This is a genomic window from Streptomyces sp. NPDC056883 (assembly GCF_042788835.1).
Classification (GTDB): Bacteria; Actinomycetota; Actinomycetes; order Streptomycetales; family Streptomycetaceae; genus Streptomyces; species Streptomyces stoeckheimensis.
In genome coordinates this window covers 974,922-1,028,969 of record NZ_JBHUBS010000001.1, presented here as the reverse complement: position 1 = coordinate 1,028,969, position 54,048 = coordinate 974,922, and the positions used below count along the sequence as shown (strand labels likewise).

The 54,048-nt window shown below is 69.8% G+C and carries 59 protein-coding genes and 6 pseudogenes (2 of these 65 running past the window's edge); 30 read left to right on the top strand and 35 right to left on the bottom strand.

Going from position 1 to position 54,048, the window contains the following annotated elements:
* A protein-coding gene (locus tag ACFRU2_RS04925) for an STAS domain-containing protein (RefSeq protein WP_382967605.1) crosses the window boundary here: on the top strand, positions 1-219 show its 3' portion. 138 nt of this gene lie to the left of the window's left edge; 219 of the gene's 357 nt are visible here — the last part of the coding sequence; the start codon falls outside the window, past its left edge; its stop codon occupies positions 217-219.
* A 173-nt stretch (positions 220-392) separates the two neighbouring features.
* On the opposite strand, the gene ACFRU2_RS04920 is transcribed toward ACFRU2_RS04925, so the two are convergent.
* The 4 genes from ACFRU2_RS04920 to ACFRU2_RS04905 form a co-directional block, all read right to left on the bottom strand.
* Positions 393-1,313 (bottom strand): SigB/SigF/SigG family RNA polymerase sigma factor, encoded by a 921-nt coding sequence (locus tag ACFRU2_RS04920; protein WP_382967603.1) that lies wholly within the window; start codon positions 1,311-1,313, stop codon positions 393-395.
* A gap of 137 nt (positions 1,314-1,450) precedes the next feature.
* On the bottom strand, positions 1,451-1,903 hold the full coding sequence (locus ACFRU2_RS04915) for a DUF2267 domain-containing protein (RefSeq protein ID WP_382967601.1): 453 nt from the start codon (positions 1,901-1,903) through the stop codon (positions 1,451-1,453).
* A gap of 58 nt (positions 1,904-1,961) precedes the next feature.
* The gene (locus ACFRU2_RS04910) at positions 1,962-2,357 is read right to left on the bottom strand and encodes a DUF2267 domain-containing protein (RefSeq protein ID WP_382967599.1); all 396 of its coding nucleotides are present in this window, start codon (positions 2,355-2,357) and stop codon (positions 1,962-1,964) included.
* Between the two features lie 116 nt (positions 2,358-2,473).
* A complete protein-coding gene (locus ACFRU2_RS04905) occupies positions 2,474-2,908 on the bottom strand; it encodes an Hsp20/alpha crystallin family protein (protein WP_382967597.1) in 435 nt (144 codons plus the stop codon).
* 129 nt (positions 2,909-3,037) lie between these two features.
* Here ACFRU2_RS04905 and ACFRU2_RS04900 point away from each other — a divergent pair, with 129 nt between their 5' ends.
* Entirely contained in the window at positions 3,038-3,718 is a 681-nt protein-coding gene (locus ACFRU2_RS04900) for an HSP18 transcriptional regulator (protein ID WP_382967595.1), read from the top strand.
* Between the two features lie 61 nt (positions 3,719-3,779).
* The gene (locus ACFRU2_RS04895) at positions 3,780-4,142 is read left to right on the top strand and encodes an STAS domain-containing protein (RefSeq protein ID WP_382967593.1); all 363 of its coding nucleotides are present in this window, start codon (positions 3,780-3,782) and stop codon (positions 4,140-4,142) included.
* An 827-nt stretch (positions 4,143-4,969) separates the two neighbouring features.
* Here the strand turns inward: ACFRU2_RS04895 and ACFRU2_RS04890 are convergent.
* Positions 4,970-5,242 (bottom strand): DUF3253 domain-containing protein, encoded by a 273-nt coding sequence (locus tag ACFRU2_RS04890; RefSeq protein ID WP_382967592.1) that lies wholly within the window; start codon positions 5,240-5,242, stop codon positions 4,970-4,972.
* A 209-nt stretch (positions 5,243-5,451) separates the two neighbouring features.
* On the opposite strand from ACFRU2_RS04890, the gene ACFRU2_RS04885 reads away from it, so the two are divergent.
* Positions 5,452-5,856 (top strand): hypothetical protein, encoded by a 405-nt coding sequence (locus tag ACFRU2_RS04885; protein ID WP_382967590.1) that lies wholly within the window; start codon positions 5,452-5,454, stop codon positions 5,854-5,856.
* Here ACFRU2_RS04885 and ACFRU2_RS04880 read toward each other — a convergent pair.
* Genes ACFRU2_RS04880 through ACFRU2_RS04870 form a run of 3 tightly spaced genes read right to left on the bottom strand, consistent with a single transcriptional unit; the run spans position 5,828 to position 8,476 of the window.
* A complete protein-coding gene (locus tag ACFRU2_RS04880; protein ID WP_382967588.1) occupies positions 5,828-6,853 on the bottom strand; it encodes an NAD(P)/FAD-dependent oxidoreductase in 1,026 nt (341 codons plus the stop codon). The genes ACFRU2_RS04885 and ACFRU2_RS04880 overlap by 29 nt on opposite strands.
* Complete coding sequence (locus tag ACFRU2_RS04875; protein ID WP_382967586.1) at positions 6,850-7,410, bottom strand: isoprenylcysteine carboxyl methyltransferase family protein; 561 nt, start codon at positions 7,408-7,410, stop codon at positions 6,850-6,852. Before ACFRU2_RS04875 ends, ACFRU2_RS04880 begins: the two co-directional genes overlap by 4 nt.
* A 4-nt stretch (positions 7,411-7,414) precedes the next feature.
* Positions 7,415-8,476, bottom strand: a complete 1,062-nt coding sequence (locus tag ACFRU2_RS04870) for a type III polyketide synthase (protein WP_382967584.1) — start codon at positions 8,474-8,476, stop codon at positions 7,415-7,417.
* A gap of 87 nt (positions 8,477-8,563) precedes the next feature.
* On the opposite strand from ACFRU2_RS04870, the gene ACFRU2_RS04865 reads away from it, so the two are divergent.
* A complete protein-coding gene (locus ACFRU2_RS04865) occupies positions 8,564-9,442 on the top strand; it encodes a UbiA family prenyltransferase (protein WP_382967582.1) in 879 nt (292 codons plus the stop codon).
* Between the two features lie 829 nt (positions 9,443-10,271).
* Here the strand turns inward: ACFRU2_RS04865 and ACFRU2_RS04860 are convergent.
* On the bottom strand, positions 10,272-10,679 hold the full coding sequence (locus ACFRU2_RS04860; RefSeq protein WP_382967580.1) for a PPOX class F420-dependent oxidoreductase: 408 nt from the start codon (positions 10,677-10,679) through the stop codon (positions 10,272-10,274).
* A 499-nt stretch (positions 10,680-11,178) separates the two neighbouring features.
* Here ACFRU2_RS04860 and ACFRU2_RS04855 point away from each other — a divergent pair, with 499 nt between their 5' ends.
* From ACFRU2_RS04855 to ACFRU2_RS04835, 5 genes and pseudogenes are all read left to right on the top strand, one after another.
* Complete coding sequence (locus ACFRU2_RS04855) at positions 11,179-11,430, top strand: hypothetical protein (protein ID WP_382967579.1); 252 nt, start codon at positions 11,179-11,181, stop codon at positions 11,428-11,430.
* Between the two features lie 138 nt (positions 11,431-11,568).
* Positions 11,569-11,943, top strand: a complete 375-nt coding sequence (locus ACFRU2_RS04850; protein ID WP_382967577.1) for a VOC family protein — start codon at positions 11,569-11,571, stop codon at positions 11,941-11,943.
* A 1,670-nt stretch (positions 11,944-13,613) separates the two neighbouring features.
* A complete protein-coding gene (locus ACFRU2_RS04845) occupies positions 13,614-14,879 on the top strand; it encodes a globin domain-containing protein (RefSeq protein WP_382967575.1) in 1,266 nt (421 codons plus the stop codon).
* 36 nt (positions 14,880-14,915) lie between these two features.
* Entirely contained in the window at positions 14,916-15,572 is a 657-nt protein-coding gene (locus tag ACFRU2_RS04840; protein ID WP_382967573.1) for a pyridoxamine 5'-phosphate oxidase family protein, read from the top strand.
* 285 nt (positions 15,573-15,857) lie between these two features.
* Positions 15,858-16,010: pseudogene (locus ACFRU2_RS04835) on the top strand (serine/threonine-protein phosphatase); the annotation flags it as partial.
* A 638-nt stretch (positions 16,011-16,648) separates the two neighbouring features.
* Here the strand turns inward: ACFRU2_RS04835 and ACFRU2_RS04830 are convergent.
* Positions 16,649-17,024: pseudogene (locus ACFRU2_RS04830) on the bottom strand (NAD-dependent epimerase/dehydratase family protein); the annotation flags it as partial.
* Complete coding sequence (locus tag ACFRU2_RS04825; protein WP_382967571.1) at positions 17,021-17,632, bottom strand: hypothetical protein; 612 nt, start codon at positions 17,630-17,632, stop codon at positions 17,021-17,023. The gene ACFRU2_RS04825 and the pseudogene ACFRU2_RS04830, both read right to left, overlap by 4 nt.
* A 206-nt stretch (positions 17,633-17,838) precedes the next feature.
* Between ACFRU2_RS04825 and ACFRU2_RS04820 the strand changes: the two genes are divergently transcribed.
* The 5 genes and pseudogenes from ACFRU2_RS04820 to ACFRU2_RS04800 all read left to right on the top strand — a co-directional run bounded on the left by ACFRU2_RS04820 (position 17,839) and on the right by ACFRU2_RS04800 (position 20,241).
* Positions 17,839-18,162: a plasmid stabilization protein gene (locus ACFRU2_RS04820; RefSeq protein ID WP_382967569.1), complete on the top strand. Its 324-nt coding sequence runs from the start codon at positions 17,839-17,841 to the stop codon at positions 18,160-18,162.
* A 45-nt stretch (positions 18,163-18,207) separates the two neighbouring features.
* Positions 18,208-18,420: pseudogene (locus tag ACFRU2_RS04815) on the top strand (ATP-dependent DNA ligase); the annotation flags it as partial.
* Positions 18,421-18,454: 34 nt separating this feature from the next.
* Positions 18,455-18,874, top strand: coding sequence for a hypothetical protein (locus tag ACFRU2_RS04810; RefSeq protein WP_382967845.1), 420 nt, complete (start codon positions 18,455-18,457; stop codon positions 18,872-18,874).
* The gene (locus ACFRU2_RS04805) at positions 18,871-19,518 is read left to right on the top strand and encodes an endonuclease (protein WP_382967567.1); all 648 of its coding nucleotides are present in this window, start codon (positions 18,871-18,873) and stop codon (positions 19,516-19,518) included. The genes ACFRU2_RS04810 and ACFRU2_RS04805 overlap by 4 nt, the downstream gene beginning before the upstream one ends.
* A 141-nt stretch (positions 19,519-19,659) precedes the next feature.
* Positions 19,660-20,241 (top strand): DUF2231 domain-containing protein, encoded by a 582-nt coding sequence (locus ACFRU2_RS04800; RefSeq protein ID WP_382967565.1) that lies wholly within the window; start codon positions 19,660-19,662, stop codon positions 20,239-20,241.
* Positions 20,242-20,262: 21 nt separating this feature from the next.
* Here the strand turns inward: ACFRU2_RS04800 and ACFRU2_RS04795 are convergent, their stop codons facing one another.
* The 6 genes from ACFRU2_RS04795 to ACFRU2_RS04770 form a co-directional block, all read right to left on the bottom strand.
* Complete coding sequence (locus ACFRU2_RS04795) at positions 20,263-20,823, bottom strand: type 1 glutamine amidotransferase domain-containing protein (protein ID WP_382967563.1); 561 nt, start codon at positions 20,821-20,823, stop codon at positions 20,263-20,265.
* 9 nt (positions 20,824-20,832) lie between these two features.
* Positions 20,833-21,060, bottom strand: a complete 228-nt coding sequence (locus ACFRU2_RS04790) for a hypothetical protein (RefSeq protein ID WP_382967561.1) — start codon at positions 21,058-21,060, stop codon at positions 20,833-20,835.
* Between the two features lie 76 nt (positions 21,061-21,136).
* Positions 21,137-21,607 carry a DUF6296 family protein gene (locus tag ACFRU2_RS04785; RefSeq protein WP_382967842.1) on the bottom strand — a complete coding sequence of 157 codons (471 nt, stop codon included), beginning with the start codon at positions 21,605-21,607 and terminating at the stop codon, positions 21,137-21,139.
* 185 nt (positions 21,608-21,792) lie between these two features.
* Positions 21,793-22,266 carry a hemerythrin domain-containing protein gene (locus ACFRU2_RS04780; protein ID WP_382967559.1) on the bottom strand — a complete coding sequence of 158 codons (474 nt, stop codon included), beginning with the start codon at positions 22,264-22,266 and terminating at the stop codon, positions 21,793-21,795.
* Positions 22,267-22,475: 209 nt separating this feature from the next.
* A complete protein-coding gene (locus ACFRU2_RS04775; RefSeq protein ID WP_382967558.1) occupies positions 22,476-22,826 on the bottom strand; it encodes a hypothetical protein in 351 nt (116 codons plus the stop codon).
* A 1,392-nt stretch (positions 22,827-24,218) separates the two neighbouring features.
* Entirely contained in the window at positions 24,219-24,557 is a 339-nt protein-coding gene (locus tag ACFRU2_RS04770; RefSeq protein WP_382967556.1) for a MerR family transcriptional regulator, read from the bottom strand.
* Between the two features lie 835 nt (positions 24,558-25,392).
* Between ACFRU2_RS04770 and ACFRU2_RS04765 the strand changes: the two genes are divergently transcribed.
* On the top strand, positions 25,393-25,731 hold the full coding sequence (locus tag ACFRU2_RS04765) for an STAS domain-containing protein (protein WP_382967554.1): 339 nt from the start codon (positions 25,393-25,395) through the stop codon (positions 25,729-25,731).
* Between the two features lie 350 nt (positions 25,732-26,081).
* Positions 26,082-26,357 carry an isoamylase early set domain-containing protein gene (locus ACFRU2_RS04760; protein ID WP_382967552.1) on the top strand — a complete coding sequence of 92 codons (276 nt, stop codon included), beginning with the start codon at positions 26,082-26,084 and terminating at the stop codon, positions 26,355-26,357.
* An 82-nt stretch (positions 26,358-26,439) separates the two neighbouring features.
* Here ACFRU2_RS04760 and ACFRU2_RS04755 read toward each other — a convergent pair whose 3' ends face one another.
* The 7 genes and pseudogenes from ACFRU2_RS04755 to ACFRU2_RS04725 all read right to left on the bottom strand — a co-directional run bounded on the left by ACFRU2_RS04755 (position 26,440) and on the right by ACFRU2_RS04725 (position 30,836).
* Complete coding sequence (locus ACFRU2_RS04755; RefSeq protein WP_382967550.1) at positions 26,440-26,814, bottom strand: hypothetical protein; 375 nt, start codon at positions 26,812-26,814, stop codon at positions 26,440-26,442.
* Entirely contained in the window at positions 26,811-27,053 is a 243-nt protein-coding gene (locus ACFRU2_RS04750; protein ID WP_382967549.1) for a hypothetical protein, read from the bottom strand. Before ACFRU2_RS04750 ends, ACFRU2_RS04755 begins: the two co-directional genes overlap by 4 nt.
* A 215-nt stretch (positions 27,054-27,268) precedes the next feature.
* Positions 27,269-27,925 carry a lysophospholipid acyltransferase family protein gene (locus tag ACFRU2_RS04745; protein ID WP_382967547.1) on the bottom strand — a complete coding sequence of 219 codons (657 nt, stop codon included), beginning with the start codon at positions 27,923-27,925 and terminating at the stop codon, positions 27,269-27,271.
* A gap of 164 nt (positions 27,926-28,089) precedes the next feature.
* Positions 28,090-28,701: a TetR/AcrR family transcriptional regulator gene (locus tag ACFRU2_RS04740; RefSeq protein ID WP_382967545.1), complete on the bottom strand. Its 612-nt coding sequence runs from the start codon at positions 28,699-28,701 to the stop codon at positions 28,090-28,092.
* 257 nt (positions 28,702-28,958) lie between these two features.
* Positions 28,959-29,710: pseudogene (locus ACFRU2_RS04735) on the bottom strand (IS5 family transposase).
* A gap of 121 nt (positions 29,711-29,831) precedes the next feature.
* Entirely contained in the window at positions 29,832-30,149 is a 318-nt protein-coding gene (locus tag ACFRU2_RS04730; protein ID WP_382967543.1) for a hypothetical protein, read from the bottom strand.
* Positions 30,150-30,416: 267 nt separating this feature from the next.
* The gene (locus ACFRU2_RS04725; RefSeq protein WP_382967541.1) at positions 30,417-30,836 is read right to left on the bottom strand and encodes an Hsp20/alpha crystallin family protein; all 420 of its coding nucleotides are present in this window, start codon (positions 30,834-30,836) and stop codon (positions 30,417-30,419) included.
* 129 nt (positions 30,837-30,965) lie between these two features.
* On the opposite strand from ACFRU2_RS04725, the gene ACFRU2_RS04720 reads away from it, so the two are divergent.
* The 3 genes from ACFRU2_RS04720 (at position 30,966) to ACFRU2_RS04710 (ending at position 34,134) form a co-directional block, all read left to right on the top strand.
* Positions 30,966-31,652, top strand: coding sequence for an HSP18 transcriptional regulator (locus ACFRU2_RS04720; RefSeq protein ID WP_382967539.1), 687 nt, complete (start codon positions 30,966-30,968; stop codon positions 31,650-31,652).
* A gap of 65 nt (positions 31,653-31,717) precedes the next feature.
* Positions 31,718-32,080 (top strand): STAS domain-containing protein, encoded by a 363-nt coding sequence (locus tag ACFRU2_RS04715; RefSeq protein ID WP_382967537.1) that lies wholly within the window; start codon positions 31,718-31,720, stop codon positions 32,078-32,080.
* A 986-nt stretch (positions 32,081-33,066) separates the two neighbouring features.
* Entirely contained in the window at positions 33,067-34,134 is a 1,068-nt protein-coding gene (locus ACFRU2_RS04710; RefSeq protein ID WP_382967536.1) for a hypothetical protein, read from the top strand.
* A gap of 132 nt (positions 34,135-34,266) precedes the next feature.
* Here ACFRU2_RS04710 and ACFRU2_RS04705 read toward each other — a convergent pair whose 3' ends face one another.
* From ACFRU2_RS04705 to ACFRU2_RS04685, 5 genes and pseudogenes are all read right to left on the bottom strand, one after another.
* Entirely contained in the window at positions 34,267-34,632 is a 366-nt protein-coding gene (locus ACFRU2_RS04705; RefSeq protein ID WP_382967534.1) for a hypothetical protein, read from the bottom strand.
* A 523-nt stretch (positions 34,633-35,155) separates the two neighbouring features.
* A pseudogene (locus ACFRU2_RS04700) lies at positions 35,156-35,320 on the bottom strand (transposase); the annotation flags it as partial.
* A 107-nt stretch (positions 35,321-35,427) separates the two neighbouring features.
* A complete protein-coding gene (locus tag ACFRU2_RS04695; protein WP_382967532.1) occupies positions 35,428-36,294 on the bottom strand; it encodes a GNAT family N-acetyltransferase in 867 nt (288 codons plus the stop codon).
* 89 nt (positions 36,295-36,383) lie between these two features.
* Positions 36,384-36,605, bottom strand: coding sequence for a hypothetical protein (locus ACFRU2_RS04690; RefSeq protein ID WP_382967530.1), 222 nt, complete (start codon positions 36,603-36,605; stop codon positions 36,384-36,386).
* Positions 36,606-36,700: 95 nt separating this feature from the next.
* Complete coding sequence (locus ACFRU2_RS04685) at positions 36,701-37,084, bottom strand: HNH endonuclease family protein (RefSeq protein WP_382967528.1); 384 nt, start codon at positions 37,082-37,084, stop codon at positions 36,701-36,703.
* A gap of 639 nt (positions 37,085-37,723) precedes the next feature.
* On the opposite strand from ACFRU2_RS04685, the gene ACFRU2_RS04680 reads away from it, so the two are divergent.
* The 4 genes and pseudogenes from ACFRU2_RS04680 to ACFRU2_RS04665 all read left to right on the top strand — a co-directional run.
* Entirely contained in the window at positions 37,724-38,500 is a 777-nt protein-coding gene (locus ACFRU2_RS04680; RefSeq protein ID WP_382967526.1) for a hypothetical protein, read from the top strand.
* A 249-nt stretch (positions 38,501-38,749) separates the two neighbouring features.
* The gene (locus tag ACFRU2_RS04675; RefSeq protein ID WP_382967525.1) at positions 38,750-39,103 is read left to right on the top strand and encodes a ferrous iron transport protein A; all 354 of its coding nucleotides are present in this window, start codon (positions 38,750-38,752) and stop codon (positions 39,101-39,103) included.
* 116 nt (positions 39,104-39,219) lie between these two features.
* Positions 39,220-39,498: a hypothetical protein gene (locus tag ACFRU2_RS04670; RefSeq protein WP_382967523.1), complete on the top strand. Its 279-nt coding sequence runs from the start codon at positions 39,220-39,222 to the stop codon at positions 39,496-39,498.
* Positions 39,471-39,992 (top strand): annotated as a pseudogene (locus ACFRU2_RS04665) (transposase); the annotation flags it as partial. The gene ACFRU2_RS04670 and the pseudogene ACFRU2_RS04665, both read left to right, overlap by 28 nt.
* A gap of 659 nt (positions 39,993-40,651) precedes the next feature.
* Here ACFRU2_RS04665 and ACFRU2_RS04660 read toward each other — a convergent pair.
* Positions 40,652-41,548 (bottom strand): hypothetical protein, encoded by an 897-nt coding sequence (locus tag ACFRU2_RS04660; RefSeq protein ID WP_382967858.1) that lies wholly within the window; start codon positions 41,546-41,548, stop codon positions 40,652-40,654.
* Positions 41,549-41,858: 310 nt separating this feature from the next.
* Here ACFRU2_RS04660 and ACFRU2_RS04655 point away from each other — a divergent pair, with 310 nt between their 5' ends.
* Positions 41,859-42,947 (top strand): Kelch repeat-containing protein, encoded by a 1,089-nt coding sequence (locus ACFRU2_RS04655; RefSeq protein WP_382967521.1) that lies wholly within the window; start codon positions 41,859-41,861, stop codon positions 42,945-42,947.
* Between the two features lie 380 nt (positions 42,948-43,327).
* Here ACFRU2_RS04655 and ACFRU2_RS04650 read toward each other — a convergent pair whose 3' ends face one another.
* Positions 43,328-43,564: a hypothetical protein gene (locus ACFRU2_RS04650; protein ID WP_382967519.1), complete on the bottom strand. Its 237-nt coding sequence runs from the start codon at positions 43,562-43,564 to the stop codon at positions 43,328-43,330.
* A gap of 361 nt (positions 43,565-43,925) precedes the next feature.
* Here ACFRU2_RS04650 and ACFRU2_RS04645 point away from each other — a divergent pair, with 361 nt between their 5' ends.
* From ACFRU2_RS04645 to ACFRU2_RS04635, 3 genes are all read left to right on the top strand, one after another.
* Complete coding sequence (locus ACFRU2_RS04645) at positions 43,926-44,462, top strand: hypothetical protein (protein ID WP_382967517.1); 537 nt, start codon at positions 43,926-43,928, stop codon at positions 44,460-44,462.
* A 336-nt stretch (positions 44,463-44,798) separates the two neighbouring features.
* Positions 44,799-45,275 carry a hypothetical protein gene (locus ACFRU2_RS04640; protein WP_382967515.1) on the top strand — a complete coding sequence of 159 codons (477 nt, stop codon included), beginning with the start codon at positions 44,799-44,801 and terminating at the stop codon, positions 45,273-45,275.
* Positions 45,259-46,224: a glycosyltransferase family 2 protein gene (locus ACFRU2_RS04635; RefSeq protein ID WP_382967513.1), complete on the top strand. Its 966-nt coding sequence runs from the start codon at positions 45,259-45,261 to the stop codon at positions 46,222-46,224. The genes ACFRU2_RS04640 and ACFRU2_RS04635 overlap by 17 nt, the downstream gene beginning before the upstream one ends.
* A 19-nt stretch (positions 46,225-46,243) precedes the next feature.
* Here the strand turns inward: ACFRU2_RS04635 and ACFRU2_RS04630 are convergent, their stop codons facing one another.
* Complete coding sequence (locus ACFRU2_RS04630; RefSeq protein WP_382967511.1) at positions 46,244-47,470, bottom strand: hypothetical protein; 1,227 nt, start codon at positions 47,468-47,470, stop codon at positions 46,244-46,246.
* Between the two features lie 896 nt (positions 47,471-48,366).
* Between ACFRU2_RS04630 and ACFRU2_RS04625 the strand changes: the two genes are divergently transcribed.
* Positions 48,367-48,870 (top strand): hypothetical protein, encoded by a 504-nt coding sequence (locus ACFRU2_RS04625; protein WP_382967509.1) that lies wholly within the window; start codon positions 48,367-48,369, stop codon positions 48,868-48,870.
* Positions 48,871-49,333: 463 nt separating this feature from the next.
* On the opposite strand, the gene ACFRU2_RS04620 is transcribed toward ACFRU2_RS04625, so the two are convergent.
* The gene (locus ACFRU2_RS04620) at positions 49,334-50,194 is read right to left on the bottom strand and encodes a hypothetical protein (RefSeq protein ID WP_382967507.1); all 861 of its coding nucleotides are present in this window, start codon (positions 50,192-50,194) and stop codon (positions 49,334-49,336) included.
* Positions 50,195-50,497: 303 nt separating this feature from the next.
* The gene (locus ACFRU2_RS04615) at positions 50,498-51,034 is read right to left on the bottom strand and encodes a hypothetical protein (RefSeq protein ID WP_382967505.1); all 537 of its coding nucleotides are present in this window, start codon (positions 51,032-51,034) and stop codon (positions 50,498-50,500) included.
* A 583-nt stretch (positions 51,035-51,617) separates the two neighbouring features.
* Here ACFRU2_RS04615 and ACFRU2_RS04610 point away from each other — a divergent pair.
* Positions 51,618-53,144: an FAD-dependent oxidoreductase gene (locus tag ACFRU2_RS04610; RefSeq protein WP_382967503.1), complete on the top strand. Its 1,527-nt coding sequence runs from the start codon at positions 51,618-51,620 to the stop codon at positions 53,142-53,144.
* 323 nt (positions 53,145-53,467) lie between these two features.
* On the opposite strand, the gene ACFRU2_RS04605 is transcribed toward ACFRU2_RS04610, so the two are convergent.
* Positions 53,468-54,048: the 3' portion of a hypothetical protein gene (locus tag ACFRU2_RS04605; protein WP_382967501.1), read on the bottom strand. Its footprint extends 112 nt past the window's final position; the window shows 581 of its 693 coding nt (coding positions 113-693); its start codon lies beyond the right edge, outside the window; the stop codon is at positions 53,468-53,470.

Genomic DNA, 54,048 nt, shown 5'->3' with positions numbered 1-54,048 from the left:
GTAGTGGACCTGGCGCGCCTGGAGTTCTGCGACTCCAGCGGCATCAGCGCCCTGCTCGCAGCCCGCAACAGGGCCACCGAGCAAGACGCCACCATGGCCCTGGCCTCGGTCCCCGACAACACCGCCCGCATCCTGCGCATCGTCGGCCTCGACCGGATCTTCACCATGCACCCCGACACCTCCACGGCCGTCGCCACCCGCAGCTCCGCCGCCTCCTGACAACATGCGCGCATGAGAGACGATCGAGACGAGCAAGGGTCACAGTCGCAGCCGAGCCGGTCGGGGGAGGGAGTGCGGTAGTGCGCGGCCGTCTCCGTCCCGGGGGCGGCGGCAGGGTGCTGGGAGAAGTGAGCGAGTGAGCGCTGGAGCAGCACCACGAGGGCGCCCTCTGTTCAGGACGCAAGCATGCCGCTGCGCAGATCGGTCAGGACGCGGGTCAGCAGGCGGGACACCTGCATCTGCGAGATGCCGAGTTCGGTGCCGATCTGCGACTGGGTCATTTCCTGGGCGAAGCGCATCTGAAGGATGCTGCGGTCCCGGTCGCCGAGCTCGCGCAGGAGCGGCGCGAGCGTGTGGAAGTCCTCGAAGAGGCCCATCGCCGGGTCGACGTCGCCGACTGTCTCCCTCAGCGGCCTGCCCTCGCCGCGTGCGGCCGTGCACTCCGTGAAGCCGGTGGCTGAGTCGATGGAGGAGCTGGTGTAGCCGTTGGCGGCGACCAGTCCTTCGATGACGTCGTCCTCGGCGAGTTCGAGGTGCTCGGCGATTTCCTTGACACTCGGTGCGCGCCCGAAAGCCTCGGTGAGCGTCTCCTGGGCCTTGGCGAGTTCGACGCGGAGTTCCTGCAGGCGGCGCGGGACGTGCACGGCCCAGGTCGTGTCGCGGAAGTACCGCTTGATCTCGCCGGTGATGTACGGGAGGGCGAGGGTGGAGAACTCGACCTCCCGCTCGGGGTCGAAGCGGTCGATGGCCTTGATCAGACCGATCGTGCCGACCTGGATGACGTCCTCGATCTCGATACCGGCGCCGATGCGTGCGGTGAAACGGCGGGCGGCGAACCGTACGAGGGAGATGTTCATCTCGATCAGGGTGTTCCGCGCGTACTGGTACTCCCGGGTCCCCTCCTCCAGTTCCCTGAGCCGCACCAGGAACAGGCGTGACAGTTCCCTCGCGTCCGTCGGCGCCACCTCTCGGGCGTTGTCGACCCGCGGCAGAGGCCCCGCGAACTGCCCGGCGATGGCGGCTGGCGCGGCGCGGGTGAAGCTGTCCGGGGCGGTCCCCTGGGCGGGCATGGTGGCTGCGACGACGTGAGACATAGACGGTTCCTCCCCTGCTCGAATGGTCTGCGGGCCATGTGCCCACACAAACGGAATCCCAATCAGACGCTCCCAAAGTCGTGGGGCTGTGACCGCAGCATTCCGGCCCGTGGACACCCCGGGTCTGAGCCCAGTTCTCAGGCAGCTGTGGCCCGCAGTTGGGGCTGGTGCAGTTCGGCCTGGCCGAAGAGGAGTGCGTAGCCGCCGGGGAGCCGGCGCAGGATGCGGCCCAGGAGGTCGGGGCCGGCCATGCGGGCGACGACGGTCAGGACGGCGCCGGTGTCCCAGCGGGCGGTGGCCGGGGTGGCGCCGGTACGGGCGGCCAGATCTTTGACGAAACCCCAGCCGGTGAGGTGCTCGATGTCCGGAACCTGAGCGGACAGGGCGAGGGCGGCCTCGACGGGCAGGCGCTGGGCGAGGTCGAAGCGTTCGTCGCCACTCAGCTGGCGGCCGAGGGCCGCCAGGACGTGGTGGACGACTTCCGCGGCGCGTTCGCGGGTGGGGTAGACGCCCTCGTAGCGGACGCGTTCGAGGAGCTGGTCGTGAGTCATGGCCGTCAGGGAGCGTTCCGGTCGGGTCTGGGCGTACATGACGGGGTGCTGGCCTTTCTCGATCAAGTCGGGGCGGGGGCTCGACCGTGGTGTGCGGTCAGGTGGGCTGGGGGTGGCCGAAGAGGAGGTCGTAGCCCGGGGGCAGCTGGAGCAGGACCTCGCGGATGTGGACGTCGCCCGCGGCGTCGGCCGCGGTGGACAGGACAGCGCCGATGTCCCATAGGGCTGTCTTCTCGGTGGCGCCCTCGATCCAGGCCGCGGTCGCGCGGACGAACCGCTCCGGTGAGAGGGGCTCCGCGGCCTGCAGGGGGTTGAGGAGGATCAGGGCGTACGTCTCGGGGAGACGGGCGGCGAGCTCGGCCCGCACACCGCCCACCAGATGTGCGCCCAGCAGTGCCAGGACGACACGGGCCACACGGTCCGCTTCTTCCGCGGTCTCGTACTCGCCTCGTTCCTGAACGTGGGCCAGAAACGCTTCCCTGCGCATCGACATCACGTCACCTCCGAGAAGAGGGGGTGAAGGGTCAAAGAGGAGGTGCGGGGGGGCGGGGTACCGGAGGGGGAATCGGCGCTCCCCCGCCCTCCACTGGCCGGCTGGTGCGGGAGGGTTCAGCCGGAGATCTGCTTGCGGCCGGACTCGCCGCCGATGGTGATCTTGCGGGGCTTGGCGCGCTCGGCGATCGGGATCCGCAGGGTCAGGACACCCGCGTCGTAATCGGCTTCGATGCGCTCCGTGTCGAGGGTGTCGGCCAGCATGACCTGCCGGGAGAAGACGCCCAGGGGCCGCTCGGAGAGCTCCATGTGCACGTTGTCGGACTTGCCCGTGGGCCGGCGCTCGGCCTTCACGGTGAGCATGTTCCGCTCGACGTCGATGTCGATCGCCTCGGTACTCACACCGGGAAGGTCGAACGAGATGACGTACTCGTCGCCCTGGCGGTAGGCGTCCATCGGCATCACGGACGGCTTCGACCATGTCCCCGACGTGCCGGACAGCTGCTGGACGACACGGTCGATCTCGCGGAAGGGGTCAGTGCGCATCAACATCGCGAAACACCTCCAGTTGGTTCAGGCAGAAACTGCCAATGCGCTTCAACGTGCCCCTGTTGTAACATGTCATCGGAACGATGACAAGCAGGATGTCACCTTGAGGGTGACAGGATTGGGGAGCGTGTCATGGACGAAGCCCGACCGGCACCACCGAAGCCGTCCTTCCTCACCGCCACCGCGGCCCTGAAGACCATCGGGGAGGCCCTCCAAAACGCCCAGCAGCCGGACCCCGAAGCACCGGCCCCCGAGGCCGACCCGGATCCGGCTACCAGTACAAGTGCGGGTGCTGACTCGGCCCTGGCCGCGCTCCTGCTGCTGCGGGAGATCCGCGAAGAGCTCGCGGGGTGGGAGAGCGGACTGATCGAGACCGCCCGTGCGCGGGGCGCGAGCTGGGCAGACCTGGCAGGCCCCCTCGGCGTGGCCAGCCGGCAGGCCGCCGAGCGCCGCTACCTGAGACTGCGTCCCGGCGCCGCCGGAAGCACTGGCGACCAGCGCGTCCAGGCCACCCGCGACACACGCGCCGCCGACCGCACCGTGACCGCCTGGGCCCGCGACAACGCGGCCGACCTGCGCCGCCTGGCCGGCCAGATCACTTCCCTCACCGACCTACCCGCCGGAGCGGACGGCGCCGTCGGGGACCTGAACCTGGCCCTCGGCCACGATGACGCCGCCCGCCTGGTCCGCCCGCTGGCCGACTCCCGGACCCACCTGCGGCCCGAGGACGCCGAGCTCACCGAACGCATCGACGCCCTGACCCGCCACACCGACCAGCTCCGCCAGGACACCCACGACCAACGCAACACCTGACCCGACCGGGCCAGCGGCAGGCCAGCCTGGAACGCAGCCCACAGCCGAGGAGTGATTCGCCATGACCGCACCCCTTACCGGCAAGACCGGCGGCGACAGCGTGGCCATGGAAGTCCTAGACCACACCATCGTCGTCAGGCCCACCGGGGAAATCGACATCGACACCGCCCCCTCCCTCGAGCAGGCTCTCAAGCAGGCCCTCGTCCACGCATCACCGGCCAAAGACCTCGTCGTCGACTGCAGCGGCCTCACCTTCTGCGACTCCTCCGGCCTCAACACCCTCCTCGCCATACGGCGCACGGCGCAGGAAACTGGCACCGCCATCCGCCTCGCCCACCCACACCCCCAACTCCACCGCCTCCTGGAAATCACCGGCACCCTCAACCTGTTCCCCATCGACCAGGACCCACCAGCCACCGCCTGACCCCCCGCCGGCAACCCGCCTGCCGAGGAACCGCCCGAAACCGCCAAACCCGCACACAGACGCCTGCACGACGCCAGCTCCGCCGTCGCGATTGATCGGCTGGTTTACTCGGCGCGCGGGAGATCCGAGGCCGTCCCCCTCGCGTGCGGGAGGGTCTGCCGATACGGCCGGCCTCCGCAAATGAGCGAGAACCTGCGCAACCCCGCCCCGTCCAAGCCCCCTCACGGACCAGGCCAAGGGTTGCGGACACTTCCATGACCAGCGGACTTACGCCCGCACCGCGCTGCACCGGCTCGACGATCGCATGTGCAGCCGGCCAGCCAGCGACCCGGGGCGGGGCCACCTTGCCCAGCCCCGTCGATGCCCAGAAAACACTGACGCCTCCTCAGAGCTCAGGGCCTCAGGGGCGTTTGACAGGAGAAGGTCGGGACAGCCGCGTGGATACCGGAAGCGGACACCTCGCAGGTGGGACGCCTTCCGGAGCGGGCGGCTTCTCCAGTGGCTCCTCCCGCGGCCGCTCTTGCATCGCACCTACCCAGACGGCGTCCCAGCGACCCACTGGCACAGGGAACCACCCCGGCCCATTCCGGCAGCGGCCCTGGCGGAACCTCTCCCGTCGGCTGGCCGACGGGATGGCACTTGGCTGGCCGCTCAGCAGTCCCCCGCATCACGCGCTGTCCCCGGCGCGGCGGTTTCCAGCTCACGTCTCGTTCCGACATGGCACATGACGCAAAGCCACCCTGGGCACCGCCCCGCACCCCTCCTGTGTAGGACAAAATGACGCTTCGAACGAACTTGCGCCGCCAAAGCCATGCCGTTGTCGGGGCTCAGCAGGGGCGGCGGATACGGATCGGGCCGCGAGTGTGTGCTGGATCGACGCGGTGGCCCGCCTGAGTAATCTCCACCTCCCCTGACGCAACCAGCCGACGGGCCGCGCGGCGAGCCGGTTCCATGAGCGCGCGCCAGCCGTCGTCCTCCCCCTCATAGACCGCCCGCGCGGCGTCCGAGGGACAGATCGAAGCGGTCGGGCCGCGGCGATCCAGCAGTTCCAGGATGGCCCGTTCCAAAAGCCGGACCGCCTGCTGTTCGGTATCCGTCACCACGTCAGTATCGCGCTGCGTCGGTGCGCTCCAGCCCTGACAGCCATGGTCGAATTGCACTGCACGAGAGCGCCTTGGCGTGCTCTCGGGCGGGTGAGGAGGCGCCCTCGTAGCGGTCGCGCTCGAGGCTGGTGTGTGTCTCCGCCGAAATATTCGCTGTCGGGCCCCGGCGACCGGTCAACTGCAGCCCATGGCGAGGTGGCGGGGCGTTGGACGGCTACAAGGTGGGGCAGGAGGAGCAGAGCAAGCTTGAGGCACGGATCGTCGAGCTGAAGGACGTTTTGAACAACGCCACCATCGAGGAGCCCTTGTCGGTCGTGGCCGTGGGCACCCTGGTCACCCTCGTCGCCGAGGGCGACGAGGAGGAGACCATGTACCTGCTCTCCGATGACATCACCACCGGCGAGGTGGAGGTTCGCTCATCGACGTCCCCGTTCAGAGCGGCGGTCCTCGGGAGGAGGCTCATCACAGCTGAATGGATCCTTCATTCCACCGATGCCACCAGGACCCCGGCACATCCGCAGCCGCCACTCGCGCCGTCGGCCCCTTGGCCCCGCCGCGTCGTGCTGGCGGCGGTGAGGGCAATTACGCGAGCAGATTCACCGCCCCGGTGAACACGCGCGGGAGCCGGGCGGCCGCCGGGACGATCCGGCGGGCAAGCGGGGGCTGGTGGCGGGCCCAGAGGAGGGAGGCGGTGAGCCTGCGATAGCTGCGCGACAGCTCCCGCCAGGCTCGCTCGTACGCTTGCGGGCGCCCCGCCCGTACGCAGCGCACCAGTTCACCGGCCGCGTTGACGGCCAGGGTGAGGCCCTCCCCGGTCAACGCGTCGACGTACCCGGCGGCATCGCCCACGAAGAGCACGCGCCCCGCCACCCGCATCCGCGAGCCCTGGCGCAGCGGCCCGGCTCCGCGCACCGTCCCCCCGGCAGCAGCGGGCAGTCGCGCCGACAGTAGGGGGAAGCTGGCGAGTTGCACGTCGAAGGGGGCGTGCTGCGAGGTCAGCAGGGCGACGCCGATCCGGTCGCGTGCCAGCGGGGTGACGTAGGCCTCGCAGTGCTCGGCCCAGTGGACTTCGACCAGCTCGCTCCACGGGGTGACGGCGTAGTGCCGTCGCAGACCGTAGCGGGCGGGGAGGCCGGCCACGTCCGGTGTGGCCAGGCCCATGCTGCGCCGGACGGTGGAGTGCAGCCCGTCTGCCGCCACGAGGTAGCGGGCGGTGAGTCCCGACGCGTGGACGCAGTGCTCGTCCTGGCGGACCTCGGCCACACGGAGCGGGACCACCTGTACGCCGAGCCGGGCGGCGCGTTCGGCCAGCGCGGCCTGGAGGGCAGTCCGGCGGACGCCCAGGCCGGGGCCGCGGCGGAACAATCCCTCCGCCTGCCGGCCGCTCGTAGCGTCCACGTAGCGGATGCCGTGGAAGGGCTGGCCGTCCAGGGGCACCTCCAGCTCGAGGAGGCGGCGGACCGCGCCGGGCATCAGTCCCTCCCCGCAGGCCTTGTCGATGGGGGTGGGCCGAGGCTCGGCGACCACCACCTCCAGCCCGGCCAGGGCGCCGTGGATGGCGGTGGCCAGCCCGGCAGGGCCGCCGCCCGCGATCAGCAGGTCGATCACCGGGCGGAGCCCGTCGTCGACGCTGGTACGGAGGCGGGCGCGCGCAGCCCGCCTCCCTGGTTCAGGGCTCCCTCCTCGCAGCGGATCCGTACGCGCAGCAGCGCAAAGTTGAGCACGGTGAAGCCGAGCGCGGTCAGCCAGGCCATGTGCACCAGCGGCAGCGCGAGACCCTCCAGTACGACCGCCACATAGTTGGGGTGGCGCAGTAGCCGGTACGGTCCGGAGGAGACCAGAGGCAGTCCGGGCACGACGAGCACCCGGGTGTTCCAGCGAGGTCCGAGGGTGTGGATGCACCACCAGCGAAGCCCCTGGGCGGCCAGGGCCAGGGCGAGGGCGGGCCAGCCGAACACGGGGAGGAACGGGCGGTCGGCGGCCCAGGGTTCGACCGCACATCCCGCCAGCAGGGCGGTGTGCAGCGCGACCATCGCCGGATAGTGACCACGGCCGTACTCGACGCCGCCGCGCGCCAGGCTCCACCTGGTGTGGCGGCGGGCCGTGACCAGCTCGGCGAGGCGCTCGACGCCGACGAGGCAGATGAGGAGCAGGTACCAGGTCATGGGGTCACCACCGCAGCAGGACGAGTTCGGACGCGAAGCCCGGACCGAAGGCGAGCATCAGGCCGATCGATCCAGGCGGTGGCGGCCCTGCCTCCCGCAGGCCACTGAGGATGTGCAGGACGGAGGCCGAGGAGAGGTTGCCGACCGAGGCCAGCGAGCGACGGCTCGCGGCGAGGGCCGACTCGGGGAGAGCCAGCGCCTCCGCGAGGACGTCGAGGACCTTGGGTCCGCCAGGATGGCAGATCCACGCGTCGACATCGCCGGGCTTGAGGTCGTGCTCCGCGAGGAAGCTCTCGATCTCCTCGGCGACGTACAGCCGGACCAGGTCGGGAAGTTCGCGGCCGAGGACCATGCGGAAACCCCAGTGGCCGATGTCCCAGCCAAGGAGGTGCTCGGTGCCCGGGTAGATCCGGCTGCGCGAGGCCACCACATCGGGTCCGGGAGCGCTGGCGTGCAGCGGGTGGGCGCAGCCCACGGCGATCAGGGCGCCGGCGCCGTCGCCGAAGAGGGCGCCGGCCACCAGGTTCGCCATCGAGGTGTCGGTGGACTGCAGGGTGAGCGAGCAGAGTTCGGTGGAGAGCAGCAGGGCGGCGTGGTCCGGATGGCCCGACAGATGGTCGTGGATGTGGCCGAGGCCGGCGGCACCCGCCGCGCAGCCGAGTCCGAAGAGCGGCAGCCGCTTCACGTCGGGGCGCAGCCCCACCCGGGTGACGAGGCGGGCCTCCAGTGAGGGGGTGGCGAGGCCGGTCACCGTGGTCGACATGACCAGGTCGAGCTCCCGCGCCGTCAGACCGGCTTCGGCGAGGGCCAGTTCGAGGGCGCGAGTGCCGAGTTCGAGGGCCGCCTCCACGAAGAGCGCGTTGGTGGCGCCGAAGTCGTTCGAGGGCCCGTACCGCTCCAGTGGGAAGGCGAGGTGCCGGTACTCCACGCGTGCCGAGGCGTGCACGCGGTGCAGGAGGGCAGTGTCCGCGCCGGACGGCAGGAAGCGGGCCAGTGCTGCCGTGATCTCGGCTTGCGGGTGACGATGGGGAGGGAACACGCTGCTCACTGCCAGGACACGTGTCATGGATTCACCATAGGAAGACGAGAGAAGGAAACTGACACTTCGCAATGAATCCGGTAGTCCGGGCGCGGCGCCGCATAGCGTGACCCCATGCCCTCGCGCATCGCAGGACCCCGGCCCGATGCCACGGGCGCCCTCGCCACGGACGGCTCCGGGCGCCGCTCTACGGCACTGCGCCTGCTCGCCGCCAGCCACCCGCTTCCGGCGGCTGCGGTCACCTTGTTCGCCGCCGCACTGACGGCCGCCGCGGATCGGGGTCTTGCGGGGGCCGCCGCCACAGTCGGCGCCGTGGCCGTCGGTCAGCTCTCGGTGGGCTGGTGCAACGACCGGGCGGACCTCGGCCGAGACCGCGCCGCCGGCCGCCGGAGCAAGCCCCTGGCCGCCGGTACGTTGCGCCCCCGGACCGTGACCTGCGCCGCGGGTCTGGCCCTGCTCCTCTGCGTCCCGCTTTCGCTGGCTGCCGGCCTCGCAGCCGGAGCCGTGCATCTTGTCGCGGTGGCGGCAGCCTGGGCGTACAACCTCCGGCTGAAACGCACGGCCGTCTCCTGGCTCCCGTACGCGTTGGCTTTCGGCCTGCTGCCCGCCTTCATCACCCTCGGCCTGCCCGGGGCGCCCTGGCCGCCGGCGTGGCTCACGGCCGGCGCGGCCCTCCTCGGCGCCAGTGCCCACTTCGCCAACGTGCTGCCCGACATCGAGGACGACCTGGCCACCGGCGTCAGGGGCCTTCCCCAGCGCCTCGGCGCCCGCCGCTCGGCCTGCGTCGCCACACTCCTCGCCGTCGGCTCAGCGGCGGTCTTGGCCTTCGGACCGCCAGGGCCTGTGACCGCGTACGGCTGGACGCTGCTGGCCATGGCGGCGGCGCTGGCAGTCCTGGTCGGCCGCAGCCCGGCCGGACGACTCCCCTTCCTGGCCGTGATGGGTCTCGCCGGAGCCGATGTCGCACTCCTGGTGGTCCAGTTCAAGAGTTAGAAACCACCCTCGGACTCCGCCGGACAGGTCGGCATCCTTCCACCTGATCCGGCTCGTCGTCGGTGAACTCCTGGCCCCGCGGCCTGGGCACCACCCGTCCCAGCGTGGCGACGCACTGATGCCCAGAGTGGGCTGGCAGGATTTTGTCGCGGCAGGCGGTGAATATGGCGTCCTGGCCGGGACCGATCTGGCCGACGTACACCTCGTCGAAGCCCTCACTGTCCGGTGTGTCACCGGCATTCGCTGAGTGGGCGCGCCACTCGGGGCACGCCATCTCTGCGGCACGACCCGGGGCGCCCGGTGCAGATTCCGATGCTGTTGGCATGAACAGAGTCCGGCCGGGTGACTACGGCATTCCAGCCTCGCACCACACCCACCGACCCGCCCGCGTCACGCCGGGCGGCCCGGCCGCCGTCATGTACCGGCAGCCCGACAAGGGCTAGGGCTGTCCAGCGAATCTTGAATCGACTGAGTGAAGGTGGCTCTGCATCCGATCGGCAGACGCGGCTCATGCGGAATCTGCCTACTCCTAGGTGAGGAGAGGCCGTGACGGAGAAGGAGCCGGGGTCGGAGAGGCCGGAGTTGAGAATCATGGACGCGTCGGATGTAACCGGGGACCGTGGTGGGAAGTCACCAGCTCAGCGGTCGTGTCGGTGGTGTACGCCGACGGCCCCGGCAATCCGCCTGCCCTCCTGCTGACCGGAGCGTCCGGGTATCCGGAGAGCCTGCTGTTGGTGGACGGGACGGGCACGCCCGTCGCGACGTACACGGTCGGCCCGCCGGGCGGGATCACGGGGGTCCTCCTCCCGTCGGCCCGCCCGGCGTGGTGTCAGATCGAGCCGACGACCTTGCGCGGGGTGACGCGGACGACGACACGCTCCGCGTCGGCCTTCGACGCCGGGTTGAAGTCCGCGTAGTCCTTGCCGGTGTACTTCCGCGACAGCGCGTCGATCAGTTCATGGCCGCCCTCGGTGGTCATCGAGGCCGAGCCGCGGACCTCGGCGTAGCTGTAGGGCGCATTGTGCGGGTTGATCATGATCGTGATCCGCGGGTCCGCGCGCAGGTTCTTCTCCTTGCGGCGGCCGACCGTCGTGGAGACGAGCAGGTCGTCACCGTCCCGGGTTAGCCAGGTGATCGACAGCTGCGGGCTGCCGTCCGGCTGGATCGTGGCCACGGTCGCGAAGACCGGGGTGTCGTCGATGAGTTTCTTCAGGTCGTCGGAGAGTACGGCGGACACGGAGCGGTTCCTTCCCTCGGCTGACTGCCGTCCCCGGGCCGACTGGCCTCGAAAGGGACCGGCAACCGACAGCCTGCAAAACCCCTGCCGTCCCAAGCAAACTCCTCCGCCCCCGCACCTCACTGCACGCCGTGACACCGGACACCCCCGATTCCGTCCATGGCCAGGCCGACCCGCCCCGGCCTGGTGAGCGGACCAGGTGTGCACGATCACCCGTCCGGCCGAGCCCAGGAACCCGCGATGACTCTGACACCCCCGACAGGCCTGAGCACCACCACGACCGCCGCTGGCCCCCGGCTCCTCGAAGGACGGGGCACGAGCTCTTCGACGCCGTGGTCCGAGCCCTGGGGTCGCGCGCGCCGCCCGTGTACGCGTAGGGCGCGGTACTGGACTCCGCGCGAGTGCGGAGCCGGGGTCGGGGCAGGCGCAAGAAGGACATCGGCGACGCCTCCTTTGTCCCCCTGTCGTGCCACCGACCCCGACCGCAAGGAGAGCTGATATGCAAAAGCCCCCTCCACAGCCCGAGCTTCCCGACCGTGTGCCGGAGAAGCGTGACGCCATCACCCCCGACCTGCCGCCCTTCGGTCCGGGAGCCCCCGATATCCCGGACGCCGAGCGCGGACGGGCCCGGCGCGACGGCCCCAACAAGGACGGCAGCCAGGAGAACACCGGGTCGGGAAGCAACGGCACGGAGAAAGAGCGACCGGCCGCCGGCCCCGGCAACGCCAAGCCTCAGGAGCCGCCCGACTGAGAAGCCGAGCGAAGACCACCACCAGCTCCGCTCCCAACGGGTGCCAACAATAGGTTCTCGTCCACGCGGCCGGGATGGTCTCCGCGTTCAAGGCGCATGCGGGCGCGTAGGAAGTGACACCGCGGGCAGGGGGGAGCGATGACGACGATGCTGGGCGCTTTCGTTCTCGGTACTCCCGATCCACCTGCGTTGGCCGATTTCCACCGGGTCCTACTGGGCTGGGAGGAGGTCGAGCGCGAGCCCCAGTGGGTCCGCCTGCGGGCCCCAGAACAAGAGCGCCCAGGCCTCAGCTTCCAGCTGGAGACCGACCACACGCCTCCGGCGTGGCCACAGCGTCCCGGCGCGCAGCAGATGCAGGCACACCTGGACATCCAGGTCGACGACTTGGACGGAGAGACCGAACGCGCCCGCGCTCTGGGTGCGACAGTGCAGGAGCACCAGCCCCAAGAGGGCGTACGCGTCCTGCGCGACCCGCATGGCCACCCGTTCTGCCTCTTCCTTCCCGGCGCCTGACCAATACGCCCTGGAGGGTAAATGGAGGCACGCCCCCTTCGGGAGCGCACAGCGTGCGGACGCCGGAGGCCGGTGGGCCCATTCGGGCCGCGTCCCTCGGGCTCCTGCCGGGATGGGAGTGGGAGTGAGAGAGCCCGGCCGGGTGGTCACGGCTTCGGCCGGTCTCCGCGATTGATGATGCGGCGCACCCTCGGGAAGCGTCGGTAGCAGCGCCGCGCCCGCCGTGGGGAGGCGGCCGGGTGCGAGGCGGTCGAGCGACCGCCCGCCTGATGGCACCGCGGAATGCTGCCTGCCACATGGAGGCGGGCGGGAAACGGGGTCGATCACCGCCCCTTGTCCGCCGCATACTCCCCGCCCCAGCGACGAGGTCGCCCGCAGACGCGAGCAGGGCCCGGCCGGAGTGACTACGGGCCCCGGCCGGGCCCTGCTCGCTTGGGACAACCCGTCGTCGTGGCTTTCCCACCTGCACTCTCATACACGCAGTGCCACCACGCACACCGTCAGGGCAAACGGGCAAGCCCGTACGACGGCGACCGCCGCTTGAGGGTGCTGCCGGCCGGGGCGGTACGGCGACGTGTGACGGCTGCCGTACCCGCCCTCAGCCGACAGCTCCACGAGGACGGGGCCGGCAGGCTCCTCCAGCCACCATTCCCGCGACCGCGATTGCGCCACGACACCCGGGCGGTGTCCCAGAGACCCGCTGACACAACGGCTTCGACCCACCCAGACAGCGGCTAAGGGCCCACGCCGCCGGCCTCTGGGCGCCGGATTGTCCGCTCTGGGGTGGGCGACCACGGAGGGCTACTTTCCGAGGCCGCCCGCGAGGGTGCCGACAAGCTGGGCTTCGTCGCCCGCCGGTCACCGGCGACCTCATGCGATCCAAGGACTTCATCGGGGAGCGCGGCGGCACGGAGACCGGAGCCTGGCGCGGCGGGTCTGATCCCGTCAGCCCGGCCCCACGCATGCCGTCGGCCCTACGACCTGCCGCGGGTGCGTGAGCAGTCGCCTTGCCGTTGCCGCAGTCGTTGAGAGCAACGCCGTGAAGCCACCCGCCCCAGCGGGTGCCTTGGCGAAGTCGGTACCCGGTAAGGGGTTTGCCGGGACCGATCGCGAGCAGGAGGGTCGTCACGACCAAGATCCGGTACATCACGAGGAGGTCCCGATGTCGGGCACGGAGAAGAGCAAGACGCACGCGGAGCAGGCCAAGGGCAAGACCCGCCATGCGAAGGAAGACGTCAAGGGCTCCTCCGGGACGCGCAGCTAGCGCCGTCGCACCCCTCTTGGGGCCCTCGACCTACTCCCCAGGTCGGGGGCCCAGCCACGTCTTGTCCCCGACTGCAATCCACCTTGGATCCGTGATGAATCGGCCCCTAAACGCTGGTATCGCCGAGCGTGGAATCGGCCGGGCCCGTCGTTTCGGCCCGTTGATACGTCTGGGTCGCATCCGTGATCACGCAACTTCCGGGACACCGTGCTCCCGCTTCAACGTCCCGCACCTCACCAGGAGTACTCATGCCAGCCCCCGTCGCCGCCACGCCCGCCACTCCGCCGGGAGGCAGATCGGGTGAGGGTTGCGCCCTCGGCCTGTTGCGAGACGACGACGTCATGTATGACACCGTCCTCGGGCGATCGGGGCCAGATCACATACCGGTAGGAGGAGCACTGGTCTCTTGAAATTCTGGACTGGACGCCCCACCAACCCGCCCACGCACCGGCATCCCCAGCCGTACCCGGAAGGCACCGCCCCCCTCGCGGCTCCCTCCCAAACCGCCGCCAGCGGCGAGCCAGCCGCCGCCGAACCGCCGCTCTCCGCCCACGAGATAGCGCTCATACGGGCTTCCGTCTCCGTCGTCGAACCTTTCGCCGCGGACATGACGGTCTATTTCTACGCGATCCTCTTCACCCGCTACCCCGAGGTCCGTCCAATGTTTCCCCCGGGAATGGACGCCCAACGCGGCCGTCTGCTGCGTGCGCTATTGCGCATCGTGGACCTGGTCGACGACCCGGAGAGCCTGGTTCGCTTCTGCGGTCACCTCGGTCGCGATCACCGCAAGTTCGGCACCCTCAGCGCACACTTCCCCGCCGTGGGCGAGTGCCTCCTCGCATCTCTGGCCCGCTATGCCGGTCCCGCCTGGAGCACGGATGTCGCCACGGCCTGGACCAAGGCGTACGGAGTGGTCGCCGACGCTATGATCAGCGCTGCCGACCAGGACGAGGCCCAGCGCCCCGCCATCTGGCCCGCCAGGGTGGTCCACAAGGTCCAGCGTGGACACGGCATCGCCGAGGTCACCGTGCGCCCCCACGTGCCGTACCCGTACGTCGCCGGGCAGTACGTCAGCGTCGAGACGCCGTGGTGGCCCAAAGTGTGGCGCTACTACTCCCCCGCCAACGCGCCCCGTCCCGACGGCACCCTCACCTTCCACGTGCGCGCGGTGGCCAGCGGCTCGGTCAGCGACGCGCTCGTGCACCGATCCGCCGTGGGAGATGTGGTCAAGCTCGGTGCGCCGATGGGTGACATGGTCCTCGATGCCGCCGTCCACAGGGATCTGCTCTGTGTAGCGGGCGGCACGGGTCTCGCACCCATCCGCGCGATCGTCGAGGAAGTCGCCCGCCGTGGCGGACGGCACAAGGTCGACCTCTTCCTCGGAGCCCGTACCGGTGCCGAGCTGTACGGGGTCGACGACATGCTCCGAATGGCGCAGCAGTACCACTGGTTGTCCATCAGGGGCGCCGTCTCCCACGAGTACATCCCCGGTATCCGGGGATCCCTGCCGCAGGTGCTGGCCGAGTACGGCCCGTGGTTCCGGCACGACGTCTTTCTCAGCGGGCCGGCTCCGATGGTGGTCTCCGCCAGCGAGACACTCACGCGGCACGGCACCCAGCCCGACCGCATCCACCACGACCCGTTCGAGAGCCCCGTCCTGTCCGCTCCTTGAACCACACGCTTGCCGATCCTGCCAGGAGAACGCCCCGTGACTTTCCCCCCGCCGCCCTTCGGATCAGAAGGCGAACACCGGCTGCAGCAGAACATGGGCAGCGCCGACCGCGCCGCCCGGTTCTACGACCACCAGGTGCGCCCCTGTCTCACGGCCGAGATGCAGGAGTTCATCGACCGCCAAAGCATGGTCTTCCTGGCCACCGCCGACTCCCGCGGGGAATGCGACGCCAGTTTCCGGGCAGGACCGCCCGGCTTTGTGCGTGTACTGGACAAACACACCCTTGTCTACCCGGAGTTCCGGGGGAACGGCGTGCTCGCCAGTGCCGGCAACATGAGCGAGAATCCACACCTTGGCATGCTCTTCGTCGACTTCACGCACCATCACGTCGGCCTGCATGTCAACGGCGTTGCCCAGCTCTACCTCGACGCCGACCTCCGCACCGCGCAGCCCGGCCTGCCCAACGACGTCGGCCCAGGGCGCGGCCCTGAGATGTGGGTCCACCTCACCGTCGAAGAGGCCTACATCCACTGCTCCAAGTACATACCGCACCTGGTGCCGGCCCCCCGTTCCAGCAATCCCGCCGACCGTCCCAAGGACGCGGAGTACTTCACCGGCTCCCACACTGCACCGGCCGGCCCGGTGGTGCACGGCGGGTACGTCGAAGCGACCCGGATGACCGGGCAATGGTGACCTCCCCGCCCAGGCGGGACGCCGTACCGCCGGGCGGATCTTCACCCCCGCGGATGGCCCGGCACCGGCTACCGGAGACCAGGGTGGACGACTGCCCGGGGTCGTCGCCCGCACAGGCGTGGAGACCGACCGTGCGAGCAGGACCGCCTGAACGCGCCTTCTGAAGGCGCTGGTGCTCTCTCGGAGCGTGTCTTACTCACCGCCCCTTGTCCTTCCGCGTCGTCGGCACCGATGGTGACGGCCTCCCCCTGGGCCAGGTCGCCAGCCTTCACCGAGCCGGGCCGCAAGACCGCCGCCGAGCACCCGCGGGAGGTCGTGCGCACGCTGGTCGGTGCAGTAAGCGACGCGTACGACGGCGGCCCGCCGAAGGACGACGCCACCGTCCTGTGTCTGGACTGGCACGGCCCCCACAACGAAAGCCACCAGACGAATACCTGAGGCAAGACCAGGACGGACGGGGCTAAATAGGGTGGGCACCAGCAGGGAGGGCAGGCGCCGTGTAGGCCCACCGCGGAGGGAGCACTCGTGGCACCGCCCGTCCTGGTCTTCGACCAGCCCGTGCCCCGCACTGGCCGGCCCACGACGACTGCACGGGGCGCCACCCAAGGGTTCCTCGACCACGCCGCGCAGGTCAGGGCACCGGCCCGGCCCGAGTACAGCGACACGGTGCTGTTGGTATTCACCGAGCTCGTCAGCAACGCAATCCGCCACACCGAGGGACCCCCGCCGCCCTCCACCTCGAACTCCATGAAGACCACGTCGAAATCCGCGTCACCGACACCAGCCCACGCCCGGTTCAGCCCCGCGCCCCCACGACCGATGGAAGCGGTGGCTACGGATGGCACCTCATCGACCGCCTCACCACCCACACGCACACCGATCCCACCCCAGACGGCGGCAAGACCATCTGCGCCCACGCCGCCTGGTAGCAGTCGCCACCCCGGCCCGACGGCCCCGCCTGGGCGGGGGCGGTACCAGCCACGGCCATCGGCGGCCGGGTTAGTCCTGGTGTTCACGGCGAGAGCGGTTCCGGGCGGGACACGGCGGCCAGGTAGGCGGCAGCGGCATCGTCGGTGTGGAGAGTAGGCCCCGACCGATGAGGCGTGCACCAGCGCGGGCACCCCCGCTCCGTGCGCAGGCCTCGAAGACGCGCACCGAGCCGAGGGCCTTCGTCTGCCAGGTCTCCACGGGATCGTGGGTGGGCTGGAACTTCCAGGCCAGGTGCACCACGGCGTCCGCGCCGCCGAAGAGCCGGTTCAGGTCGCTGCCGCCGGGAGCGACGTCGGCCGCCTCTCAGCGCATCCCGTCCACCCGGTGGCCGGGCAGGCGGCGGGCCACACCCGTCACCTGTGACCTGTGACCTGTGACCTGTGACCTGCCGGGATCGTGGGCCAGCGCGTGGATCACGCTCGTGCCCGCGTTGCCGGTCGCTCCGGGCACCACGACCTTCATGTCGCCCACCCCGCCTTCGGCGCCCGCCCGGCGCGGCGGCGCGGAGGGGGCGCCGCCGCCCCGGGTGCGCCGCGCAGGGCGCGGCCCACGGCTGTCAGCCGCAGCGTCTCCAGGGTGTCGGCCTGGCGTTCGGCCCGTGCCAGCAGCCGGCTTATGGCCTCCGTGTCCAGTGCGGGGTCCGAACGGGCCAGTGTGTGCAGGGCCCGCCAGAGTTCCTTCTTGCCTTCGACTCCGAGCCTGATCGCCTCCAGTTCGAGGACGTCACTCAGGGGCGAGCGGGAGAGCAGCCTGCCGTTGGGCTTCAGCCGCCCCGCCTGTGCCACGGCCATGCCCAGGAGCATGCGGAGGTCCTTCGCGGGGATGTCGAGAGCCATCATGATCTCGCGCAGGCTGTTGCGGTCCTCGGCGACTTCCTCGGCGAGGGCCGCCAGGCGACGCCCGGCGTCGGTGTCGCGGTGGGCGCGTGACGTCCGCTTGAGGAGGGCGATGCCCGCCCCCGCTCCGGCGAGGTGGTCATTGAGGTAGATGCCCAGCAGGCGGTGTGGGTCCGGCGCGACTCGTTTCCCGGAGGTCTCCGATCGGCGGTGTTCCATGGCGCTTCGTCGCATGGCGCTGCTCCTTCCGCGGCCGGTCCGTCGGTCCACCCCGCGCCTGCCCGTTCAAGGGCCCGGCACACGGGGCAGCCACCGGCTACGACGACGCCCGCGTCGACCTTTTCGCGGCGTTCATGGTGTGAGCCGCACGCGTGCGGGCAGGCGCCGTGCGGGTCCGGTGGATCCGCCACGGGACCGGCTACGCGGAACGAGGAGCGGCCATGCCTCGCGGTTCGAGTCCCAAGCGTGAACGGCAGTACGAGCACATCAAGGAGAGCGCCGAGCAGCGCGGTGAGAGCACGAAGCGGGCGAAGGAGATCGCGGCCCGCACGGTCAACAAGGAACGCGCGCGTGCCGGCGAGTCGAAGACCGCGAGCCGGGCCTCCACGCACGACATGTCTTCCTCGAAGCGGGGCGGACAGCGGTCCCACAGCGGCTCGCAGGGCCCCACGAAGGAACAGCTGTACAACGAGGCGAAGCAGCGCAACATCGAGGGACGCTCCAAGATGGACAAGGCCGAACTCAAGCGCGCCCTCGGCCACTGACCGCCGGCGGCGGAGACACAGGAGTCGCCCCGTGTCTGAAGGGGCGTGGTCACCTACGCGATCTGCGGCGACGCGGCCACCCTGCTCCACCTCGCCGACCAGGCGCGCACCACCCCGCACCGCTTCCTGTCCAAGGCCGACCGGCCCGACCATCCGGACCGGCTGGTCTTCGACCTCGATCCGGCCGACGAGGACTTCGCACGCGTGCGGGACGCGGCCCTCGCCCTCCACCGGCTCCTGGACGAGCTGGAACTGCCCTCCTCGCTCGTGGCCACGGGCTCCCGCGGCCTCCATGTCGTGGTCGTACTCGACGGCCGCGCCCCCCTTCGACGACGTACGCGCCTTCGCACGCGGGGTCGCCGAAGTCCTGGCCGCCCGCCACCCCGCCCGGTTCACCACCGAGGCCCGGAAGAAGACCCGCCGTGGCCGGCTCTCCCTCGACATCCAGCGCAACGCCTACGCCCAGACCGCCGCACCCCCCCTACGCCGTCCGCGCCCACCCCGACGCCCCCGTCGCGGCCCCCGCTGGGCTGGAGCGATCTCGACGAACCGGACCTCACCTCCCGCCGCTGGACCCTGGCCACCGACGACGGCCTGCTCAAGGAGCATCCCTGGCGGGATCTGCCTCGGCCCCGGTCCCTCCGAGGCCCCGCGGTCTGCTCAGCGCACTGACGCGTGGCGAAGAGAGGATGAAGGGGGACTGACGCCATGACACGGGAACGGCGCACGACCGTGCGACGGCTGATGGACGGGTACGGGCAGACCCACGCCGAGGAAGCCGGAATCACACTTCGGAACACGCCCGCGCCCCTCTACCAGCTGCTCACCCTCTGCGTGCTCTTCTCGGTACGCATCAAGGCCGACATCGCGGTGGCCGCGGCCCGCGAGCTGTTCGCGGCCGGGATGCGCACACCCCGGGCGATGGCGGATTCCTCCTGGCAGGACCGCGTGGACGCCCTCGGACGTGCCCACTACCGCCGCTACGACGAGAGCACGGCCACCGCGCTGGGCGACGGGGCGGAGCTCGTCCTCGACCGGTACCGCGGCGACCTTCGTCGGCTCCGCGACGCGGCCGACGGCCGTCCGGACCGAATCCGCGAGCTGCTGCGGGAGGTACCGCGGATCGGACCGGCCGGAGCGGACATCTTCTGCCGCGAAGCCCAGGGCGTGTGGCCCGAGCTGCGCCCGTCGTTCGACGCCCGCGCACGCGGGGCCGCCGCCGAGCTCGGCCTCCCGTCTTCCCCCGGGGGCCTTGCGCGCCTGGTGGACACCGAAGCCCTGCCGAGGCTGGCAGCAGCCCTGGTGAGGGTCGGACTCTCCAAGAACGCCGCCGACGACCTCCTGAAGACCGGCTGAACGGCTCCTTGCCGGTTTCCGGGCGCACACAGCACTCCGCGCCACCGGCCCGAGCCACGACTCCCCCATTGGCGCGCCGGTCGTTCGGGTGCAGTCAAGGTGAAGGTGAGATCTCTGCGTGCCACCGGGTAGGCGTGGTGTATGAACCAACGCAATCCCGACACGTCGCCCCTGGGCGGGCAGCATGCAGTACTCGACACCGCTTCGGCCTGTTGGCTGAAGGCCCTGGACCGGCTCGAGCGCACAGGAGTGGCCGATCCGGCCATCAGGGCGCTCCAGCGCGGAATCCGTTCCCTCCCCCTGGGCGGCATGCGCGATCTCCTGCGCGGCCGACCGCTGGGCCATCCCCTGCACCCCGTGCTCGTCCAAGTACCCATCGGGTGCTGGCTGTCAGCCTCGGTGCTCGACGTCGTACCCGGTGCACATCGCGCGGCGACGACCCTCACCGCCGTCGGACTGGCCGGCGTCGCCCCGGCAGCGATCACGGGCTGGGTCGACTGGGCCGATCTGCCGCCCGCGCAAGCCCGGGTCGGCCTGGCCCACGCGGTCACCAACGTCGCCGCGGTGGCGTGCTACACCGCATCCCTGACAGCACGGCTCCGCGGCCGATCGGCGAAGGGCCGTATGTGGTCACTGGCCGGACTGGCCGCCGTAGCCGTCACCGGCGCGCTGGGCGGACACATCGCCTACCGACAAGCCGTCGGAGCGCACGCCGCACCATGAGGGACCCTGCGCTCCGCGGTGTCAGGAGCTCGCTGCCGAGGCGTGCGGGCTGTCGGCGAGTTCCCGTAGGAAAGCAGCACAGAACGCGTCCAGGTCGGCCGGCTTGCGGCTCGTGACCAGCGTCGCAGGTGCCGTGTGGCAGACCTGTACCTCCTCGTCCACCCAGGTGCCGCCCGCGTTGCGGATGTCGGTCGCCAGGCTCGGCCATGAGGTCAGCGTCCGACCCCGTACGACGTCCGCCTCCACCAGGGTCCAGGGCGCGTGACAGATCGCAGCGACCGGCTTGGCGTCCTCGAAGAAGCTCCGTACGAAACCGACCGCCCGCCTGTTCATGCGCAGGGCGTCTGGGTTGGCGACTCCGCCGGGGAGGACGAGCGCGTCGAAGGCGTCGGAGGTGTCACCGGCGAGCACGTGGTCGACGGCGTAGGTGCCCGCCCTGTCCAAGTGTCTGAACGCCTGCACCCGTCCGAGCTCGGTCGAGACCAACTGCGGGATCCATCCGTTCTCCTGGACGGCTTTCCAGGGTGCGGTGAGTTCGATCTCCTCCACGCCCTCGAGTGCGGTCAGAAATGCGATACGCACGGTGCTCACTCACTTCCTGTGTTCGTACGGGCGTTCACGCTTGGGACTGGAACGGCCGCCACTCAGCGGGATGGACAGGTCCTGCCGCGGTACGGCGGGGTCCGTGCCGGCGAGGGCCGACGAGATGCACTGGCGGGACGCGGCCGCGAGGTAGGCGGCAGCGGCGTCGTCGGTGTGCAGGGCCTGGAAGCGCAGTCCGGTCAGGTCGGGGACGGCGGCGATGAGGTTCTTGCGCACGAGGCGGCCGGGATGAACTCCTGTTCCTGAGCCGTCCCCGCGGTTCGGGGCGACTGCGTCGGGGTAGCGCGAGGCACTAGCTCAAGGGGCGTGCCATGACGCCGGGGACTGAAGACTGGCCGCCTCCAGTGGCCAAGACCCGGACCTCGGACTCGCTACTGATCTCGGCTTGGATGATGCCTGTCGCGTCCTCGTAGACGGGGTGGCCCCCCGGTCCCGTCCGGTTGATGCGGGTCACCTCCACGAGGTCTGCCCCGTCCGCTCCGCCGGGGAAGGCCAATTCGTACTTCTCTCGTTGTTCCCCTCTCGGTTCGACAGGGTGCACGGCGACCCGGGACGCGGCGTCGAGGCCGGAGTCGCTTGCGCGGTTTCCCCCTGATGCGTTGGCTTCGCGAACGCGTTCGGGGTCGCTGGGGAGCGCCGTCGAACCCGTGCCCACCCGGGAAGGGGCTCCTGGAAGCCGCCCGTGATCGTCAGCAGTTCCGCCCTCGTGCTGCAGCCGTACAGGAGCCGACGGGGCGGGATCGGGAAGCGTGCCTTCGGCCATCGTGCTCATCGCCTGTCCTGTCTGTGCGAGCGTCGCCGCTCGCTTCATGGGATGAAGAGGACATGAGCGCTGGGGAACGGCGGCGTACACTCGGCCCGGTCCTTCGGGATAGCTCTCGCAGTCACGCGCCTGCCCGCATGCGGTTCGCTCAACCCCGTGGGCACGTGCCCGGGTGGCAGGAAAGCTCAGCTCTTAGCGCTGGGGACGGCGAGCGGCTCGCCCGGCGCCTTCCTCTTCGCCTCTTCCATCTGTTCGCCGAGTTCGGTGAGACGGTTGCGGCCCATGGCCTTGCGTACGTCCGGGAACCAGTCCTTCTCCTCTTCCTCGACGTGATGGCGGACGTTCTCGATCAGGACGGTCATCTTGGCGTCGAAACGCTCGTCGGCCGCGTCCAGGTCCTTGAGCTCGGAGAGCATCCACAGCACGACGTGGTGCTCCTCGATGCTTTCGAGGACGTGATCCTTCGTGTCGGGCGCTGCCTCCCGGGCGGCCGGGTAGAAGATCTTCTCCTCGATCCAGGTGTGCGTGGTGAGCTCCTCGATCACCTTGTCGGCGATCTTCCGCTTCTCCGCGTGCGCGTTGTCGCCGGCCTTCTCGAACTGCTTGAACAGCTTCTCGACCGTCTTGTGGTCTTCCTTGAGCAACACGATCCCGTCCACCGGGTCCTCCTTGCATTGGCCTGCCAGGCAGCGCGAGTGCGGCGCCCGGACCCCGTGTACCCGGTCCGGAGCACCATGGCCCGCCCCGGCCCCGGGGATGGTCCGAACGAGATGGCCGCTTACGCCCTACGCCCAACCCGCCACGGTGCGGCGTCCGCGCCCTTGCTGTGCGGCGCATGACCAAGGACCGGGAACCGTTGCACCACAGATCAACGGCGCAGGAGGGTTCTGGCGGTGAGGAGGGCGTGGTCGGTGTGCAGGTGGACGGGCAGGGCCGGCTCGTTGGATCTGATCAGACAGCGGGTCGCAGGGTGAGAGGTGACCGCGGCCATGGGGATGCTGTGCTCGGCGCAATAGCGGTGCGTGCGCAGGATGACGGAGACCGCGGCCGGTGTCCCGGCGTCTGGGTCGAGGGTGATGACGAGGGCTGCGGGGTGGTGTTCGTCGATGAGGAGGTCGATGGCCTGGGCAAGAGCTGCTCGATCTTCGGTGGCGACGGGCTCGTGGACGGTGATGATCAGGATGTTGTCATCCAGCAGGAGCCGGTTGTGCAGATCCATGAGTTCTCCCTGTCGCGGGGAGCCGACAAGGGCCGGCCGGCTCGGCGAGAAAACCCTTCTGGGGCGCGGCCGGTCACGCTTCGCGAAGCCTGGTGTTGACCGGCGACAGGCTGCCCCCATCTGGTGCTGGGCTGCAGGCTATGGCGGGGTCGGAGGTACGGCCGAGCTGTCGTTGGGCCGACGCGCTGCCGTTTGTCTGATCGTCAGCCTGTCGCGCCTGCCTTCTGCCCCGCGTGGGTGATGCTCCGCCCGTCCGGTAGGACGATTCGAGGAGTGGTGACAGTGCACGCGGTACTGAAGACGATTCGACGAATGCGGCTGGCGGGAATTGTCTCCGTGCCAGTGGCCCTCTCCTTCGCCCTGATCGCCGCGCCGGCGATCGCAGCCCGGCCACGGGCCGTCGTCAAGCCCTGACCCCGCCCGCACATCCGCGCGGCAGCCGCGCCCAGGCGAGACAGGCCTTCGCGCGGCTGCCCGGCACCACACCGGCTCGCGGGCTGCTCCCAGGACTTCCGTGGAACAGCCCCAGGGTGCCGAGTGACCGACCGCCTGAAGACTCACCACGGAGCGCCGCCCCGCCGGAGCAGCGTGGCTGCCCCGAAATGCGAGCAGGACCCGGCCGGAGTGACTACGGTCCCCGGCCAGGTCCTGCTCGCGTGGGACAACCCGTCGTCGCGGCTCTCCCACCTGAACTCTCACACGCGCAGCACCGCCACGCACACCGGCACAGGGCAGATGGACGACCCCCACCAAAGCCAGCACAGCGGCCACCGCCGCTTGAGGGTGCTGTCGGCCGGGGCGGTGCGGCGACGTGTGACGGCTGCCGCACCCGCCCCCAGCCGACAGCACCACGGGGCCGGGACCAGCAGCCTCTCCAGCCGCTCCTCCCGCGATTGGTATTGCATCGCAGCAACCCAGACGGTGTCCCAGCGACCCGCTGACACAGGGAACCCAGCCCACCCAGACAGCGGCCACGGCGGGGCCCATCCCGTCGGCCAGCCGGCGTGTTGGCACTTGGCTGCCAGCTCAACATTCCCCGCCGCATCACGCTCTGTCCCCGGCACGACGGTTTTCCAGCTCACGCCTCGCTCACCACACCGCGAGTCGTGGCACATGACCCAACGCCGCCGCTGGGCACCGCCCCGCGCACCTCATGGGGTGGGCCGAAGATGTCTCTAGCCGCGATACTCCCCCGCGGCGGGTTCCCTCGGCCCGGGTGGTCACGGCGCTGAGCGGCACCATGTACTTCTGCGTGGTCGCCGGCGACGCCCAGGAGCCGCAGGGCCTGGTCTGGGAGCCCGCAGGGCTCCAGCGTGCCCTGATCTGTCGCGCCCGTCGCCTGCCCGCCGACGCCAGCGGGCAAGCACAGGAGTCAGTCGCCTATGGATGCGGTCAGCCCTCGGTCGCTTCTGCGGCACGCCGGTACTCAGCATTGATCCGCTGAGCTTCCTCGAGCTGGTCTTCCAGGATCACGATCCGGCATGCGGATTCGATCGGGGTGCCCTGGTCCACGAGCTCCCGCGCGCGGGCGGCGACACGCAGCTGGTAGCGGGAGTAGCGGCGGTGGCCGCCGGCAGATCGGAGCGGGGTGATGAGGCGGGCTTCGCCGATGGCGCGGAGGAAGCCCTGGGTGGTGCCGAGCATCTCGGCGGCCCGGCCCATGGTGTAGGCGGGGTAGTCGTCGTCGTCCAGGTGGCCGCCGAGGGGGCCGGTCGGATTTTCTGCTGTCATTTGCACCTCTCTGTGAAAAACGCGTCGAGGGGCCCTGGCGCCTATAAGCGCCAGGGCCCCGAAGGAACTGCTACACCATCTGCCGGCCCTGATCGTGCGCCGGCCTTCTGTGTCCGCGTGCCCGACCACAATGCTGTCGGGGCTGCGGGGATCGCGGTTGCTTGACCGGAGACCACCTCACTATCGATGTCCTGCGGTACCCGGACTCAACTGTCCATCCGGGCGATCCTGATGGCGCTCGGCTCCTCCGTTCTTCCCTCTGGGATCTGCTGGGCACTGCTCTCACTGCGGTACTGCACCTACCGGTACTGCTGGTGACACGGGTCCTGCTGATGATGCGAACTGCTCTGCGGCCTGCTGTAGCGCCGCTCTCCGGCAGCCAGCCCCGTCGCCCATCGTGCGTCTGCTCTGGCTTGGAACCCCACTGCCGGACCTCCCGGTGCGCGCGCCCGCAGCCGACGCCTTCACCGAGGTACCGCACTCACTGAACTTCACTGCTGGGTACTGCCACTGCGGTACTGCTCGCGGCGGCCCCTGATCACTGCGGGCCACCCGGTCCGGCCGTCAGTCCCGTCGCCGTCCTGCACAAGCTGTGGCTTCGACACTCCACGACCGCACCGCACTGCGTACTGCAACTACCTGTGTTGCTGCCCGGCAGTTCATCTCTGCCAGGCCCTTCGCTCTCTCTGGGCTACGAGAGAAACCATAACCAGACCACAGCCCAATGTCTACTCCAGCCAGCATAGATTTTCGCGACCGCCTCTATGAGGAATCCGACTGCCCCACGAGGAGGAAATCGACACTGACGGGATCCAGCGCCCTCTACGCTGAGCGCATGGAAGACGCGCAGAACCGCATTCCGCCCGTCGAGGTGGAGAAGGATGAACAGCAGGTGATCGTGCATGTTGGCGGCGAGATGGACATCGACCAGGCCCCGCTCCTCCACGAGGCCCTGCGGACCCTGATCACCCAGCCCGACTGCCCCGGCGAGGTCGTCATCGACCTCACCGAGCTCGCCTTCTGCGACTCCTCCGGTCTCAACGCCCTCCTCCAAGCGCGTCTAACCGCTGAAGAACACGGTCGGCGCATCACCCTCCACGCCCCCAACCGGCAAATCCGCAAGCTCCTCCAGCTCACCGGCACCGACACCCTGTTCACCATCACCGGCACCTGACACGCCTCACCCGGGGCCGCAATAGCCAGCGTGCGCGGCCACACCCTCGTGCGGGCTAGACGGGTCACGTAGCGCGATTCCCCCGGCCGGCCCACACGATAGGGCGACTCGGCCCCGGCCGTGGCACGGTGGCAGAGCGACGAGAGGTCCACACATGCGGGGCCCGGCCGGCGAACGCACCCCGGCCGGGCCCCGCCACGTACCCCACCCGCCGACCCGATCTGTCCGCGTAATCAAAGGTCCGGTCGGGTGGCTGGCAGGCCCCCGGCCGTGTTCTCCCCGCACCCGGCCGGCGCCGCGCGCGCACGCCCCGGATCCATCCCCTCAACGACTTTCCGCCTGGAGAGACCATGCTCGAACGCAAGCAGATCAAGGGCCGCACCCAGGTCACCTTCGTCCTGCCGGCCGAGACCCCCGACGGAATGGTGAGCGTGGTCGGGGACTTCAACCACTGGAATCCCGCCGCCCACCCCCTAGAGGCCCGCGGCGACGGCACCCGCGCCGCGAAGGTGTCCCTTCCCGCCCACAGCTCGCACTCCTTCCGCTACCTGGCCGCCGGCGACTACTGGTTCGACGACGACACCGCCGACCACCACGACGGCACCAACAACCGCATCCACACATGACCTGACAGTCGGACGGGGCCGGACGTGCGAGCGGGCGGGCGGCTGCCGGTCCTTCGCCGCCCGTACGCCGCCTCTGCCCCTGTCACCGCGGCGGCCGCATGGTCCGCCCGCTCCTGCGCGGCGGCTGTCCCGCCTCCAGGCGCTCCGCCTCTGCCCCGGCCTCGCGCAACTCGGTACGGGCCTCGGCCATGCGCTCGCGATGGGCCCGTGCTGCAGCAGCTCCCGCGTCAGGGCACTGTCCCCGCTCCGGGGACGGCACGGGCTGCGTCCGGGGCGCGGCGGCCGGCTGTTCCCGCCGCGGTGGGGCCGCGCCCGGCAGCGGTTCAAGGCCGGTGAACCCGGACGTCGCTTCCGGGGGCTTTGCCAGTCGGCCCGCCTGCCACCGCTCGGCGACCTCCGCATCGGCCAACACCGTGTGGAGGATCTGCTCGACCTCGTGCAGTACCTGCTCGCTCACCTGATTTCGGACTCGGCGGCCAGGGTGCGCGCCGTGCGGGCGAGCTTGCCGATCACTACGTGCTGATCGTGCGACAGCCTCCGCAGCCGGCCGGCGTCCAGCGTCCGGTGCGCCGCACGGAGCTCCTCGCCGAGCTGGACCAGGCCGTGCGCCTCCTCAGGCCTTTGGCGGGCCAGGAGGCCGGCTGACCTTCGACCGGAACACCTCCTGAATACCGCGACGCGGATCGCGACGTACACGGCGCGGACCCTGAGGTCGGCGCCGCCGTCCTTGCGAAGCAGAAGACCAGCGTCATCCGGGTTCCATGAGGCTCGCGCAACCCCGGCGCCGCCGAATTTCACGGCGCTGAGAAGGGGGCCTGTCCGGCAGCTGGCCCGGTCGAAGGCCAGCACCGCGTTCGGGCAGCCGGCCGCGTACCGCAGCGGCGCCTCACGCTCGGCCTGGCAGGACTGGGTCAGCCCTGCGCCTTCGCCCTCGCCGCGTAGACGGGCACGTACTCCTGGCCGGAGACTTCTGCTATAGCCTGCACGATCAGGTCAGAGACAGCCCTTCGGGCGCCAGGGTCAGCGGCGGAGTCCCCGTACAAGGAGAGGTCGACGGGCTTTCCGAAGGTGACCTCGACCTTGGCCGGACGCGGAAGCACCCGCCCGGGCGGCAGGACGCGATCGGTGCCGCTCATGGCCACCGGCACCACGGGCGCGCCGGACTTGAGAGCCAGCCATGCCACGCCCGTCTTGGCCCGGTAGAGCCGGCCGTCCGGGGAGCGTGTGCCCTCGGGGTAGATACAGAAGACGCCGCCGTCCTTCACCACCCGAAGACACGCGTCAAGCGAGGCTACCGCCGCCCGTTGGTTCTCGCGGTCAACTGGAACCTGCCCACTGCCCCGCATGAAGGACGAGACGATCCGCGCCGGCCAGGAACCTCCCTCAAAATACTCCGCCTTCGCCATGAAGGTCACCTGCCGGTCCAGCACCAGCGGCAGGAAGGTGGAGTCCACGAGGGACAGGTGGTTGGACGCGAGAATGACGCCGTTCGACTGCGGCACATTCTCCAGGCCCACGGCTTCGAGCCGCACCGCGGTACGCAGCATCGGTCCGGTCAGCCGCTTCAAGTGCGCATACATCAATTCGTTCCTCTATCGGATCTGTGCCGGGCTCGCGGCGAGCGAACGCCGCGGGCTGGGCTGCGCCACTGGCGGAATGGTGCCGTCCAGTGCGACGATCACCGCCCCGGCCACGCTGACGAGCAGCGGGACCGGGCGCCGCAGCCGCCCGGTCATGAGGCCATCGGCCCGAGATGGGCGTCCAGCGCAGCTTCGATCAACCGGTCGTGACTGTCGGAGCCCTCGCCGCCGAGGGCGAGTTGCAGGCTGCCCCAGGACCTCAATTGGGCGATGCCGTGCAGGTTCGCCCACAGGGCAGCCGCGGTGACTGCCGCCGAAGGCTCCAGCGTCTGTGCCCGGCACCGAGCGACGAGCTCGGTGAGGCGCTGGAACATCGGGAGCGTCGCCTCCCTCAGACGAGGCCCGTCCGGAGTTCCACTCTGCTCGCCGCTGTCGAGCAGGTCGTGACGGAACATCAACTCGAACATGCCGCGCCGTTCCAGTGCGTAGGCGACGTACACCCGCGCCAGCGCCGCCAACTCATCCCGCGGCACGGCAGTCCCTGCCGTGGCTGCGGCGGACCGCGCGCCCAGCTCCTCGAAGCCTCTGCGCGCGATGGCCGACAACAGCGCCCGGTGTGTCGGGAAGTAGCGCCGCGGCGCACCGTGCGACACGCCTGCCCGGCGGGCGATCTCCCGAAGACCGACCGAAGCGGTGCCCTCGGACAGCACCAGCTCTACGCCGGCATCGACCAGTCGTTCCCGCAGGGGCCCTTCAACATCCATAGACAGTGTCTACCAGATATCCGTAGACAGCGTCTACCGGAGTTCCGCGCTTCTTCGGTCCGGCGCTGGGCCCAGCGCCCGCCTCGCGGGCGGCGTGGCGCCGGACCGGTACACGGCGCCCTGGGAACCGTCACTGGCCAGGTGGCTGATCACCAGAGGCTTCACCCCCGACCCGGGCGCCACACCCCGGACAGCCGACGAACCGCCCGCCCAGGTGGCCGGGCTGCGTCCGGACCCCCTAGGCAGCGTCTTGTCGATCACTTGTCGAGCCAGATGAGGGTGCTGGCGAGGGTGATCGCGGCCTGGTAGCGGGCGGGGTGTTTGTCGTAGCGGGTGGCGATGCCGCGCCATTGCTTGAGACGGTGGAAGCAGCGTTCGACGACGTTGCGGCGCCGGTAGACGGCCTTGTCGAAGTGGCAGGGTCGTTCCCGGCGCCGGACTCGGCCCGCGAGTTGGTCGACACGCTCGGGAATTGTGGCTTTGATGCCGCGCTTTCGGAGGTAGGCGCGGAAGGTCCGGGACGAGTAGCCCTTGTCTGCGATGACCCGCTCGGGCCGCACCCTGGGTCGTCCCGGCCCGCCACCCGCTACCCGGATGAGGTCGATGAGGGTCTCGGCCTGGGTGCAGTCGTTGCGGGTGCCGGCGGTCAGAACGAAGGCCAGTGGCCGGCCTCGTCCGTCGCAGGCGAGGTGAATCTTGCTGGTCAGCCCGCCGTGGGAGCGTCCGAGGGCCCGTTGTTCGAGCCCCCTTTGGCGGCTGCGTGCCGGTGAGCACGCATGATTGTGGAATCGATCGCGACCAGCCAGTCCACCTCACCCCTGGTCTGGGCGGCGGCCAGGAGCCGGTCGAAGGTGCCGTCGGCCGCCCAACGGGCGAAGCGTCCGTGGACGGTCTGCCACGGTCCGAACCGCTCGGGCAGGTCCCGCCAGGGCACGCCGGGGCGGAACTTAAACACGATGCCTTCCAGCACCTGACGGTGATCACGCCACCGTCCACGGGCCCGGCCCACCGGCGGCAACAACGGCGCGATCACCACCCACGCGGCATCAGATAACTCTGCTTCCCTCACGACCGGACCAACGATCCGATGATCGGAAAGACACCCCCTAGGACCTGTGCGCGCCGGCTGATCAGCGCAGGCAATCCAGCTCCGCGCAGGGCGTGGAATAGGACCGTGCCCATTCGTTCCCGTCGACGTTGACGTTGCGATCGTCCGGCCGGGCAGCCCCGACGCCCGACCTGTCGACCGTGCGGATCAGGTTCTTCACAGTTCTGGGCTTCTTACGGCTGAGGTCCTTGACGGTGCGCGGCGTGTCGGTGTCCGTGGTGAGGCCTGCGGCTGTCGTGGCGGGAGCGGCGACAGCAGTGGACGAGAGCGAGACGCCTCCGCCTGCCAGGAGGGTGGCGATCAGGAGCGGGACGACACGTCGGGTCCGGATGGCAATCATGGGGAGAGACTCCTCAGGTCATGGAATGCGGTGGGGCGGTCGCCCGTCCGCCGTTCTTCGGCGTCAACCGTCACTCCATTGCGCCCCAGGCCGGGCCTGCCGTCACGGTACGGAAAGTCGGGGCTTGACACCGCTCAGCCCCACCCGCGGCAGACCTTCCGCGACACCCTTCAGTCGAAGTCGTACACCGTGACTGACGGGTATACCTTGCGCGAACAGCCGTCACGGATCATGCAACGCCGCTCGCCGGGTAGCCGCGCCTTCCCTTCACCCTGCCCCGGAAGCACACCGGGCGCACAAATGGGCCCGGGTCGTCCGCAGAGCCGGGGTGATCATGGAGTGTGCGGGTAGTCGCATGGGGTAATCACCGGTGGGGTCGAAGAGGAATATCTGCTGGTGGACCTGCCGGGAGAACACTCCCAGCGGCTGCTCGCAGAGCTCCATCTGCACGTTGTCGGACTTGCCCGTGGGCCGACGCTCGGCCTTCACCGTCAGCATGTTCCGCTCGACGTCGATGTCGATCGCGCCCGGGTTCACGCCCGGGAGGTCGAAGGCGATCACGTATTCGTCGCCCTGGCGGTAGGCGTCCATCGGCATCACGGACGGCTTCGACCATGTCCCCGACGTGCCGGACAGCTGCTGGACGACACGGTCGATCTCGCGGAACGGGTCAGTGCGCATCAACATCGCGAAACACCTCCAGTTGGTTCAGGCAGAAACTGCCAATGCGCTTCAACGTGCCCCCGTTGTAACATGTCATCGAAACGATGACAAGCAGGATGTCACCTGGAGGGTGACAAGATCGGAGAGCGCGTCATGGACGAGGCACTAACGGCACCACCGAAGCCGTCCTTCCTCACCGCCACCGCGGCTCTGAAGACCATCGGGGAGGCTCTCCAAAGCGCCCAGCAGCCGGGCCCCGAAGCACCGGCCCCCGAGGCCGACCCGGATCCGGCTACCAGTACAAGTGCGGGTGCGGGTGCTGAATCGGCCCTGGCCACGCTTCTGCTGCTGCGGAAGATCCGCGAAGAGCTCGCGGGGTGGGAGAGCGGACTGATCGAGACCGCCCGTGCGCGGGGCGCGAGCTGGGCAGACCTGGCAGGCCCCCTCGGCGTGGCCAGCCGGCAGGCCGCCGAGCGCCGCTACCTGAGACTGCGTCCCGGCGCCGCCGGAAGCACCGGCGACCAGCGCGTCCAGGCCACCCGCGACACACGCGCCGCCGACCGCACCGTGACCGCCTGGGCCCGCGACAACGCGGCCGACCTGCGCCGCCTGGCCGGCCAGATCACTTCCCTCACCGACCTGCCCGCCGGAGCGGACGGCGCCGTCGGGGACCTGAACCTGGCCCTCGGCCACGATGACGCCGCCCGCCTGGTCCGCCCGCTGGCCGACTCACGGACCCACCTGCGGCCCGAGGACGCCGAGCTCGCCGACCGCATCGACGCCATGACCCGCCACACCGACCAGCTCCGCCAGGACACCCACGACCAACGCAACACCTGACCCGACCGCACCGCAGGCCGGGCTGGAACGGAATCCACACCCAGAGAGCCGAGGAGTGATTCACCATGACCGAACACCTTTCCGGCAGGACCGGCGGCGACGCCGTGGCCGTGGAAGTCCTGGACCACACCATCGCGGTCAGGCCCACCGGGGAAATCGACGTCGACACCGCCCCCTCCCTCGAGCAGGCTCTCAAGCACGCCCTCGTGCACGCATCACCGGCCAAGGACGTCGTGGTCGACTGCAGCGGCCTCACCTGCTGCGACTCCTCCGGACTCAACACCCTCCTCGCCATACGGCGCGCGGCTCAGGAATCCGACACCGTCATCCGCCTGGCCTCCCCCGCCCCCCAACTCCACCGCCTCCTGGAAATGACCGGCACCCTCGCCCTGTTCCCCATCGACCAGGACCCACCGGCCGCCGCCTGACTCCTCCGCCGGCAACCGGCCTGCCGAGGAACCGCCCGAGACCGCCGAACCCACACACAGGCGCCCGCACGGCACAAGCTCCGCCGTCACGATTGATCGGCTGGTTTACTCGGCGCGCGGGAGATCCGAGGCCGTCCCCCTCGCGGGCGGGGACGGTCGGCCGATACGGCCGGCCCCCGCGAATGAGCGAGACCCTGCGCAACCCCGCAAGGCCCGCCCCGCCCAAGCCCCCCCTTCAAGGACCAGGCCAAGGATTGCGGGCATTCCACGGCCAGCGCGCGTACGCCCGCACCGCACCGGCTCGCACCGCACCGCACCGCACCGCACCGGCTCGCACCGCACCGCACCGCACCGCACCGCACCGCACCGCACCGCACCGGCTCGACGATCGCATGTGCAGCCGGTCAGCCGGCGACGCCCATCCGACTTTGACGCCTCCTCAGAACTTATGGACAGGACGGCGTTTGACGGGCCACGGCCGGGACAGACGCGTGGATACCGGAAGCGGACACCCCACAGGCAGGACGCCTTCCGGAGCGGGCCCCGCCGCATGCCGCCCTTCCCCCCGGCGTCGTGCGGTCGGCCCGTCCGCACGACGGGCTGCCGCCCGGATCCGTACGGCACCCGGACACCCCATGGCCTCGGCCCCCTCCCGGGCCGGGACCCGGGGTTGTCCGGCAAGCCCCCGGCGCCGACGCTCAGACCGCCGCTTCCGCGCAAACGGTCCCGACGGCAGCAGCCCTGCGCCGGAGCCGGGGTGGTCAGCCCGACCTGCGTGGTCAGGATGCCGGTCAGGCCGTGCTTCGGGTCGGCTCAGGCAGAGGTGCCGGTTCCGCCGTCCCAGCCGAACTGGCCCAGGGGCGCTTAGTCGGCCCGGTAGGTGCGCACCTCCCCGCCCGATCCGTCTTCCGCCGTCGGTCAAACCGTATTCAGGAGCGCTGCCACTGGCGATGATGGTTCCTTGAGCGGGCAACAGGGGGAGAAAGATGGATAGTTCGGAGCTGGCGGCAGCGGCCGTCACGAGCCTGCTGGCGGCTCTGGCCGGGGCGTCGGCGACGGCGGTCGTCGACCGTGGGGGTACGGCGCTGGCCGCGCTGGTCCGCGGCGGGCTGGAACGGAGCCAGCGGGGGCAGGCAGCGCTGGCCACGCTCGAAGCCGACCCCGGCGACACCGGCGCACGAACCGAGGCCGAGGAGGCCCTGGCCGAGGAGATCACCACCGACCCGGACCTGCGCAGCCGGCTCACCATGCTCCTGGACACCTCTATCAGGTCCTACCGTGACTCAGTGGTGATCACGGGCAGCCGGGTCTCGCGTAGTCCCATCTCACTGGGTCCCCTCACCATCAACAACACCGCAGGAGGCCGGGCTCTGGCGGGCGTCGCCATCGTGCTGGCCGTCGCGGTGCTGGCGCTGGCCGTCTACGGCACGCGTCAACTGGTGGTCACGGACGACGGCGCTTCTCGAAGCGCGCCCCCGGCGCAGACGCCCACGTCGGGCGGCCCCGACCAGAGCCCCCAGGGCACAGGCGGCAAGCAGGATGGACACATGCTCACGGACGCGGAGGCCGAACTGGCAATGCCTCGGCCCGAGGACGTGCCCAAGAACTGGACACTGTTCTCCCGCAGCGAAGCCCGGTACCAGCCAGACGGCTGCAGCGCCAAGACCGTCCTGTACGAAGTGGACGGAGGGGTAGAGGGCAAGCAGTACAAACTCGCACGGTTCCTCGTCAACACCTGCCCGTCGGAAGCGGCGGCCAGCGCCGCACTTCCTCTGCTGCCCATTCTTAAGGAGCAGCCTGGTCCCTTCGACAGGCCGGACGGCACACCCACAGATCTGGGGCTCCCGAAGCTCGGCGACGAAAGTACCGCCCGCGCCTACGACAAAGACTCCTCAAGGACCATCGTCATTGCGATCCGCCAGGGCAACGCCATCGTGCAGCTCACCTATGAGTTCCTGAGCGATTCCGAGACCGACCAAAACGAGGCACTCACGAGAGCCCGCATGGCCCACGACCGGCTGAAATCCGTGCAAGCCGGGACCCTGAGGCCCTAGCAGGGCGGCCCCTGGCCACCAGAAGGGCGCGACAGGGGCCCCGCTCCCAGTTCCGGCCGGCCGCAGTGGACGGTGCACTGGTGGCGTAGAGGGGCTGGCGGCAGGAACGGCTCCAGTAGAAGGGCCTCCCGCTCACACTGTCTCCTGACGAGAACCCCGTACGGGACGGATGCGAGCGAAGGGCAGAGGCCGGTGACACCGGTGGGCGGCCCAGTAGCCGACCTGCTCGGCTGTGACCTCCAGCCGGCGAGCCGCCCGCACCGCCGCGACCGGGGAGGAGGACTTGGTCAGCTTGTCGATCTCCTCCCCCAGGTGCTCCAGCAGCGTGGTGATTGTGTCCGGCAAGGGGGCGGCCGTTGCCTCTACCTGGTCGGTATGGCCGTCCCAGGCCTTGAGGCAGGCCTCCGCCTGGTCCTCCCCGCCGTCGTCCAGGTCCTGCTCGCCCATCGCCTCCCAGTCCAGCCGGTGCTCCGCGCCGGCCCAGCCACAGGAGCACACCGCGCGCAGTACGGCCGCCGCGCGGCGCGTGGGGCCAGCGGCCGTCGTAGGCGGCCCGCCCACCCGGGCCGGAGCCGCTGTCGAAGTACACCGGAGCGGGGACGGTGCCGTCGGCCAGGAGCACCCCGACCGCACCGGCATGAGAGGAGCCGAACTCCTCCGTCATCCAGGTCTCGTGCCTGCCCTCACCCATGGCACTTCCTCCCGGTAACCCGTCCCACGATGCCGGCTCCCACCAGCCGGCGGACGCTGGCCTACGACGATGCCGCGCCCGTCCAGCCACCGGGCCCGAATCCACGAACAGGTCACGCACCCAGGCAGGATGTGGCTCAGCGGCCCCCCACCAAGAGCGCGTCGACCCGGCCGCGGCAGTGGACAGGTGCGGGGTCATCGGCCCCCTCGTGGTCCGCGGGCAGGCGCTCGCGGCGGCCGGCCGGCCGCGGGGAACGTCGACCGACACCAATGACTCGATCGTCCCGGCCGTACCGGCGCAGCCGCTCACGGCAGGTCTTCCACGGCCCATACCCCCCGGCAACTCCCGCCACGGCGCACCCGTGCGTACCTTCCGCAAGGGCCCGGCGATGGCCTGGCGATGATCCCGACGCCAGCCACGATGCCCGTTGGGGCGCGGCAACAGCGGCATGATCCGCGCCCAGGCCGTATCGGTCGATTCACCACGACGAATCATCCGGCCATCATCGAACCCCGACCTGCCCCCATGTCCTCAAAGGGCGTTCGGACCAGCCAGGGTCAGCCACGCGACGCGGCCTGTCCGATACCGCCGCCTGATCATTTTCAGGCAGGTCGACTGACGTCCAGCCGTTCGGACGACGGCTCGTATCCAGCTGCCCTGTAGGCGGCGACGGCGGCAGCGTTCGAGGTCGGGGTGCAGACGAGTGCGCTTGACGAACCCAGTTCACGCAGCACCGCCGCAGCGGCAACGCTGATCGCCGTCCCGTAGCCGCGTCCGCGACGGTCGGCGTGCACGCCCACCGGCTCCAGCAGGCCGGGCTTGCCGGGCCCGGCTGACCAGACCGTCGCCGCAGCCACCGCGTTGTCCTGGTCGTCGTAGCCGATCAGGCAGCGGGCGTCGGCATAGACCGGCCCGGCTGCGAGGACGTGCCACTTCTCCTCGGTGAACGCCGGGCTGTTGAACGCGGAGCGATGCACTGCGGTCCGCACCCCCGCCGTCTCCGGACCGGCTACCTCGATCCGCAGGCCGGAGTCCTTCACCGGCTCGGCGAGGTCGTGGCGCAGCGGCGTCCACGGCTCGTCCAGAATCCAGCCCGCCTCCAAGAGGACCTCGCGGAGCAGGGCGCCGTTGGGGATCTCGAGGCCGACCTTCCCGGGCGGCAGGACCCCGCGCTCCGGATCATCGAGGTCCGCCAGCAGTTGGCGCGCCAGATCGCCGTCCTGTCGCAGATCCGGTGCGGTCGTCAGGCGCAGCAGATCAGGGTCGTCCAGGTATCCGACGGCAATGATCCGTCCGTCCACGCTCCAGGTGCGGACGGCCGCGGCCAGCCTCTCCGCGCCCAGCGCCCAGGCCCAGCCGAGGTCTCCCGGATGGAGTTGCAGCGGCGTGCGGTCGTCCTGCCAAACGCGGAGGGCATCCACGACCCCGGGCAGCCCATCGACGTCGGGCTTGTTCAGAACGAGCGTCATATCCCGCATCTCACACCATCGCGGCGACCGGCCGCACCTGGATTTACTCTGTCAATCAGATCGACAGGACACGCCCTAGCCAGCAGGGGTCATGGGTGGGGGACTTCGGCGGCGCCACCGGCCCTGACGGCATCGACGACGCGTTCGTGGAACGCTGCAAGACCGCCGGGTGGGAGCGGGGCCGGGCTGCCGGTGAGGGTGTAGGACTCCTCCGCGCCCGTGTACTGAATCCGGACCTCGACGGTGCCGTCCGGACCGGCCGCGGTGGTCACGCTGACGTCGCCGGTGATGACCCCGACCTCGTCCGTCATCGCTCCGCCCGGCCCCGCCTTCACGTGAGAGGTCAGCGGAACCGCCCCTGCCTCCCTACCGCCCTGGCCGGGGCCATCACTCTGCTGGTGGGTGGTCATGAGGGGCACGTCTCCAACATCCCGGTCAGCTTCGCCTTCTCCGCTTCGGTCACCGTCAGCTGGTAGGTGGCCTTCACGTTCGTCCACGCCGTCGCGTACGTACACCAATACGCCTTCTCCGGCGGCTGCCACTCATCGGGACCCTGGTCTCCCTTGGACCGGTTCGTCGCCGCCGACACCACCAAGAGCTGGGGACGAGTCAGGTCGTTCGCGAACTCCTTACGCCGCTCCGCCGTCGACACTCCAGCGCCCGAGCGCCAGGCGTTGGCGAGCGGCACCATGTGGTCGATGCCCGGCTTCCCCGCGTCGGTGACGGTGGTCCCGTCGCAGACGGAGACCCAAGTCCCCGAGACCGCCTTGCACTCGGCATCGCGCTTCACCTCCTTCCCCGAGCGCTCCAGCACCACCTCCCGGTATCGCAGACGTCGCCCTGCCCGATCCAGTGCGAGAACTTGGTCCTGCTGGACCCCGTCATCGCCCGCTGACCTGCAACCTTCAACCCGGCGAGTTGACCGCGGGCCACCGCCGTCGTCGACAAGCCCGGAGGCCGGCACTCCCGGCGCACCCTGCCCACCGCCCTTGCCCTCAGCGGACAGGGACGGCTTCGCGTCGCTGCCTGCCGCCACCCCCGGATTGCAGCCTGCGAGTGCGCCGACGAACAGAACGGCCGTCACCAGACGGACACCCACCCGCATCTGACGATGCATAAACACCCCAAAACCTCTTGAAAAGCACCTCCGTGACCCTACCCACCGCGCCTACCCCGCCAAGACCACCCCGGCACGCACCGAACGAAGTCCCTTACACCCGCCGCCTGGACGCCGCCGGCATGCCGCGGGCTGGCTCGGCGGCTCCGCCGCGCTCAGCCTTCGACTCGTTTCGCCTCAAATCCTGTTTCTCAACCGGCCCAGAGGCTGGTGCTGTCTTCCTGGACGACATCAACACGAAGCCTCAATTGACCGGTTCCATGCCGTTTGCCGGTAGTTTCACGTCCATCCTGAACAGAAGCGGAGAGGCCGGTGAAGACGAATGCCGCAACCATCTGGTTCACGCCCACCTTCCGTACGCTCACAGCCCTCCTGGGCGCTGGGTCTTTCGGCTTGGGGGCATTTGCGGTCTTCGCTACCCAGAACGGGACTGGTTCGGCAGCGCTGATCGTATTCGGGGGCGTCATGCTTCTCCTCGCTCTCCTGGGCAGCCGCATCGAGAGCCTTGAGTTCGGAGGGGCCACGCTCCGGCTTCGGGCCGCTGCAGCGGAGAGGTTCGCCTTGGCGGAGGAGTCCGAGCGGCAGGGAGACATGGCAACGGCTAGCGAGCTGCGTGCAGAGGCGAGCGCCTTGCTGAACGCTGCGAAGCCCATCGCCGACGACTACAGCTCCGTACGGGGTTCGATGCGCGCAGGCATGCCACGCACCCAGGCCATGGAAGCGGTGCTTGCCCGTGCGCGCCGCTTGGCACAGGAGCAGTCCTTCGAGAGGGCCGAGGTCGTCCGCTGGTTGAGCGAGGGTACGGACGAGGAGCGCATCACAGCCTTGGCAATGATGCAGGCCAGCCCCGGACTGTGGGACTTCGAAGCCACCCTTGCCGTCATCGCGCACTCGCACACCGCCTTCGAGCAGTACCACGCCATGCGCCTCGCGTTGCAAATGATCGATGCGCTCGACGCGGAGCAGGCCAGGACGCTGGCTGAGACAGTAAAGGCGCAGAAGGGTTTTCGCTTCCGAGCGGACTCGGATCGCTGGCTGCTTGGCCAGGAGATCCTCCGGAAAGTGCGCAGCCGCTCGCAGGAGCAGTGACAATCCAGTTTTCCCCGTGCCCGTGTGGCGGATAGGCACGGCACGGCATCAAGGCCACAAGCCCGTCTGACGACATGGAGTGCGGGCGCGTTCGTTGGACGGTTACGGAAACGGTGCGACGAACGGCGACCCTGAGGTGTGCGGGGTGGCAGCCATCCTGCGACCTGGCCTCCAGGGGTTGAAATACAAGCTCTCAGCTTGTTCTTTATCTTTTGGCGCTCCTGAAGTTGTGCGGGCAGAGTGGGCGGCATGACAGACAGTTCCAGCCCTGTTCCTGCGGACGTAGACGATCGCCAGGCGGTAGAGCACATCCTCGGTCGTCCCTTGAGCCAGGCATGGCCGACGGGTGCACTGGCCCCGGGCAGCCGGGTCACGGTCCTTCGCGACCCGGACTGGGACGGCCCCTGGCAGGTCGAGTTTGCTGGAACGATCGATGCCATGGGCGCACCCGAACCCAACGAACATGCCCAGTCGCTCAGGGGCGAGCTGCGGTACTGGGTGATCTTTGACGCGCCGCAATACGACTGCGATGGGGCCGGTCCCTATCGCAAGGCCCAGATCTGGGGTCGGTACCTCAGGGCCGAGCCAAAGCCCGAAGCGTAGGGATCCCGCCCTTCGTGTCCCGCCCGAATCGTCCGTCGAACTGGGTCGCTCACCTGGCCATTCGCCGGACGTGAGGGCGGCCTTCGTCTGATCATGTGCTCCGACCAAGGATGCGCGTGACCACGACGAAGGCCGTGAGGGTGAGTCTGCTGCCTGATGCTGTCCCGAGGGAAGCGTTCGCGGAAGCGTCACGCTTCCGGGGCGAGTTCTACCAGTGTCTGACCGCCCGGCGCGACGAGTTGTTCGAGCTGGTGCACGCGGTGCTGTGTGCGGACGGTGCGGTGAAGTCCCCGGTGGACCTGACGCTGCTGCCCGAGCATCGTCGTGGGCACGGAGCGATGCACGGACGCTGCTGGCCGGGCTGCCGTTGCCGCGTTTCGACGGTGGACGCCTAATCTTGGCGGTCGATGTGTCACCGTGGCTCCGCTCGGACGCGCCGTGCTCAGCCGACCGGCTGTTCTGCCACGTCTACGGCCGCGCGAAAACCGCCTCCCAGTTCATCCCCGGCTGGCCTTACTCCTTTGGCCGTGCTGGAGCCGGGTGCCACGTCCTGGATCGCGATCCTGGACGCGGTCCGGCTCGGCCCTGTCGACGACGCGACCGCGCAGACCAGCTCCGAGGAGTCGTTGAACGAATCATCGCCGCGGGGCAGCGGCAGGCCGGCGACCCGGCCATCGTGATCGTCAGCGACGCCGGCTACGACGTCACCCGCCTGGCCTGGGTCCTGCGCGACCTGCCCGTCGAGCTGGCCGGCCGGGTCCGATCCGACCGCGTCATGCGGCTGCCGAAACCACCGAGGATGCACGGCGTCAATGGCCGGCCGCCCAAGCACGGTCCGGAGTTCCGCTTCGCCAAGCCGGAGACCTGGCCCGAGCCCGCGATCACCACGGTCACGGACACGACCAACTACGGAAAGGCCGAGACCCAGGCTTGGGACCGGGTCCACCCCCGGCTCACCCACCGTTCCTCCTGGCTCGACCACGACGGTGAACTACCCCTCGTCGAGGGAACGCTGATGCGGTTGACGGTCGAGCACCTGTCGAAGGACCGGGATGCCCCGCCGGTGTGGTTGTGGTCCTCCAAAACCGGCGCCACCCCCGACGACGTGGATCGTTTCTGGCAGGCATTCCTGCGCCGCTTCGACCTGGAACACACCTTTCCGCTTCGCGAAGCAGACCCTCGGCTGGACCACCCCGAAACTCCGCACTCCCGAGGCCGCGGATCGCTGGACCTGGATTCTGATCGCCGCTCACACCCATCTCCGCCTCGCCCGGCCTCTGGCCGCGGATCTCCGACGGCCCTGGGAGAAACCCACTACCCCGGACCGGCTCACCCCAGCACGCGTCCGCCGGGGGTTCAGGAACATCCGCGCTCACCTCGCCTGCCCGACCCGTGTTCCCAAACCCCGAGGCGCCGGCCCCGGCCGGCCACCCGGCGCCAAGAACAAACACCGGGCAGCCCGCTACGACGTCGGCAAAACCGTCAAACGCCCCGAGACCCTCAAGGCCATCGGCAAGCATGGAAAATCTTGGTAGATAAAGAACAAGCTCAGGGGTTCGTGAGCTTCTCGACCTTCCGGGCCGCGGCCTTCGCGCGCGTGCGCGCCTTCGCAGCTACGCGTTCGGCTTCCCCCTGGCGGGCGAGGGCATCCATCCTCGCTGCACGTGCCGTCTCCAGTTGCTGCGCCACGGCCCGTACGGCTTCCTCAGCCGCTTCGACCGCCGCGCGTGCACGCTCCGCCACCTCGAGCGCGGCCGCCTGGCCGGCCTCCAGGCGCACCTCCTGCGCCCGGGCCTTACTCAACTCCGCCTCAGCCGCTTCCACACGCTCTCGGCGAGCCAGCGCAGCCGCCGCATCCGTAGCCGCCCCCTCCCCCGGTACCGGTACCGGGGGAGCCCGGTGGCCCTTCGGTGATCCGGCGGGTGCCGGCTGGATCGATCGTGGCGGGGCGGCGCCCGGCTGTGGTTCAAGACCGGCGAACCCCGACACCGGGTCCGGGGTCGTCGCCAGACTGCCCGCCTCCCACTGCGCGGCGACGTCCGCGTCGGAGAGGACGGTGTGGAGGATCTGCTCGACCTCCCGCTGCACCGGCTCGCTCACCGCCTGCCCCGCCCCAGCGGCCAGGGCGCGCGCCGTGCGCGCAAGCTCGCCGATCACCACATGCTGATCATGCGACAGCTTCCGCAGCTGCCCAGCGTCGAGCGACCGGTGGGCGGTGCGGAGCGCCTCGCCGAGCTGGACCAAGCCATGCGCCTCCTCGGGCCGGTGACGGGCCAGAAGGCCGGCTGTCCACGCCGCGACCGTCGGCCTGCGCAACGCGGCGATCGCCTTGGCGAGGTTCTTGTCGCCCGCCTTGCGGGCCTTCGCCACCTGCGCGTCCCGGGCCGCGGTGAACTCCGACGGCAAAAGCCCGTACAACTCCGCTGCCACCGACTCCACGTCCATGACCGAAGTCTCCCGCCCACCCCGCAAGCTCTCCGACACCTTGCGCGACACCGCGCGTCGGCCGGCAGTTCCATCCGGCGGCACCTCCCCGAGGGGACCGGGCGGAGCAAGGGAGGTCATCCTGCGCGGTCGAAGCGGGAGGCCGTCCGGCCCACTCCGGGCGTGATGCGTGGAGGTGCGGTCAAGGCATCGCCCGTACACGTCCGACAAGGAGGCCGCCGTTGTCACGACCACGAGCGAATCAAGCCCCCTGACCACGCAAAGCCGCAGGAGCCCGCGCAGCCGACTGCGATGGGCGCCCCTGCCGGCGGTGGCGGCTGTCCTGGCCTGCGTCATGCCGGCGACGGCCACCAACGGAACGGTGTGGACGACCCTGGCCCCGCTGCCTGCGGACCGGGACTTCCTGGGGGCGGCGAGCGCTCCCTGCCCGCCGGGCCAGACCGGCACCTGCGTCTACGCCATGGGCGGCCGTGACGCCTTCGGCAACGCCACGACCCCCAGCACGGTCTCGGGCCGGGCGGAGTCGTACAACCGGCTCACCAATGCCTGGTCGACTGTCCGTCCGATGCCCACACCCCGGTGGGGCTTCGGGACGGCGAGCGCTCCCTGCCCGCCGGGCCAGACCGGCACCTGCGTGTACACCATCGGCGGATTCACTGCCTTCGCCCTCACTGGTCCGGACGCACCCGTCGCCACGGTGGAGTCGTACAACCCCGTAACCAACGCCTGGAGCACGGTCACCTCGCTTCCCGCGCCGCGGGGGGCGCTCGCGGCGGCGGCCGCGCCCTGCCCGCCGGGCCAGACCGGCACATGCGTCTACGCCGTGGCCGGCCTCGACGGCACCGGCACCGCCCTGGGCCAGGTCCATTCGTACAACCCGGTCACCAATGCCTGGAGCCAGCCGACTGCGCTGCCCACGCCCCGACACGGCCTCGCCGCCGCGGCCGCGACGTGCCCGCCGGGCCAGACCGGCACCTGCGTGTACGCGATGGGCGGCGTCGACGGCACCGGCACCGTCCAGGCCGGCGTCCGCTCCTACAACCCGGCCACCAACGCGTGGAGCCCCGTGGAGCCACTGCCCACCGGCCGCTACCTCCTCGCGGCCGCGGCCGCGACGTGCCCGCCGGGCCAGACCGGTACCTGCGTCTACACGGTCGGCGGCCGTGGCGGAGCCGGCTTCAATGCCCTGGGCACCGTGGAGTCGTACAACGCCGCCTCCAACGCCTGGACGACGCTGCCCACGCTTCCGACGGCGCGGTCGCACCTGGCGGCCGCGGTCATGCAGTGTCCGCCCGGGCAGGGCGCCATGTGCGTGTACGCCACAGGCGGCAGCTCGCCCACCGGCCTCCACAGCGCGGTCGACGCCCTCGACCCGCCCCTGGACGCGGCCGACCGGTAGAACCCTGGGCCGGACCCCATGCCACGCAAGGCGGCACTGATCGAGTGGATCAAGAACGGGACCTTCAACGGCGCGGCGAACGGACGGCTTTCCGTGGAGCCGAGTGGCGTGGCGAGCTCCGGCACGGAGAGCTGCTCACGCCCTCCAGATGAGTACCGCTCAAGAATCTATGAGGGGCTCCCCCATCGCGGGAGCCCCTCACTCATGTGCGCGACGTGCTCCCTGGTGTCCGAGCCGGGATTACATGGCCGGTCAGGGGGCCTAGCCGAGGGCGGTGGCCTCAGGTCCTGGTCGCGGAGCGGGGTGAAGTCGGCGTCGAGCTTCGGGTCGTGAGGACGACCGCCCGTCGGACTCTGGGTATCCGCTTCACGGCGGCCAGGTCAGCGGGAGAGCGGTATCAGCACGAGCAGCGGCACGAACAGGGTCCACTGGGGCAGGGTGAACACCGCGCCCCCGAAGGCTGCCAGATCGACGGCGTAGAAGACGCAGGTGAAGACTGCGGCGATGAACCAGACGAAGGCCAGGACCGGCCGTGCAACCGTCCGCTCAGCGTGTGCGGCCCAGGTCAGGGCGACCGCGAGGGCCGCGAGCAACAGTGAGCACACGTGCCACAGCACGCGGAAGAGCTGGACGACGGGGGATCGAGGTCGGCGCTGAGCAGCGGATCGACGAACTCCGGGGTAGCGAGCAGATGAAGCCCGGTGATTCCCGTGGCGAGAGCGGAACTGCCCACCTGATCACCGGCGGAGCACACGCACATCCGATGGACTGGCCAACCCTTCAAAGAGACACGCTCTAGTCCTGCGCAGGGAAGACGCCCCAGCAGGTCAAGGGAGCTGTTCCTTCTTGTCAAGTCACTGCTTTTAGTGACATGCAGCGGATCTCGCCCCCACGCCTACTTGAGGTGTGTCCTCGCCGAGACGCGGCGAGGTCAGTCAGCCGCATCCTCCCGTCGGATGCACACCGCAAGGAGCAGATATGTCCCATGCCCCTCACTCCCCGACCACCGGACAGCAGATCGCACGCCTCGGCTTTTGTATCGCCGCGGTGGTCTTCGGCGCCGGCGCCTTCGCGCTGCCGGCATCCGCCGCGATCGCACCCCCTGCCTGGTCCCCGGCTACAAACATCAGCATCGACGATCCCAACAGCGAACCGGGCACAGGCCTGTGTAAATCCGGCTACGTCTACCGCGACGCCTGGGAGGGCGACGGCCTCTGCGTCACACCGCAACAGCGGGATTCGGCACACGCCCTGAACCCCAACCGTCAACCGGGCAGCAACCAGTGCGCACCTGGCTACGTCTACCGCGACGCCTGGGAAGGCGACGGCCTCTGCGTGACACCGGACCAGCGGGCTGCGGCGCACGCCGACAACCCCAACCGTCAACCGGGCAGCAACCAGTGCGCACCTGGCTACGTCTACCGCGACGCCTGGGAAGGTGACGGCAAGTGCGTCACACCGCAGGTGCGGGACAAAGTGCAGGGCACCGTCCCCCTCAGCATCATCGGGGGCTGACACGCATATGCGCGGTGGAAACGCCTGAGGCGGTTCCACCGCGCCCTGGCAGCCACGTCCACCGGCCGGTGTCCAGCGCGGCTGATGGACGTGAAGGCCGAGGCCGCCGAACTCACTACCCTCCAGACTCATCGCAAGGTCACCCCGCACCGAGGATCGGCGGGCGCAAGACGTACTTGTTGATGTTCATCAACAAGCACAGCCGAGCGATCGTGGGCCTCCGGTTCGGGTTCGCGAGGACATCGTCCGCCTGGCCGCCGCCTTGCGGTCGGTGCTCTCTGCGCGCGGGGTCCCGGAGCCGATCTACGTCGACAAGGGGTCGGCGTTCGTGGACACGTGGCTGCTGCGGGCGTGCGCGTCAAGGGCTTCCTACACCGCTCGGCTTTTCAAGCGGCAAGCGGCAAGCGTGCATGCCGAGTTCGAGCCGAGGGCTTCGACCGCAACATCCCCGACCCCGCCGAGCACCACCGTGCTCTACTCGATCTCGCCGAGCAGCTCGGCGGCCGGTTCCGCGACGAGCAGCAAATCGCAGGGCAACTCGCGCTGACCATCCGGTACGCCGGCCGCTCCACCAGCTCGCGCCTACGTCAGCGGCAAAATGATCAGCCAAGCCCGGTTTCTCAGACTCGAGCGCGGCGTCGGACCCCGGTCCGCCTCCTCGTGCTCGACCAGCCGACCCAGCCCTACCACCCCTCCGGCATGGCCAAAGCACGAGAACGACTGGAAGACCTCACCCTCGACGAACGGCACGCGACGACCGTCCCTCCGAATGCTGACTCCAAGCGCTTCCCGCATCATGAGTGCTGTGTATGACACACGCAGGGCTTCGATCGCTCTGTCGATCGTCGTGCCGATCTTCAACGAGGAGGAGAGCCTGCCTGTCCTGGCGGAGCGGCTCCGTCCGGTTTTGGACGTGTACGGCGAACCGTACGAGGTTCTTGCCGTCGATGACGGTTCGACCGACCGGACGCCCTATCTCCTGGAAGATCTGCGCGTTGTCTGGCCCCAACTGCGCATCGTGACCCTCCGGCGAAACAGCGGCCACCAAGCCGCGCTCGCCGCGGGACTCCACCGCGCCCGCGGCGCCTACACGGTCAGCATCGACGCAGACCTCCAAGACCCCCCGGAGGTCATCCCGGACATGCTCACCCTGGCCCGGACGGATGGCTTGGACATCGTCTACGGCGTCCGTACCGACCGTTCCACGGACACCGGGTTCAAGCGCCGAACAGCCGCCGCCTACTACTGGCTCATGCGCCGCATGGTCGGCTCCTTTGTCCCCGCCCAGGCCGGCGACTTCCGTCTGCTGTCCCGCCCCGTCGTGGATGCCCTCAAATCCTTCCCTGACCAGCGGCAGATCTACCGCCTACTCATCCCTTCGCTCGGCTTCCCCGGCGGCCAGATCACCTATCGGCGCGAAGAGCGAGTGGCGGGCACCACCAAGTACCCCCTGCATAAAATGATCCTTTTGGCTTTGGACAGCATCACCAGCTTCTCGGTGGTCCCTCTGCGACTGGCCACGACCATGGGCGCCCTCAGCCTTGTCGTCTGCCTCGCGTTCCTCACGTGGACTCTCGTCGTCTACGTCACGGGAAACACGCTGCCCGGCTGGACTTCCCTGATCGTCACGCTCCTGTTCTTTGGTGCTGTTCAGCTCTTCTGTCTGGGAATGCTCGGGGAGTACGTGGCCCGCATTTACAATGCCGTCCAAGCCCGGCCCACATACCTAGTCGCCCGTGACACGGAAGAAGAGCAGCAGTAGTGGGCGCAGGACCGTCCAGTCACACCAGCACCCCCGCAAAAAACATCGCACTCAAGAAGACGTATTGGATTGCGCACAACACCAACAGTGACACCTGGACCCACCGGGGCATGCGTGGGACCAGGACGAGCCCAACAAACACCTGCGCATGATTGCGATACCACGACATCTGCGCGCCCAGAAAGAACGGCGCGAAGAAGATTGTCACCGCCAGGACAAAGGCTGCCCACTCCTCGACCTCAAGCCGACGACGCCGGATGAGTTGAATCGCCACCATCGACAGGATGAGCAGCATGAATACGATGTTCAGCCAGAGCTGGGGTTTGTGTGCGGCGAGACTGTGGTCCACCAGCCACGGCAGATGCCCCTTGGGTCGGTACCAGTCACTGAACGGAAAAGCGTAGAACTTCCCCATCTCGTCGAAGGGCTGACGCAGGTCACCTTGCCCATAGCTGGATTTCTGCATGATCTCATACGCGTTCCAGCGACCCGTCGCCTGCCACATGAGCCATTTCGCCCAGAGCACGCCGGAGCCGGCGAGCACCGCCGACAACCCGGCCTTCGCGAAACGTAGCGGCCACCTGTCTCTCCGCCATGCGAAGAACGCGCTCGATAGCAGCATGCCGACAGCCGCAGCGCCTACGGGGTAACAGGCAGCTGCCACGAAACCGGCAGCGCCAGCAATGACCCACGAGCCGCGCTTCACTCCGACGATACAGGCGAGCAATGCCAGAGTTCCGGTCGCGATCGGGAAGATGGCATGGAGATAGATGCCACCTGGGAACACCGTGCCGATAGCGAGGGTGAGTCCAGTCGCCCAGGTAAGCCGGGCGCCGAGCAGCCACCACAGCACGGCGAACATACCCAGCAGAGACGCCTCGGTGACGACTACAGCAGATATCTCATGGGAAAGTCCGGTGCTGGAAACCACCCGAACCGACATGGGATATCCGGGAAACCATGCGACATTTCCACACATCACATCGCGAAAATCTGGATACCGTTCCCGACACCAAAACATTTCATAGCCGGCCTTGGCTATGGATAGATAGTGTTCGGAATCCCAACGGCGGCGACCACCTGTGGACCAGTAAGCGATCTTGGATCCATCGCCTGCAATGGATGCTTTCGCGACCAGCCAAGTGATGATGTTCGCGACCAGCCAGGCGACAACGGGCGGCAGCAGAGCAGGGCGCCACTCGCGGCGCGCCGACGTTGTGAGTTCCACCCGCGCGGAATCAGGCATCAGGAACCGCGCCTACCGTCGGCGGTGCCCGCCAGCCTTGCCTCGCCGTGCATGCGGGAAGGCGCGGACGTAGGGAATTCGATCATCTCCAGCTCCGCGCTCGTCTCGTCGGTGTGAGCTCAATGAGCCTCGTCCACGATCATGACCGCCCGCCGTTCGCCACCCTGCTTCACGATCAGTCTGGCCAACGCCTCGCGGAGCTGCATCCGGAGCTGCTCCTCCGGCCAGGTTCCGGGGTCGCCCGAACAGCCGGTCGATGTGCTTGTACTTCACCGCCTGGCTGGGCCAGTAGGGACCGGCAGACGCAGGCCTTGCGAATCTCCGTGGCCGATCTCCACTGCCATCTCGGGCCCGATACCCCGCACGGGATGAAGTGGGAGAAGAGTGCGGTGTAGGTACCAGAGATCAGCAGGCGATCGAGCCACCACCCGGACAGGGCCACACGGGTGATCTCCTTCACCGCCGTTCTTGCGCCGGGCGGACCAAGCTGTGCTTAGGCCAGATCTGCGGGAGGGGCCACGCACAGTCCGTGCTCGCCAGCGGGGCATTGCGGTGGCGGGGTGGGGTGTTCGGCGGCAGCCTCTGGGCCAGGCCGCCTTCTACAGCTCCAGGCTTTCAGTCGCTCGCTGTCCGGCCGCGCCAGCCGGGCTGACTTTTGACTACGTCCAGGGCAGTGCAGCCGGCGCCCCCAGGGGCGCGGGCAAGTCCTACCCGGAGATCAGCGGGCACAGAAGGCCGTAGTGGCGAGACGCCGGTTCCGCGAACGGTCAAGCCCCGAAATGCAGGGGCGTGTTCCGCCCAGTGAGGTGGTGCCTACTGGGACCAGGCGCCGCAGGCGCGCCGGAAACGATTACAGGGGCTCGCGACGGACGGGCACGCACATCAAGGAGTCAGCTGTGGCGATGCTGGGACTGTTCTGGATCACCGAGGACTCGGTATACGTAGGTTCCCCGCCAGACGCGGAGGGGCACTACGCCCGTATCACCTCCGAAGGGGTACAGGCCCGGGGCCCGGACGGCTTCCGGGCGTGGCCCTGGTCGATCCTGCGTTCCGCGAGCGTGGACGCCGCGCCCGCGGAGGGCGAGGGGAGGGGCGCAGGCCGCTTCCTGGCGGCGGTACTGGAGGCGGTGGTCACGATGGGGTCCAGCTACGGCGGAGAGGAACCGCCCCAGATGTTCCTGGTCCTCGCGACGCAGGACGGTACGGAAGAGGTGCGGGTGCCGGCGGCGACCAGGGGCTACACCTCCCAAGAGATTGCCTTGTCGCAGCGCCTCCTGGACTGCTTCCGGAAGGGCGCGGCAGACCCCCGGACCCTCATGGCCTGGATCCGGGACCACGGCGCCGGCACACCGAAACCGCCCGAGCGGGAAGCCCTCCTGCGGGAGTGGACCTACGTGTGAGGCCGACGGGCGGACGGGTGCCACTGCCTTGCGGGAGATGTTGCCGACAGCACTGCCGCGGCTCCGCTCCCCCGGCATCGAGGCCTAGTGCTGTGACCGAGAAGGTTTGCCGGGTTGCTCGTCGTGCTGGTCGGATGTGACGACTTCGACTGGCATGGGGACCCGCAGTCACCGACCGCGGGGCCCTCGCCTTCAGGGCGCCACGCAGCAGGTTCAATGCCCGCCGCCAGGGTGGCCCTCGGCGCGCTGGGCCCCACATGCTTCAGGGGATCGCCATTCCGAATGGCCGGACACGGGACGCGGTGCCGCCTACCCGCCACCGGGATCCTGTCGGGGCCTGCCAGGCGGTCGCGTCTCACCGGGCCGGAGCGACCGGCGAGCGCCGTATGTTGCCCAGCTCTACGTGAAGGCCACGGCGGCGGCCAAGCCCTGACGCCCAGGGGCGGGGGCGGCCATGCCCTGGTTATACGCCGCCTTCGATGAGGGTCCAGCCGGGGGAGATGTCGTCCAGCGGCCCGACGCTCTTGTAGTCGCCGTCGACCAGCTTCGAGGCCGAGGCGGTGCCGTCGGACTTGTAGAAGAGCAGGCTGTCCGAGGTCCGGCCCACCTTCTCCCAGAGGTCGGAGGTGCCGACCCCGCGGAATTGGAAGACCCAGCCGTCGGTCGCCGTGCCCGCCCGCAAGTCGAGTTTCCCGCCCGCCTTCGCCCAGGACAGCACCGAGTCCCTGGTGGCGGTCAGTTGGCCCAGGTGGTCCTCCCCCACCAAGCTGCCCCTGTGCCCGTAGACACCGCCTTCCAGGGTTCCGTACTCGCTCTTGTCCCACGAGAAGGTGGCCGCCCCTGGCCGGGCCGCGGCGGTCAGCGTGTCGCACGAGCCGGCCATGGTCACCCAGCCCTTCTTGAAGTCGTCGTACGTGCGCACCTGTTGGTACTTTCCGTTCCGCAGGGTGCCGGTGATGCCGTGGCCGGTCTGGCCGTTGTAAAAGAGCACCGAGTCGCCGGAGGCCTCGACCTGGGTCCAACCCGTCGGGAAGTCGCCAAAGGTGCGGGTGCGCGCGTACTCGCCGTCGGTGAAGGTGCCGACCTCCCCAGCCCCGGTGATCTTGTTGTACAGCAGCAGCGAATCGTGGCTCGCCGTCGCGTGCGTGTAGCCGCGCGGCAGGTGGAACTCCCCGTTGGACTCCCAGTGGCCGGCGGAGAGGGTTCCGGTGACGGCGGAGCCGCTACCGGTCCGGTAGAACAGGATCGAGGCGTTCCCGCTGGTGCCGAAGCAGGACGTGGAAGCGGACGCGGGGGTGACGGGACCCGCCAGCAGAACCGCCACTGCAGAAGTCGCCAGCGTGACCACCAGGGATTTCCTCATCATTGCCCCATTTCGTCGCGCGTGGGCGCGCGCGTCGGGCGTCGTGGGGTCGCCCGTGCGTAGGGGGTTCCCCGCGTGGATGCGGTCGCAGCGGCCGACGTCACGGGTCGACCGAGGCTGCGACGGGCGGCACGACCTGAGCTCCAACAGGGCGCCCACCGGCGATTCCCGCCCATGTGCAACGCCCTCGTCCATTCTGCGCCGCATCGGGACCCGTCGCATCCAGGCCCGGCGCCTAGTGCTGCGACCGGGAAGGTTTGCCGGTCACAGCACTAGGCCTTCGGCTTCCCGTTCGCGGGAGAGGGCATCAGCCCTCGCGGCACCTGCCGTCTCCAGTTGCTGCGCCACGGCCTGTACGGCTTCCTCAGCCGCTTCGACCGCCGCGCGTGCACGCTCCGCCAGCTCAAGCGCGGCCGCCTGGCCGGCCTCCAGGCGCACCTCCTGCGCCCGGGCCTCGGTCAACTCCGCCTCGGCCGCCTTCACACGCTCGCGGCGAGCCAGCGCAGCCGCCGCATCCGCTGCCGGTACTAGGGGAGGCCGGTGGCCCTTCGGTGATCCGGCGGGTGCCGGCTGGATCGATCGTGGCGGGGCGGCGCCCGGCTGTGGATCAAGACCGGCGAACCCCGACACCGGGTCCGGGCTCGTCGCGAGGCAGCCCGCCTCCCACTGCGCGGCGACGTCCGCGTCGGCGAGGACGGTGTGGAGGATCTGCTCGACCTCCCGCTGCACCGGCTCGCTCACCGCCTGCCCCGCCCCAGCGGCCAGGGCACGCGCCGTGCGCGCAAGCTCGCCGATCACCACATGCTGATCGTGCGACAGCTTCCGCAGCTGCCCAGCGTCCAGGGTCCGATGCGCCGTACGGAGCGCCTCGCCGAGCTGGACCAGGCCATTCGCCTCCTCGGGCCGGTGGCGGACCAGTAGGCCGGCGGTCCACGCTGCGACCGTCGGTCTCCGACACCTTGCAGGACACCGCGCGTCGGCCGGCAGCACGCCCACCCCACAGCAGGCGCGGAGTCGGCCAAGGTGGTCACCGTGCAGCAACGGGCGCACGCCCGATATCGCGTGAATCGGCCGGGTGCAGTGAATGGCGGAGTTGGCGTGCGCGGCCGATGAGGTCCTGCTCGGTCTCGGGACAGGGCGCACCGTAGGAGCGCAAGCAGTACCGGGCCGACCAGTAGAGGCAGTCACTGGCACGGGGCGCATGTGCCGCACGGCGTGTGCCTTCGGCTCGGCGTGCTGTCGGCGTGCTGTCGGCTTCCTGTCGAGGGGAGGTCGGCGTCCTGTCGGTCCCTGTCGGAGCCGTGTCGGCGGGTACTGGCACCTTTCGAAGCGTCAGCGTCAAGGCCGGGCGGCTGCCCGGCGGTGCTTCGGAAGGGGATGTCTCATGTACGACGTGGTGATCGTGGGCGCGGGCCCGGTCGGTCTCTTCCTCGCCTGTGAACTCGGCCTCGCGGGCTGCTCCGTACTGGTGCTGGAGAAGGAGAAGGAGGTGCACTCGCGGTGGCAGGCGCAGCCATTCGAGATGCGCGGCCTGTTCGGCTTCTCGACCGGAGCCTTCTACCGGCGCGGTCTGCTGGACGCGTTGCGGGAGACCTCTGCCGACATGGCAGGGCACCGGGCCCCGGCGGTGGCCGCGGCCGACGGGACGTCACGCCCGCTCGCCGTGGGCCACTTCGCAGGCGTGATGCTCGATCCGGCCAAGGTCGACCTGACCGCTCTGCCGTACCGACTGCCCAGCCCGGCCCCCGACACCCTGATGATCAGACTTCCGGCGGTCGAAGCACTGCTGGCCGAGCGGGCGACCAAGCTCGGCGTCGAGATTCGGCGGGGCGCCCCGGTGGACGCGGTCGTCCAGCACGACGAGCACGTGGTCGTCTCCGCGGGCGAGGACGCCGTCGAGGCGCGCTGGGTCGTCGGCTGCGACGGAGCGCACAGTGCCGTGCGGCGTCTCGCCGGATTCGAATTCACCGGCACCGAACCGGAGCTCACCGGGTACACGATGGTCGCCACGCTCACCGACCCGGAGAAGCTGCGCCCCGGGATCAACGCGACGCCGACCGGCATGTACCTCCGCATGGGTGCCGACGGAACCCTCGGGATGATGGACTTCGACGGCGGCGCGTTCGACCGCTCGCGGCAGCCGACCCTCGATCACCTCCAGACGGTGCTGCGCCGTGTGTCGGGCACCGACGTGACCCTGACCGACGTCGGGCGGGTCTCCACCTTCACCGACCGGGCCAAGCAGACAACGACGTACCGGGAGGGCCGGATACTCCTCGCGGGCGACGCGGCACACATCCACTCGCCCCTCGGCGGGCAGGGCCTGAACACCGGTATCGGCGACGCCGTGAACCTGGGCTGGAAGCTCGCGGCGACCGTACGGGGGCACGCGCCGGACGGCCTCCTCGACACGTACGACGAGGAACGCCGCCCCGTCGGCGCGCAGGTGCTCGACTGGTCGCGGGCGCAGGTGGCGCTCATGCGGCCACACCGCGGCACGTGGGCGACCCGCGGTGTGGTCCGCGACCTGCTCGGGACGCGGGACGGGACGACGTACGTCTTCGAGAAGATGTCGGGATCGTCGATGCGCTACGACCTCGGCGGCGCGCATCCGCTGGTGGGCCGCAACGCGCCCGACTTCCTGCTCGAAGACGGCGCCTCGCTGGGTCGGTTGATGCGGGACGGACTGGGCGTCGTCCTCGACTTCACTACCGAGCGCCGCTTGGCGGGACCGGCGTCGGCCTGGTGGGACAGAGTGCGGTACGCGGCCGGAACCCCGGTCGACGGTCTCGGACTGGAGGCCGTACTGATCCGTCCTGACGGCACCGTGGCATGGGCGGAGGGCGCCGACGCCGCTGGGGCCGGATTCGAGGAGGCGGCCTCCCGCTGGTTCGGCCGCCCGACGGCCTGACGGCACCGGATTTCCGGCGGCCCTCCATCCTCCTGATCGACGGCTGCGCACCGACCTGGTATCCGGCGTCACGTAGCGAGCAGCCCCTCTCCGACACAGGCCCCCCTTACGAGGACGGAGAATGAAGCACACACGAAGTGTCTGGAGAGCCGCCGAACTTCGGCTCGTAGCACCAGCCCGGCCCCGCGGGCAGCACGGTGACGGGCTCGGCCAGCGCGACGGACACGGGGAACTCCACCCCGCCAGCCTCCGCCGCCCAGCCCCCGGGTGCGCGCCCGGCTGCGCCGTACAGCGGCGCGGAAGGCCATCCCGTAGATGGGCGGCTACGACGGCGGTGGCTGCGTGAGGCGCAGCCAGGCGGTCAGTGCGGCCTGCAGTTCGAGGACGTCCTGGCGGTCGAGGGGTTGTGCTGTCCGGCCGGCTCGCAGCGTGACGGTCTGGGGGGTGACGCTCCAGCCCACGCCCAGCCGGTCGGGGGAGGCGATCTCGGTGCCGTGGGCGAGGGTGCGGAGCATGGCCTCGATCCGGGGTGGGACCGGTGTCTGCCGCGGCCGCCAGGTCACGTTCCGCAGCCGGACCGGTAGGCCGAGCGCGGTCCGGAAGGCGTCGACCGCACGGTCCAGCGGCTGCACGGTATGGGGTGCGGCGCCGAGGAACGCTTCGGTCAGCTCGGGGTGCACGGGCGCGCGCGGGTTCTCCCGCGGTGGCAGCGGGTGCTCCTCCACATCAAGGCGCACGCACGCCGGCGGGACGAGGACCTCGTCGTAGCCGTTCTTCATGGCGGTGGCGTGGTGTCCGCGCAGGGCGCTGATCGGGCCGGTCAGCACGTGCTCGCCCTGCATCCACGGCAGGTCGGGGCGCAGGTAGCGGAACGGCAGCTTCGGCGTATCGAGCTTGGGCGGCT

What these genes read in the sequence shown, in the direction of transcription:
- ACFRU2_RS04920 (WP_382967603.1), bottom strand. Translation starts at nt 1,313, where the DNA reads ATGTCTCACGTCGTCGCAGCCACCATGCCCGCCCAGGGGACCGCCCCG.
- ACFRU2_RS04695 (WP_382967532.1), bottom strand. Translation starts at nt 36,294, where the DNA reads ATGACGCTCGTTCTGAACAAGCCCGACGTCGATGGGCTGCCCGGGGTC.
- ACFRU2_RS04850 (WP_382967577.1), top strand. Translation starts at nt 11,569, where the DNA reads ATGACGACGATGCTGGGCGCTTTCGTTCTCGGTACTCCCGATCCACCT.
- ACFRU2_RS04900 (WP_382967595.1), top strand. Translation starts at nt 3,038, where the DNA reads ATGGACGAAGCCCGACCGGCACCACCGAAGCCGTCCTTCCTCACCGCC.
- ACFRU2_RS04800 (WP_382967565.1), top strand. Translation starts at nt 19,660, where the DNA reads ATGAACCAACGCAATCCCGACACGTCGCCCCTGGGCGGGCAGCATGCA.
- ACFRU2_RS04760 (WP_382967552.1), top strand. Translation starts at nt 26,082, where the DNA reads ATGCTCGAACGCAAGCAGATCAAGGGCCGCACCCAGGTCACCTTCGTC.
- ACFRU2_RS04715 (WP_382967537.1), top strand. Translation starts at nt 31,718, where the DNA reads ATGACCGAACACCTTTCCGGCAGGACCGGCGGCGACGCCGTGGCCGTG.
- ACFRU2_RS04910 (WP_382967599.1), bottom strand. Translation starts at nt 2,357, where the DNA reads ATGTCGATGCGCAGGGAAGCGTTTCTGGCCCACGTTCAGGAACGAGGC.
- ACFRU2_RS04720 (WP_382967539.1), top strand. Translation starts at nt 30,966, where the DNA reads ATGGACGAGGCACTAACGGCACCACCGAAGCCGTCCTTCCTCACCGCC.
- ACFRU2_RS04825 (WP_382967571.1), bottom strand. Translation starts at nt 17,632, where the DNA reads ATGCGACGAAGCGCCATGGAACACCGCCGATCGGAGACCTCCGGGAAA.
- ACFRU2_RS04660 (WP_382967858.1), bottom strand. Translation starts at nt 41,548, where the DNA reads ATGGACGTGGAGTCGGTGGCAGCGGAGTTGTACGGGCTTTTGCCGTCG.
- ACFRU2_RS04865 (WP_382967582.1), top strand. Translation starts at nt 8,564, where the DNA reads ATGCCCTCGCGCATCGCAGGACCCCGGCCCGATGCCACGGGCGCCCTC.
- ACFRU2_RS04855 (WP_382967579.1), top strand. Translation starts at nt 11,179, where the DNA reads ATGCAAAAGCCCCCTCCACAGCCCGAGCTTCCCGACCGTGTGCCGGAG.
- ACFRU2_RS04645 (WP_382967517.1), top strand. Translation starts at nt 43,926, where the DNA reads ATGTCCCATGCCCCTCACTCCCCGACCACCGGACAGCAGATCGCACGC.
- ACFRU2_RS04765 (WP_382967554.1), top strand. Translation starts at nt 25,393, where the DNA reads ATGGAAGACGCGCAGAACCGCATTCCGCCCGTCGAGGTGGAGAAGGAT.
- ACFRU2_RS04905 (WP_382967597.1), bottom strand. Translation starts at nt 2,908, where the DNA reads ATGTTGATGCGCACTGACCCCTTCCGCGAGATCGACCGTGTCGTCCAG.
- ACFRU2_RS04630 (WP_382967511.1), bottom strand. Translation starts at nt 47,470, where the DNA reads ATGCCTGATTCCGCGCGGGTGGAACTCACAACGTCGGCGCGCCGCGAG.
- ACFRU2_RS04785 (WP_382967842.1), bottom strand. Translation starts at nt 21,607, where the DNA reads ATGGCCGAAGGCACGCTTCCCGATCCCGCCCCGTCGGCTCCTGTACGG.
- ACFRU2_RS04870 (WP_382967584.1), bottom strand. Translation starts at nt 8,476, where the DNA reads ATGACACGTGTCCTGGCAGTGAGCAGCGTGTTCCCTCCCCATCGTCAC.
- ACFRU2_RS04915 (WP_382967601.1), bottom strand. Translation starts at nt 1,903, where the DNA reads ATGTACGCCCAGACCCGACCGGAACGCTCCCTGACGGCCATGACTCAC.
- ACFRU2_RS04610 (WP_382967503.1), top strand. Translation starts at nt 51,618, where the DNA reads ATGTACGACGTGGTGATCGTGGGCGCGGGCCCGGTCGGTCTCTTCCTC.
- ACFRU2_RS04635 (WP_382967513.1), top strand. Translation starts at nt 45,259, where the DNA reads ATGAGTGCTGTGTATGACACACGCAGGGCTTCGATCGCTCTGTCGATC.
- ACFRU2_RS04810 (WP_382967845.1), top strand. Translation starts at nt 18,455, where the DNA reads ATGTCGTGGTCGTACTCGACGGCCGCGCCCCCCTTCGACGACGTACGC.
- ACFRU2_RS04710 (WP_382967536.1), top strand. Translation starts at nt 33,067, where the DNA reads ATGGATAGTTCGGAGCTGGCGGCAGCGGCCGTCACGAGCCTGCTGGCG.
- ACFRU2_RS04725 (WP_382967541.1), bottom strand. Translation starts at nt 30,836, where the DNA reads ATGTTGATGCGCACTGACCCGTTCCGCGAGATCGACCGTGTCGTCCAG.
- ACFRU2_RS04730 (WP_382967543.1), bottom strand. Translation starts at nt 30,149, where the DNA reads ATGATTGCCATCCGGACCCGACGTGTCGTCCCGCTCCTGATCGCCACC.
- ACFRU2_RS04805 (WP_382967567.1), top strand. Translation starts at nt 18,871, where the DNA reads ATGACACGGGAACGGCGCACGACCGTGCGACGGCTGATGGACGGGTAC.
- ACFRU2_RS04740 (WP_382967545.1), bottom strand. Translation starts at nt 28,701, where the DNA reads ATGGATGTTGAAGGGCCCCTGCGGGAACGACTGGTCGATGCCGGCGTA.
- ACFRU2_RS04690 (WP_382967530.1), bottom strand. Translation starts at nt 36,605, where the DNA reads ATGACGGACGAGGTCGGGGTCATCACCGGCGACGTCAGCGTGACCACC.
- ACFRU2_RS04770 (WP_382967556.1), bottom strand. Translation starts at nt 24,557, where the DNA reads ATGACAGCAGAAAATCCGACCGGCCCCCTCGGCGGCCACCTGGACGAC.
- ACFRU2_RS04895 (WP_382967593.1), top strand. Translation starts at nt 3,780, where the DNA reads ATGACCGCACCCCTTACCGGCAAGACCGGCGGCGACAGCGTGGCCATG.
- ACFRU2_RS04775 (WP_382967558.1), bottom strand. Translation starts at nt 22,826, where the DNA reads ATGGATCTGCACAACCGGCTCCTGCTGGATGACAACATCCTGATCATC.
- ACFRU2_RS04875 (WP_382967586.1), bottom strand. Translation starts at nt 7,410, where the DNA reads ATGACCTGGTACCTGCTCCTCATCTGCCTCGTCGGCGTCGAGCGCCTC.
- ACFRU2_RS04820 (WP_382967569.1), top strand. Translation starts at nt 17,839, where the DNA reads ATGCCTCGCGGTTCGAGTCCCAAGCGTGAACGGCAGTACGAGCACATC.
- ACFRU2_RS04675 (WP_382967525.1), top strand. Translation starts at nt 38,750, where the DNA reads ATGACAGACAGTTCCAGCCCTGTTCCTGCGGACGTAGACGATCGCCAG.